The organism is Pseudomonas putida, assembly GCF_005080685.1.
In the GTDB taxonomy this organism is placed as follows: domain Bacteria; phylum Pseudomonadota; class Gammaproteobacteria; order Pseudomonadales; family Pseudomonadaceae; genus Aquipseudomonas; species Aquipseudomonas putida_V.
This window is the reverse complement of the sequence record NZ_CP039371.1, coordinates 6003546-6058897: the sequence shown is the minus strand read 5'-3', so window position 1 is coordinate 6058897 and position 55352 is coordinate 6003546. Positions and strand designations below refer to the sequence as shown.

Genomic DNA, 55352 nt, shown 5'->3' with positions numbered 1-55352 from the left:
GGGCGAAGGAGAACAGCCCGATGAAGATCAGGAAGATGGCAGCGACGCAACGCAGCAGGCGAGTGCGCAGTTCGGTCAGGTGCGAGACCAGCGGCATGGGCTGGTCGTGGTCCGGGATTTCGCTCATGGGGCTCGCGGCGGTTGGGGCTGTTCTGGCTGCTCAGGGACGCTGGCCGGGGCTACCGGAGCTACCGGAGCAGGCGGCTCGCTGGCGCTGGCAGCGGGTTCCTGGGCAGGCGGCGTCTGCGGGTTGAGGATGCGCTTGGCTTCCTGTTCCATCTGCAGGATGTGCTCGTTGTGCAACTGACGGCGAATATCGTCGGCGCCGATTTCACGCTCGACTTCGGTCTTGATGGCGTTGAAGCTGCGCTTGAGCCGGCCGATCCACAGCCCTGCGGTGCGCGCGGCGCCAGGCAGGCGCTCGGGACCGAGCACGAGCAGTGCGACCAGGCCGACGAGCAGCAGCTCGCTGAAGCTGATGCCGAACATGGGTCAGTCTTTCCGCTGTGGCTCTTGGACCGGCTGGGCCTGGCCTTCGATGGTGTGGCCCTGGTTCTGCGGGGCGCTCTGCTGCTGAGCCGCCTGCACCGGAGGTACCGGCTGGGCCGGTGGCGGGGTTGGCTCGGCGGGTTTGTTCTCTTCGTCGCTCATAGCCTTGCGGAAGCCCTTGATCGACTCGCCCAGGTCGCCGCCGAGGTTCTTCAGCTTCTTGGTGCCGAATACCAGCACGACCACGATCAGCAGGACGATCCAGTGTTTCCAGTCAAAAATACCCATGGTGCTCTCCTAGAATGCTTGTGGGGTCAGGCCGACGGTTGCCGGGCGGCTTTTTCATCGTGCCCCGACAGGCCGAAGCGCCGCTCCAGCTCATCGAGTACGGCTTGTGGGTGCTGGCCCAGCGCGCTGAGCATCACCAGGCTATGAAACCACAGGTCGGCGGTTTCGTAGATGACGTCGCTGCAATCGTTGCTGATGGCGGCGTCCTTGGCAGCGATGATGGTCTCGACGGATTCCTCGCCGAGCTTTTCCAGAATCTTGTTCAGGCCCTTGTGGTACAGGCTGGCCACATAGGAACTGTCGGGGGCCGCGTGCTTGCGTTGCTCCAGCACTTCGGCCAGGCGGGCGAGGGTGTCGCTCATGTCAGTGTCCTGCATTGTAGATGGCGTGCGGGTCCTTCAGGACCGGGTCGACGGTGTTCCACTGGCCGTTCTCGTAGACGCGATAGAAGCAGCTCTCGCGGCCGGTATGGCAGGCGATATGACCCAGTTGCTCGACCATCAGGATGATCACGTCGGCATCGCAGTCCAGGCGCATCTCGTGCAGCTTCTGCACATGGCCCGACTCCTCGCCCTTGCGCCACAGCTTGCCACGCGAGCGCGACCAGTAGATGGCGCGCTGTTCGGCGGCGGTCAGGGCCAGCGATTCGCGGTTCATCCAGGCCATCATCAGCACGCGTCCGGTCTTGTGGTCCTGGGCGATGGCCGGTACCAGGCCGTCGCTGTTCCACTTGATCTCGTCCAGCCAGTCTTTCATCGTCGACTCCAAAACAGGCCCGCTCCCGTACCGGGCCCTTTGCGCTAGTGTGCCAGCCAGCGACGTTGCTGGCTATTGGCGTACGATCAGGTAGAGGCCTGCGGCCAGCATCAGCCAGGCCGGCCATGCGGCGGGCGCGGCCAGGCTGGCGGCTTCTGCGGCGCCTGCGGCCAGCACCGCGCCGCCACCGAGCAGGCCGGCACCGAGCAGGCGCAGTGCCCAACGGTCGCCCTGACGGCGGCGTTCCGGCAGTTGTGGGTCATGCAAATGGGGTTGCGACATACGCTCGAGCAGGTCGCGGGTCATGTCGGCCAGGTGCGGCAGCTGCTCGGCCTGGCTGTACAGGTTGCCGATCACCGCCTTGGGGCTCATGCGCTCGCGCATCCAGCGTTCCAGGTAGGGCTTGGCGGTGCTCCACAGGTCCAGGTCGGGATACAGCTGGCGACCGAGGCCTTCGATGTTGAGCAAGGTCTTTTGCAGCAGCACCAGCTGCGGCTGGACTTCCATGTTGAAGCGCCGGGCAGTCTGGAACAGGCGCATCAGGACCTGGCCGAAGGAAATGTCCTTGAGCGGTTTCTCGAAGATGGGCTCGCACACGGTGCGGATCGCCGCCTCGAATTCGTTGACCTTGGTCTGCGCCGGCACCCAGCCCGAGTCGATGTGCAGCTGGGCGACGCGGCGGTAGTCGCGCTTGAAGAAGGCGATAAGGTTGCGCGCCAGGTAGTCCTGGTCTTCGGCGGTGAGGCTGCCGACGATGCCACAGTCGATGGCGATGTACTGCGGGCTCCACGGCTTGACCGTGCTGACGAAGATGTTGCCCGGGTGCATGTCGGCATGGAAGAAGCTGTCGCGGAACACCTGGGTGAAGAACACCTCGACGCCACGCTCGGCCAGCAGCTTCATGTCGGTGCGCTGGTCGGCCAGGGTCGCCATGTCGGTGACCGGCACGCCGTAGATGCGCTCCATCACCAGGACCTTGGGCCGGCACAGGTCCCAGTAGACCTGGGGCACGTACATCAGCTCCGAGCCTTCGAAGTTGCGTCGCAACTGGCTGGCGTTGGCCGCCTCGCGCAACAGGTCGAGCTCGTCGTAGATGGTTTTCTCGTAGTCGCCGACGATTTCCACCGGGTGCAGGCGACGGGCATCGGCCGAGGCGCGCTCGGCGGCCTTGGCGATGAGGAACAGCCAGGCCAGGTCCTGGGCGATGACCGGCTTGAGGCCCGGACGCACGACCTTGACCACCACCTCTTCGCCGCTTTTCAGGCGTGCGGCATGTACCTGGGCCACCGACGCCGAGGCCAGCGGCTCGACATCGAAGCGGCTGAACACCTGCGAAACCGTTGCGCCCAGTTGCGCCTCGATCAACGCCACGGCCTGCTTGGGGTCGAACGGCGGTACGCGGTCCTGCAGCAGCATCAGCTCATCGGCGATATCGTTGGGCAAGAGGTCGCGGCGGGTGGACAGCAACTGGCCGAACTTGATGAAGATCGGCCCCAGGTCCTGCAGGGCCAGGCGCAGGCGTGCGCCGCGGCTCAGCTCGCAGGCCTTGCGTGGCAGCCAGCGCCAGGGCATCAGCAGGCGCAGGCTCATCAGCCACCAGGGCAGGGGCAGGTCGAACAACAGGTCATCGAGACGGTAGCGAATCACCACGCGCTGGATGCGAAAGAGACGGCGGACGGCGAGCAGCTTCATGCGTTATCGCTGGTATCAAGGTGGCGGGAGAGGCGCTGCAGGCGCGCCTCGAGGCGTTCTATATCGAGCTTGAGGGCATCGAGTTCGCTGAAGGCGGCTTCGCTTTCGCGTTTTCCGACCAGGGTGCGGGACTCTTCGGCCAGGTACTCGGAGAGGTTCTGGCTGAAGCGCGCCAGGCCCTGGCGGGTCCAGCGCGCGCGCAGGCGCACGTGGCCGGCCAGCAGCGCAGTGGCGACCGGGCCGAGCCAGCGTTGCAGTTCGTGTTCCCAGTCCAGCTCCAGGTCCTGCAGCACGCCGAACAGGTCGAGCAGCACGGCGCTGTCGCCATGCAGTTCGACCTGCGGGCTGTGCAGGACGGCGGTCTTGTCCTTGGCCACGGCCAACTGCACCAGGCTGCCAGCAGGGGCGCTGAGGCTGCAATGGACCTCGCCCTCCCAGTGGGCCGCGAGCATCAGGCCGTCTTCATCGGGCAGGATGAACACCTGCAGGGCCGGTTGGCGGCAGTCGATCTCGATGACCTTGCCTTCCAGCGCGGCCAGCCGCGGCAGGGCGGTGCTGTCCATGCGCAGGACCCGGTTCAGGCCATGCTCGACGCTGGCGAGCAGCCCGGCCAGGAGCATCAGGGTTTGATTCCCCGGTGCACGGCGACGATGCCGCTGGTCATGTTGTGGTAGGTCACGCGGTCGAAGCCGGCGTCGACCATCATGGCCTTTAGGGTTTCCTGGTCGGGGTGCATGCGGATCGACTCGGCCAGGTAACGGTAGCTTTCCGAGTCGTTGGTGATCAGCTTGCCGGCCAGCGGCATGAAGGCGAACGAATAGGCGTCGTAGGCCTTGGCCATCAGCTTGTTGGTCGGCTTGGAGAACTCCAGCACCAGCAGGCGACCGCCCGGCTTGAGCACCCGCAGCATCGAGCGGATGGCTTGGTCCTTGTGGGTGACGTTGCGCAGGCCGAAGGCGATGGTCACGCAGTCGAAGTGGTTGTCCGGGAACGGCAGCTTCTCGGCGTCGGCCTGGACGAATTCGATGTTGCCGGCCACGCCGCGGTCGAGCAGGCGGTCACGGCCGACCTTGAGCATCGAGTCGTTGATGTCGGCGAGCACGACTTGCCCGGTAGGGCCGACCAGGCGCGAGAACTTGGCCGCCAGGTCGCCGGTGCCGCCGGCGATGTCCAGTACGCGGCTACCGCTGCGCACGCCCGACAGCTCGATGGTGAAGCGCTTCCACAGGCGGTGCATGCCGCCGGACAGCACATCGTTCATGAGGTCGTACTTGGCGGCCACGGAGTGGAAAACCTCGGCGACTTTCTTCGCCTTCTGGCTTTCCGGCACGTCCTGGTAGCCGAAATGGGTGGTGGGTTCGGCGTGTTCGCCTTTGCGCTGGTCGTTCATATCGCTTCACCGGAAAAAATTATCCGCCATTCTAGGGTGAACCGGCGGATTTGTCTTGGCGGGGTGTACCGCCCGCTGGGCACGGGCATAATGGGCCCATTGTCTTTTCAGTACAGGACCGCCCCCATGACTCAGATCAGCGTCGAACGCAAACATTCCCTTGGCCGCGACGCCGCCCGCGCCAAGGCCGAGGCATTGGTGGACAAGCTGGCCCGTGAATACGACCTCAAGGCCACCTGGAACGGCGACCGCGTCGATGTGGCGCGCAGCGGTGCCAGCGGCAGCGTGCACATCTTCGACGACAGCATCCGCGTCGACCTCAAGCTGGGCATGATGCTGTCGATCATGGGCAGCAGCATCAAGAGCGAAATCGAGCGCGCGCTGGACAAAGCCCTGGCGTGACCGCTGCACCTTAGGGTGAAGATTCTAAATTCCGTCCCTACCTTATGCTCAGGCCCGACTTTCCCGGGTGCATCCTCCCTCCCTGAACGAGCAAGAGGCAATGAGCATGGCCAACGTGAACGTGAAGAAAAAGGACGACGCCACAGGCACCCTGGGCGAGGTGCGCGGCTACGCGCGCAAGATCTGGCTGGCGGGCATCGGCGCATACGCGCGGGTTGGCCAGGAAGGCTCCGATTACTTCAAGGAACTGGTCAAGGCCGGTGAAGGTGTCGAGAAGCGCGGCAAGAAACGCGTCGACAAGGCGCTCGGCGCGGCCAATCACCAGATCGACGAAGCCACCGATGAAATCAGCCGCGTGCCTGGCCGTGTGGAGCTGCAGCTCGACAAGATCGAGCGGGCGTTCGACGCACGGGTCGGTCGCGCCTTGAATCGCCTCGGCATTCCGTCTAAACATGACGTTGAGGCGTTGTCCATCAAGCTTGAACAGCTGCATGAGCTGCTCGAGCGCGTCGCGCACAAACCATAAGGAGAGCAGGATGGCTGGCAAGAAGAACACCGATAAAGAAGGCAGCTCCTGGGTCGGCGGGATCGAGAAGTACTCCCGCAAGATCTGGCTGGCGGGGCTGGGTATCTATTCGAAGATCGACCAGGACGGTTCGAAGTTGTTCGACTCCCTGGTGAAGGACGGCGAGAAAGCCGAGAAGCAGGCGAAGAAAACTGCCGAAGACGTGACCGAAGGCGCCAAGGCTTCCACCACCTCGCGGGTATCGGGCGTCAAGGACCGCGCACTGGGCAAGTGGAGCGAACTCGAGGAAGCCTTCGACAAGCGCCTGAACAGCGCCATCTCGCGCCTGGGCGTGCCGAGCCGCAACGAGATCAAGGCCCTGCACCAGCAGGTCGACAGCCTGACCAAGCAGATCGAGAAGCTGACCGGCGCCTCGGTGACGCCGATTTCGTCGCGTTCGGCTGCGGCCAAGCCGACGGGCGGCAAGGCTGCGGCCAAGCCACTGGCCAAGGCGGCGGCCAAGCCTGCGGCTAAAGCGGCTGCGGCCAAGCCTGTGGCGAAAAGCGCTGCGGCGAAGCCGGCTGCGAAGACGGCTGCGGCAAAACCTGCGGCGAAGACTGCAGCGGCGAAACCTGTGGCCAAGCCTGCTGCTGCCAAGCCAGCGGCTAAAGCGGCAGCCAAGCCGGCGGCCAAGCCAGCTGCGGCGAAGAAACCTGCGGTGAAAAAAGCGCCGGCCAAGCCAGTTGCGGCGAAACCGGCGGCACCTGCGGCCAGCGCCGCGCCGGTCGCCAGTGCGGCACCTGCGCCAAGCGCAGCGCCAGAAAGCGCTGCTACCCAGGCCTGATATCGCGTCGGGCCTTTCGCGGGGCAAGCCCGCTCCCACAGGTACTCCACCAGCCCAGAGAACGGTGGTGTACCTGTGGGAGAAAGCGCTGCTACCCAGGTCTGATATTGCGTTGGGCCCTTCGCGGGGCAAGCCCGCTCCCACAGGTATTCCGCCAGCCCAGAGAATGGTGGTGTAACTGTGGGAGAAAGCGCTGCTACCCAGGTCTGATATCGCGTTGGGCCCTTCGCGGGGCAAGCCCGCTCCCACAGGTATTCCGCCAGCCCAGAGAATGGTGGTGTAACTGTGGGAGAAAGCGCTGCTACCCAGGCCTGATATCGCGTCGGGCCTTTCGCGGGGCAAGGCCGCTCCCACAGGTACTCCACCGTTCTCTGGGGCGGTGGTGTACCTGTGGGAGCGGGCTTGCCCGCGAAGGGCGCACCGCGAAGTCGCAGACCTACCCCTCCAGATACCGCTGCGCCAACTGCTCCGCCGCCTCCCGCGCCGGTGCCTGCAGATGCGGCGCCACCAGCATCATCACCTGGTACACCACGATCCCCACATCTCCCTCACGCCCCAGCACGCGCTGGTAGTCCAGTGAGAACAGCAGCGTCAGGCTGATCTGTTCCACCAACTGCCCCAACGCCTGGGTCTCGCTGACCACCTGCCCCTGGCCCTTGAGGCTGGCCAGCAGCGCCGCGAGCGTACGCTTGAGGGCGTTGATCAGGTTGCGCATGCCCCGCGCCAGCTTGGGCAGGCGCCCGGTCAGGTTGGACAGGTCCTGGAAGAGAAACCGGTACTGCGCCATGCGCTCGACGATCAGGTGCAGGAGCAGCCAGTAATCCTCGGCATCCAGGCGCACCTCCAGCGGCGGATCGAGCAGGGGTAGCAGCGCCTCCTCGAAGCGCTCGAACAGGCCCAGCACCAGCGGCTCTTTGCCGTGGAAGTGGTAGTACAGGTTGCCGGGGCTGATGCCCAGCTCGTTGGCGATCTCCAGGGTCGAGATGTTGGGTTCGCCCTGCTGGTTGAACAGCTGCAGGGCGCAGTCGAGGATTCGGTCGCGGGTCTTCATCCGTGTGCGTTGCTCATCGCGCGCGTACGTAGCTGCCAGGCGCCGGGCCTAGCGTCGGGTAGGCCGCGTTGCCCAGTTCGGTGCGCGGCGCCTTGAGCGCGCCGGAGCGTGCCGTGATCCATTCCAGCCACAGTGGCCACCAACTGCCCTCGCGGCGTACGGCATCGTGGAACCAGGCGCGGGGATCGCTCGGCAGTTTGGCGTTGTCGAGGTAATAGGCCTTGGGGTTGCCCGGCGGATTGATGATGCTCTGGATGTGCCCGCTGTTGGCCAGCACGAAGCGCCGTTCGCCGCCGAGCAACAAGGCCGAGCGATACACCGCGTCCCACGGGGTGATGTGGTCGTTGCTGCCAGCCACGGTGAAGCTGTCCAGGGTGACCTGGCCCAGGTCGATGGGCGTGCCGCACACTTCCAGGCCTGCGGCGTGGGTCAATGGGTTGTGCTTGAAGAAGTCCAGCAGGTCGCCATGCAGGGCAGCGGGCAGGCGGGTGTTGTCGGCGTTCCAGTAGAGGATGTCGAAGGCCGGCGGCGTCTTGCCGAGCAGGTAGTTGTTGACCCAGTAGTGCCAGATCAGGTCGTTGGGCCGCATCCAGGCGAAGATCCGCGCCACCTCGGCGCCATCGAGCACCCCGCGTTGGTAGGAGCGGCGCTTGGCCGCCTCGACGGTCTGCTCGTCGGCGAACAGGCTGGCGGGGCTCTCGAACTGGCTGTCGAGCAAGCTGACCAGGTAGGTGGCACTGCGTACCCGGCGCAACTGGTGCTTGGCTTGCAGGTGCCCCTGCAGCGCGGCCATGGTCAGGCCACCGGCGCAGGCGCCCATCAGGTTGGGATCGCGGTTGCCACTGATGCTGCGGCAGGCGTTGAGGGCCTGCTCGAGGGCCTCGACGTAGCTCGACAGCCCCCATTCGCGGTGGCGCGGCTCCGGGTTGCGCCAGCTCACCATGAACACCTGCAGGCCGTTCTTGAGCATGTACTGGACGAAGCTGTTGGTCGAGCTCAGGTCGAAGATGTAAAACTTGTTGATCTGCGGCGGTATCACCAGCAGCGGCCGGGCGTGCTGCTTCTCGCTCATCGGCAGGTACTGGATCAGCTCGAGCAGTTCGTTGCGGTACACCACCGCCCCCGGCGTGGCAGCGAGGTTGCCGCCCACCTCGAAGGCGCGCTCGTCGACCTGGCGTGGCAGGCCGTCGTTGTGGCGCAGGTCGTCGATCAACTGGGCCACGCCGCGTACCAGGCTCTGGCCGCCGGTATTGAACAGTTCCTTGACCGCCAGGGGATTGAGCAGCGAGTTGCTGGGCGCCAGGGCGTCGTTGAGCAGGTTGAAGAGAAAGTGCACCCGGGCTCGATCGTCGGCGTCGAGCTGGCTTTCCTCGATCCACAGGCGGGTCTGGCGCTGCCAGGCGAGGTAGGCCTGCAGACTGCGGCGGTAGAAGGGGTTCTGCGTCCAGGTCGGGTCGCTGAAACGGGCGTCGCGAGGGTTGGGCTGCAGCGGTGTGTCACCGAGCATCACCTTGCCCAGCTGGCCACCCAGGGCGAGCAGGTGGCGCGCGGTGTGCAGCGGGTTGCGCAGCCCGTGGCGACCCACGTGGCGCAAGGTCGACAGCAGGTCACGGCCGCGCAGGCCGACCATGGCGTTGTGCACGTTCATCTGGATGGCGGGAAGCGTTGGCGTTCCTTTGGCCGGTTTGTCTTTCATGGCAACACTCCTTCGTCTTCCCCGTTCTGCTTGCGGGCCTACCCACCGGAAGCAGGGCGCGGGTGCATCACCGCGCGCTGACGTTCTTGCTGGAGGAACTTCATGATGATCGGTGCGACGGCCTCGGCGCGGGTGATCAGGAACAAATGGCCGTCGTCGATAATATGTAGCTGGGCATTGGGAATTCGCCAGGCCAGCAGGCGCATGTTGATCAGTGGGATCAGCGGGTCGTCGTCGCCAGCGAGTATCAGGGTTGGCTGATGGATCTTGTGCAGCCAGTGGATGCTGGTCCAGCCCAGGCCTGCGAACAGCTGCCAGTAGTAGCCCATCTTGCCGCCCGAGCGGACCTTGGCCGCATGGTGCAGGGCCAGGTCCGGGTCGCGTCGAAAGGCGCCGCCGTAGATCAGCGGCGCGATGCGGATCACATGGGAGGGCTGAACGTAGCGCCGCGGGCTGGCCATCATCCACAGCACCTTGGGCTTGCCCGGCACCATGAACGCACCGGCAGCGGTGGCTGCCAGCACCAGTTTCTTGCAGCGTTCGGGATAGTCGTGGGCGAATTGCTGGGCCAGCGCTCCGCCCCAGGACACCCCCACGACATCGACCTGGCCATAGTCGAGGTAGTCGAGCATGCGTGCGGTGAGCTTGGCCAGGCCGGGAAAGCGATAGGGATGGCGTGGGGTGGATGAGCCGCCGACGCCCGGCACGTCGAAGGCGATGACCTCCAGGTCCGGGTCCAGCGCCTCGATGAAGGGGAACACCAACTCCAGGTTGGCGCCGATGCCGTTGAAGATCAGCAGCGGCGTCAGGTGTGGCTTGCCAGGGCGGACAGCGGTGCGAATGGATTGGTCATCCAGCTCGACGGTCCTGAATACATAGGGTTGCGGCATGCATGTGACTCTGTGTTAGGTAAAGCGCCGTGGTGCCCGAGGGCACCACGATGGTACCGCTCAACGTTCGTGGACGTAGGTCCCTGGCGCTGCCTCGGCAGCGGTATAGGCCCTGTTACCCAGGCGCGTGGGGGCTTTTTTCAGTTCGCCAGCGCGCTCGCCCAGCCAGGTCTGCCAGTGCAGCCACCAGGAGTCGACGTGCTTGACCGCGTTCTCCTGCCAGGCCAACGGATCTCCTGGGCGGTCGACGCCGGTCATGAAGCGAGCCTTGGGGTTGCCCGGTGGATTGAGGATGCTCTGGATGTGCCCGCTGTTGGACAGCACGAACTCGATCTTGCCGCCGAACAGGTGCGCCGAGCGATAGCACGATGGCCATGGAGTGATATGGTCGTTGCTCCCGGCCACGCTATAGATATCGCATTGCACCTGCTTCAGGTCGATCGCGGTGCCGCACACTTCCAGCGCGTTGGCGCGGGTCAGCGGGTTGCTCTTGAACATCTCGATCAGGTCGCCGTGGAACGCGGCGGGCAGGCGCGTGGTGTCGTTGTTCCAGAACAGAATATCGAACACCGGCGGCTCGTTGCCCAGCAGGTAGTTGTTCACCCAGTAGTTCCAGATCAGGTCGTTGGGCCGCATCCAGGCGAAGACCTTGGCCATGTCGCTGCCTTCGAGCACGCCGGCCTGGTAGGAATGGCGCTTGGCCGCTTCCAGGGTCTGCTCGTCGACGAACAGCGCGACTTCGTTGTCGATGGTGGTGTCGAGTACGCTCACCAGCAGGGTCAGGGCATTGACCTTGTTCTCGCCGATAGCCGCGTAGTGGCCGACCAGCGCGGTGCAGGTGATGCCGCCGGAGCAGGCGCCGAGGATGTTCAGGTCGTTGCTGCCGGTAATTGCCAGCACCGCATCGACCGCTTCCTTGAGCGCGTCGATGTAGGTCGACAGGCCCCACTCGCGCTGGGCCTTGGTCGGGTTGCGCCAGCTGATCATGAAGGTCTGCTGGCTGGAGCGCAGGCAGAAGCGCGTGAGGCTCTTCTCCGGGCTCAGGTCGAAGACATAGAACTTGTTGATCTGCGGCGGCACCACCAGCAACGGCCGCGCATGCACCTGCTCGGTGATCGGCCGGTACTGGATCAGCTCCAGCACGTCGTTGCGGTACACCACGGCGCCTTCGCTGGTGCCAAGGTTCTTGCCGACCTCGAAGGCATCCATGTTCACCTGGCTCGGCATGCCGCCGTTGTTGACCAGGTCCTTGGCCAGGTTGGACAGGCCATCGAGCAGGCTCTTGCCGCCGGTCTCGAAGAAGCGCTTGACCGCAGCGGGGTTGGACAGGGTGTTGGTCGGTGCCATGGCCTCGGTCATCAGGTTGATGACGAACTGGCCTCGGCTGATGTCCTGGGGCGGCAGGTCGCTGTTGCCGATCCAGTCGTGCAGCTCCTTGCGCCAGGCCAGGTAGGTCTGCAGGTAGCGGCGGTACAGGGGATTGTTGGTCCAGGCCGGGTCGCTGAAGCGGCGGTCGTCGCCGGCAGGCTGCAGGCTGGACTTGCCCAGCAGCACGTTCTTCAACTCCAGGCCGAAATGCGCCACGTGCTTGGCGCTCAGCAGGGGCTGGCGCACGGCCTGGCGCAGCACGGTACGCGCCGAGCTCAGCAGGTCCTTGCGGCGGATGCCGATGATCGGGTTCAGCCCCAGGGTGTTCGCCGAGGCCTGCCGCTGCAACTCATCGTTGTTCTTGTTACTCATCTACGACGCTCCGTTGTCCTGAGACGAGTACCGGTTGCTGTGCCCGGTACTGCTACTCGGGTGACCAGTGATAAGAAACAGCGGTGTTACTGAGGGCCCTGGAAAGGGCGGCAGGTAATTTCCAGCTCCATTGGTTACCCGACTTTGCTCGAATGCGCAAGACAGCCTGTCTGTAAGGCATTCAAACAAATGGCATTAGAAAATGCGCTCTAACTTTGCAGGGCCTGTGTCAGAGCATCAGCTTGACCACTGACTCCGCCGGGTCGCGGGCCTTTCCGGCCTTGTGTAGTTCTTCGAGGTAGTCGGCCCAGAGCTGCTCCTGGCGCAGGCACAATTGCTCAAGATATTCCCAGGTGAACAGGCCGCTGTCGTGGCCATCGTCGAAGGTCAGCTTGAGTGCGTACTGGCCGGCTGGCTCCAGGCCGCTGAGGCCGACGTTGAGCTTGCCGTATTGCAGGATCGGATTGCCGTGGCCCTGGACCTCGGCGGAGGGAGAGTGCACGCGCAGGAATTCGGCGGGCAGGTGGTAGACCTCGCCGGGGGCATAGGTGAGGGTGAGGGTTTTCGAGGCTTTGTGCAGGTTGATGGCGGTGGGCAGGCGGGCCATGGTCTGAATCTCTTCTGAGCTGATAGCGCAAGCTTCCAGCTTATGGGGGAGGGATTCAAGGGCATTGGGGCTGCTGCGCAGCCCTGTCGCGACACAAGGCCGCTCCCACACTGCCATTACAACGCTGGACTTGTGGGAGCGGCCCGTGCGGTCTTACAGGATATAGCGCGACAGGTCTTCGTTCTGCGCCAGCTCACCCAGGTGGCTGTTCACGTAGGCGGCATCGATGCGGATCGGTGCTTCGTCGTGGGCGCTGGCCAGGTCACCGGCACTGAACGACACCTCTTCGAGCAAACGCTCGAGCAGGGTGTGCAGGCGGCGGGCACCGATGTTCTCGGTCTTTTCATTGACCTGGTAGGCGATTTCGGCCAGGCGCTTGATGCCATCCTCGGCGAACTCGATATTCAGACCCTCGGTCTTGAGCAAGGCCTGGTACTGCTCGGTCAGCGAGGCGTGCGGCTCTTGCAGGATGCGCTCGAAGTCTTCCGGGGTCAGGGCCTTGAGCTCGACACGAATCGGCAGGCGGCCCTGCAGCTCCGGCACCAGGTCGCTCGGCTTGCTCAGGTGGAACGCGCCGGAAGCGATGAACAGAATGTGGTCGGTCTTGACCATGCCCAGCTTGGTGTTGACGGTGCAGCCTTCGATGAGCGGCAGCAGGTCACGCTGGACGCCCTCGCGGGACACATCGGCGCCACCGACGTTGCCACGCTTGGCCACCTTGTCGATCTCGTCGATGAACACGATGCCATGCTGCTCGACCGCTTCCAGGGCCTTGGCCTTGAGCTCTTCGTCGTTGACCAGGCGGCTGGCTTCTTCGTCGCGGACCATCTTCAGCGCGTCCTTGACCTTGAGCTTGCGCGCCTTGCGCTTGCCCTTGCCCATATTGGCGAACAGGCTTTGCAGCTGGTTGGTCATCTCTTCCATGCCAGGCGGCGCGGCGATCTCCACGCCAACGCTGTCGGCGACTTCGATCTCGATTTCCTTGTCATCCAGTTGGCCTTCGCGCAGGCGCTTGCGGAACAGCTGGCGGGTGTTGGAGTCGCTGCTGGTCTGCGCCGCTTCCTCGCTGAAGCTGGTGACCCGCGCCTGCGGCAGCAGGGCGTCGAGGATGCGGTCTTCGGCGGCGTCTTCGGCGCGGTGACGCACGCGGACGATCTCCTGCTCGCGGAGCATCTTCAGCGCGGCATCGGCCAGGTCGCGGATGATCGACTCGACGTCGCGGCCAACGTAGCCCACTTCGGTGAACTTGGTCGCCTCGACCTTGAGGAACGGCGCATTGGCCAGCTTGGCCAGGCGACGGGCGATCTCGGTCTTGCCGACGCCGGTAGGGCCGATCATCAGGATGTTCTTGGGGGTGACCTCGGCACGCAGCTCGACCGGCAGCTGCATGCGCCGCCAGCGGTTGCGCAGGGCAATGGCGACGGCGCGCTTGGCGTCATCCTGGCCGATGATGTGACGGTTGAGTTCGTGGACGATCTCGCGGGGGGTCATGGACATGATGAAAATGGTCCTCGAGCAGAGTATTCAGCGTGGAAAAGTCCCGCGGCGAGCGGGACGCCAAAACAACTGATTTACTCGGCCAGGTCCTGCTCCTCGATGGTCAGGTTGTGGTTGGTGAACACGCAGATGTCACCGGCGATGTTCAGGGCGGTCTCGGCGATTTCGCGGGCCGAGAGGTCGGTCTTGTTCAGCAGGGCGCGGGCTGCTGCCTGGGCGTAAGCGCCACCGGAACCCATGGCGATCAGGCCGTCTTCGGGTTCGACCACGTCACCGTTGCCGGTGATGATCAGCGATGCGTCCTTGTTGGCCACTGCCAGCATGGCTTCCAGGCGGCTCAGGGAGCGGTCGGTACGCCATTCCTTGGCCAGTTCGACGGCGGCCCGAACCAGATGGCCCTGGTGTTTTTCCAGTTGGCCTTCGAAGCGTTCGAACAGGGTGAAGGCGTCGGCGGTGGCACCGGCGAAGCCGGCGATGACCTGGCCGTGGTACAGGCGACGGACCTTCTTGGCGTTGCCTTTCATCACGGTGTTGCCGAGGGATACCTGGCCGTCGCCGCCCATGACGACTTTGCCGTTACGGCGGACAGAAACGATGGTGGTCAAGGGAGAGTCTCCACGCAGCGGGGCGAAAATGCCTGATGCAGACTCATATGGGGGGAGGGGGGAAGGATTTCAACCGGGGGGGATGAATGGTTGTTGGCGGGGCAAGGCTGGGTTCGATCCCTGTGGGAGCGGCCTTGCGTCGCGAAAGGGCTGCGAAGCAGCCCCAGGATCTCGGCATCATGCCTGGATTGCCGGGGCCGCCTTGCGGCCCTTTCGCGACGCAAGGCCGCTCCCACAGGGGGTTACTCAGGCCTCGTGGCAGATATGCCCATCGACCAAGGTATAACGCACCGCGCCCGGCAGGCAGTGGCCCATGAACGGGCAGTTCTCGCCGCGTGACAGCCAGCGCTCGCCGGCCACGGTGGAAGCCTTGGCATCGAACAGCACCAGGTCCGCCGCGCCGCCCACCTTCAACTCGCCCGCTGGCAGGCGCATGGCCGCTGCCGGGCCGCTGCTCAGGCGGGCCAGCAGGGTCGGCAGGTCGAGCAGGCCGTCTTCGACCAGGGTCATGGCCAGCGGCAGCAGTAGCTCGACGCTGCTGATGCCAGGCTCGGTGGCACCGAATGGCGCCAGCTTGGCATCGCGCTCGTGGGGCTGGTGATGGCTGGAAATCGCCTGGATCACACCGGACTTGACCGCCGCGCGCAGGCCGTCGCGGTCGGCGGCGGTGCGCAGCGGCGGCTGCACGTGGTACAGGCTGGAGAACTCGCGCAGCGACTCGTCGGTGAGAATCAGTTGGTACAGCGCAACGTCGGCGGTTACTGGCAAACCCAGCTCCTGGGCCTGGGCGATCAGTCGCGCGCCACGGGCGCTGGTGATCTGGGTGAAGTGCGCACGCACACCGGACTGTTCCACCAGCAGCAGGTTGCGCGCCAGGGCCACGGTTTCGGCGGTTTCCGGGATACCCGGCAGGCCGAGGAAACTGGCCATGGCACCTTCGTGGGCGAGGCCGCCCTGGGCCAGGTCTCGGTCCTGGGAGTGGAACACCACGGTCAGGTCGAATGTGGCGGCGTATTCCAGGGCACGGGCCAAGGTGCGATTGTTGGGGATTTCCTTGAGGCCGTTGCCGAAAGCCACGCAGCCGGTATCGCGCAGGGCCACCAACTCGGCCAGTTGCTCGCCTTCCAGTCCCTTGGTCAGGGCGCCGATCGGATAGACCTTGCTGTTGCCGGCTTCGCGGGCGCGGTCGAGAATCAGCTCGGCCACCGCAGAGGTGTCCAGCACCGGTTTGGTCTGCGGTGGGCAGCACAGGCTGGTGACGCCACCGGCCACCGCCGCGCGGGTTTCGCTGGCGATGTTGCCCTTGCGGCTGTACCCCGGCTCGCGCAGCGACACGCCCAGGTCGACCAGGCCGGGCGCGGCGACCAGGCCGTCGGCCTGAAGGGTGCGCTGGGCGCTGAAACCGGCCGGGGCCGCGCCGATGGCGACGATGCGACTGCCGTCCAGGTGCAGGTCGGTGACCTGGTCCAGGCCGCTGTTGGGATCGATGACCCGGGCGCCGAGAATGCTGATGGTCACTGGGCGTTCTCCTGGTCGAATTGACGTTGTGCGTTCTGCCCGCTCATGGCCATGGACAGTACCGCCATGCGCACGGCGATGCCGTAGGTGACTTGGTTGAGAATCACCGAGTGGGCGCCGTCGGCCACCGCCGACTCGATTTCCACGCCGCGGTTGATCGGGCCGGGGTGCATGACGATGGCGTCGGGCTTGGCCCCGGCCAGGCGTGCGGTGGTCAGGCCGAACAGGCGATAGAACTCGCCCTCGCTGGGCAGCAGGCCGCCGGCCATGCGCTCACGCTGCAGGCGCAGCATGATCACCACGTCGACATCCTTCAGGCCTTCGGCGAGGTCGGTGTAGACCTTCACCCCATACTGCTCGATACCGATAGGAATCAGGGTTTTCGGCCCGACCACGCGGATGTCCGGGCAACCCAGCGCCTTGAGCGCCAGCATGTCGGAGCGGGCCACCCGCGAGTGCAGGATATCGCCGACGATCGCCACCGAAAGGTTCTCGAAGCTGCCTTTGTGGCGGCGAATGGTCAGCATGTCCAGCATGCCCTGGGTCGGGTGCGCGTGGCGGCCGTCACCGCCGTTGATCACGGCGACGTCCGGGCACACGTGCTCGGCGATGAAGTGCGCGGCGCCGGAGTCGGAGTGGCGCACGACGAACATGTCGGCGGCCATGGCCTCGAGGTTGCGCAGGGTGTCGAACAGGGTCTCGCCCTTGCTGGTCGAGGAGGTCGACACGTTGAGGCTGATCACGTCGGCGGACAGCCGTTGGGCCGCCAGTTCGAAGGTGGTGCGGGTCCGGGTCGAGTTCTCGAAGAACACGTTGCACACGGTCTTGCCGCGCAGCAGCGGGACTTTTTTCACGGCCCGGGCGCCGACTTCGAGGAACGAGTCGGCGGTGTCGAGGATCTCGGTGAGCAGTTCGCGGGGCAAACCGTCGAGCGAGAGGAAGTGGCGCAGCTGGCCCTGGTCATTGAGCTGCAGCGGGCGCTTGGCGTCGATTGGCGTCATCGCGGGGGACTCTTTAAAGGGCGGAAGCGGTGGCGAGGTCCTGGCGCTCGAGTGCGAGCGGTGCGGGGCCGGTCAATTTTACCCGCTCATGGGCACCCAGCGACAGGGTGGCACCCAGCACGTTGGGACGGATCGGCAGTTCGCCGGCGTCCAGGTCGAGCAGGCAGACCAGCGTCACGCTGGCCGGGCGGCCGTAGTCGAACAGTTCATTGAGGGCGGCGCGGATGGTACGACCGCTCATCAACACGTCGTCGACCAGCACCAGGTGCTGGCCTTCCACCTCGAACGGCAGTTCCGACGGGCGTACCTGCGGGTGCAGGCCGTTCTGGCTGAAATCGTCGCGGTAGAACGACACGTCGAGCACACCCATCGGGCTGCTGTCGGCCATTTCCTGCTGCAGGGCCTGGGCGACCCAGACGCCACCGGTGCGGATGCCGATGTAGCGGGGTTCATCGATGCCACGGCGGGCCAGGTGGGCGCGAAGGTCGACGGCCATCTGCCGGATCAGCTCGGCGGGATTGGGTAGGCTCATTGCGTGCGGGCTCCATAACAGGGCGCGCGCCGGGGTGCCCGGCGGCAGCGGATTAAGTGTTAGCCTCCAGCCAGCCCTGCAGCAGCAAGGCGGCGGCGATGGCATCGACCGGATTGTCGCGGTAGCTGCCGCGCTGGCCGCCCCGGGCCAGGCGTTCGCCCTTGGCCTCGAAGGTGGTCAGGCGCTCGTCGTGGGTGTGTACCGGCAGGTTGAAGCGGCCATTGAGGCGGCGGGCGAACTTTTCGGCGCGGGCGCTCATCTCGCTGGGGGTGCCATCCATGTTCAGCGGCAGGCCGACGACGATGGCGTCGGGTTTCCACTCAGCGATGAGTTTTTCCACCTGGGCCCAGTCCGGCACGCCGTTCTGGGCCTTGAGTGTGCACAGTTCTCGGGCCTGGCCGGTAATGACCTGGCCCACGGCCACGCCGATCTGTTTGCTGCCGTAGTCGAAACCCAGCAGCAGGCGCAGTTCGGCCATCAGGCGTGGCCCGCCTGGCTGGTCAGCAGGCTCAGGTTGATGCCCAGGCTGGCGGCGGCGGCGTCGAGGCGACGGTCGCTGGCCAGGCCGAAGATGATCTCGGGGTCGAACGGGCAGTTGAGCCAGGCGTTGTCGGCCAGCTCAGCCTCCAGCTGGCCGGCTTCCCAGCCCGCGTAGCCGAGGGTGATCAGGCTCTGCCTGGGGCCTGCGCCTTCGGCAATGGCGAACAGCACGTCCTGCGAGGTGGACAACGACAGGCCTTGCAGCTCGACGGTGGCCTGATAGGAACACTCGCTGGTGTGTAGCACGAAGCCGCGGTCGGTCTGCACCGGGCCACCCTGGTAGATCGGCACCTGCAGGGTGCCGATTGGCGGGGTTTCGTCCGGGCGCAATTGCTCGAGGATGTCGCCGAGGTTCAGCTCCTGGGGTCGATTGACCACCAGGCCCATGGCGCCATTGGCGTTGTGCTCGACGATGTACGTGAGGGTCTGGGCGAAGTTCGGATCGGCCATGTGCGGCATGGCGATCAGGAACTGATGCTTGAGGTAGCTCGGCGTGAGGGTTTTCATGAGCGATAGTGTGGCGCCAGGTGGCGAGGCTGACAAGGTGCGCAGTTGTCTCGTTCGTACCAGCGTGTTCGCAGGCAGAATCAGTTGCTCGACAGCCGGTCCCCGCGGGCGAACCGCCAGGTGCGGATGATCTCCAGCCGGTCGTACTCGGCCAGGTCCCCGGTGAATGGCGCGAACGGCGCCGCCAGTCGGACGATGCGCTGCGCAGCCTGGTCGAGCACCGGCTGCCCGGACGATTCCAGCACCAATACCTCGTACAGCGAGCCGTCGCGGTTGATCGACACCATCATCCGCAGGTTGCCGTAGATCTGCTGGCGGCGTGCTTCGTCGGGGTAGTTGAGGTTGCCCACCCGCTCGACCTTCTTGCGCCACTCCTCCTTGTACCAGGCGCCCTTGTCGCGCATGGTCGAGGCCGCATTGAGGCGATGGATGCGCGGGCGCTTGGCGTACAGCTGCTGCTCGTTGGACAGCTCGGCCTCCAGGCTGGCGATCTGGCTCGACAGCTGTGAACTGTCGAAATCCGGGGTGGCCGCCGCCGGCTTGGGCTGCGGCTTGCTTTCCTTGGGCTTGGGCTCGACTTTCTGCGGCTTCGGCGCCTGGGTCACCACGGCGGATTTCTGTGGCCTGGGGGGTGGTGCGACCTCCGGCTTGGCTGCAGGCGGCGGGGTGACCTTGTTGATCTTGCTGTCCTGGAACGGTGCCACCTCGGTGGTCTTGGGTACCGCCTTCTTGTCCAGCGTGCCGCTGCCCTGCTGGTTGTCCTGGGCCTGGAAATCGGCCTTCTCGGGCGGTTTCTCGCTCTTGAAGGTGGCCAGGGTGATGTCCATGGTGTGGCGTATTTCAGCCGGCTTGACCACGGTAAAACCGACGCCGAGGAGCAGCGCCAGGTGCACCAGGGCAGCCAGGAACAAGGTAAAGCCCAGCCGGTCCACCGGGCGAATGCGGGGTGGCAGCAGGTCGGCGGGGATGTCGGCGGGCAGCGTCATCGGGTATCCAGCAACCGCAGGGCGGGGCAGCAGCTCAATCGAAAAGGACCGGCATCATACCCCACTCTGCGGTTTTGCTCCGCGTCGGCGGTCAGCGCGCCTGGAGCTTGCGATCAATGGCATCCATCAGCTTGCCACCGATATCGGTGTTGTAGGCAGCGTCGATCTCGCGGATGCAGGTAGGGCTGGTCACGTTGATTTCGGTGAGGTAGTCGCCGATCACGTCGAGGCCGACGAACAACAGGCCCTTTTCACGCAGGGTCGGGCCGACCTGGGCGGCGATCCAGCGGTCGCGGTCGGTCAATGGGCGGGCTTCGCCACGACCGCCGGCGGCCAGGTTGCCGCGGGTCTCGCCGCTGGCCGGGATACGCGCCAGGCAATAGTCGACCGGCTCGCCGTCGATCATCAGAATGCGTTTGTCGCCATCGGTGATCTGCGGCAGGTAGGCCTGCGCCATGATCTGCTGGCCGCCGTGCTGGGTCAGGGTTTCGAGGATCACCGAGAGGTTGGGGTCGCCCGGGCGGTGGCGGAACACCGAGGTGCCGCCCATGCCGTCGAGCGGCTTGAGGATCACGTCACCATGGGTGGTGGCGAACTCGCGCAGGATGTCGGCACGGCGGCTGACCAGGGTCGGCGCCATGCACTGCGGGAACTGGGTGGCGAAGAGCTTTTCGTTGCAGTCACGCAGGCTCTGCGGGCGATTGACCACCAGCACGCCTTCGCGCTCGGCCTGCTCCAGCAGGTAGGTGCTGTAGACGAACTCCATGTCGAAGGGCGGGTCCTTGCGCATCAGGATCACGTCCAGCTCGGCCAGCGCGCTGTCCTGCTCCTCACCCAGCTCGAACCAGCGCGCCGGGTCGGCGAACACCTTCAATGGGCGCATCTGCGCTCGGGCCTGGCCGGCACCCAGGTAGAGGTCGCGCTGTTCCATGTAGAACAGGCTCCAGCCGCGGGCCTGGGCGGCCAGCAGCATGGCCAGAGAACTGTCCTTCTTGTAGGAGATGGACGCGATGGGGTCCATGACAATGCCGAGGCGAACGCTCATGGGGTGGTTCCTCTTGGCGGCGCGTGGCCGCGATGGATCGAAAGAAAAGTGGCTCAGGGTGGCGCTGTGGACGCCCCGGGTCAAGGGGCGCAGCAGATGGAATGGCTACCCGTAGTGTGCTAAAAATGCCAGTTACAGTGCTGTACAACAGGCCTTTGCGGCTGCTGAGCAGCCTTTTCGGCATAAAGCAGCGACGGTAGCCCAATACATGGAACAACCCCTGAAGGTGATGGTGATCGACGATTCCCGCACGATCCGCCGCACCGCGCAGATGTTGCTCGGCGAAGCGGGCTGTGAAGTGATCACCGCCAGCGATGGCTTCGATGCCCTGGCCAAGATCGTCGACCACCAGCCGCAGATCATCTTCGTCGATGTGCTGATGCCGCGCCTGGACGGTTACCAGACTTGCGCCGTGATCAAGCACAACAGTGCCTTCAAGGATATTCCGGTGGTCCTCCTGTCGTCACGCGATGGCCTGTTCGACAAGGCCCGTGGCCGGGTGGTCGGCGCCGACCGGTTCCTCACCAAGCCCTTCGGCAAGGAAGAACTGCTCGACGCGATCAGGGCCCACGTGCCCGGTTTCGCCGCTCACGAACAACAAGCACCCTGACCGCGCCCGTCGTGGCGCGGCCTCTACTTGCCCGATGGGGAAACAGCATGGCCCGAGTTCTGATTGTCGACGACTCGCCGACAGAGATGTACCGACTGACCGAATGGCTGGAAAAGCACGGCCACCAAGTGCTCAAGGCCAACAACGGCGCCGACGGTGTGGCCCTGGCCCGCCAGGAAAAGCCCGACGCGGTGCTCATGGACATCGTCATGCCTGGCATGAACGGCTTCCAGGCCACCCGCCAGTTGAGCAAGGACCCGGAAACCCGCGCCATACCGGTGGTCGTGGTCACCACCAAGGACCAGGAAACCGATCGTATCTGGGCCACGCGCCAGGGCGCTCGTGACTTCCTGACCAAACCGGTGGAAGAGGACGCGCTGATCGCCAAGCTCAAAGAAGTACTGGGCGCTTGACCACCCGTCCCCAAGGCGCGTCGCTGACCGCCTTCGAGCTGTTGCTGGACATCGACCGGCGCTGTCGCCTGCTGGTGGCCGACCAGCCGCCGCAGGACACCCGGGTGCAGCACTGGAGCGGTATCGGTTTTCGTATTGCCGGGCAGTGGTTCGTCGCGCCCATGGGCGAGGTGGCCGAGGTGCTGCGCGAGCCACGCAGCAGCCGGGTGCCTGGCGTACAACCCTGGGTATGCGGGGTCGCCAACCTGCGCGGGCGGCTGTTGCCGGTGATGGACCTGAGCAGTTTCTTCGGCCTCGGCCCGGCTGCGCCAGGCAAGCAGCGGCGGGTGTTGGTGCTGGACCACGACGACTTGTTCGTCGGCCTGCTGGTCGACGAGGTGCTGGGCCTTCAGCACTTCGCCCTCAGCAGCCTGGAGCTGTCGCCCCCGCAGCCGCTGCTGCGCGCCGCCGCCCGTTTCGTCCAGGGCCATTTCGCCCGGGAACGCAACTGGGCGATCTTCAGCCCCTTCGCCCTGGCCCAGGCTCCGGGCTTTCTCGACGTGGCGCTATAGGACCTATCAACGTGAACAAGCCGGCTCCCACCGTTGCGTCCCCAGGCATGACCCCGCGCACACGCAGCATCGCGCAGATCACCGTACTGTTCGTGATCCTGATCCTGTCGATCATCCTGCTGTTCGCCAACTTCGCCTACCTCAACACCCAGTCCAACCACGACAAGCAGTACATCGGCCATGCCGGTGAGCTGCGGGTGCTGTCCCAGCGCATCGCCAAGAATGCCACCGAGGCGGCGGCTGGCAAGGCCCTGGCCTTCAAGTTGCTGTCGGATGCGCGCAACGACTTCGAGCGGCGCTGGGGCTACCTGCGCCAAGGCGACAAGTCCACCGGCCTGCCGGCGGCGCCGCCGACGGTGCGCGACGAGATGGAAACGGTGGGCCGGGATTGGGAAAACCTGCGCAAGAACGCCGATGCCATCCTTGCCAGCGAGCAGACCGTGCTGTCGTTGCACCAGGTGGCCGCGACCCTGGCCGAAACGGTGCCGCAGTTGCAGGTCGAGTACGAGAAGGTGGTGGAAATCCTCCTGCAAAGCGGCGCCCCGGCCAACCAGGTGGTGGTCGCCCAGCGCCAGTTGCTGCTGGCCGAGCGCATTCTCGGTTCGGTCAACACCGTGCTGGCTGGAGACGACAGCGCCGCGCAGGCGGCCGATGCCTTCGGTCGCGACGCCAGCCGCTTCGGCCAGGTGCTCGAAGGCATGCTGAGCGGCAATGCCGCCATCCAGGTGACCCGGGTCGAGGATGCCGACGCGCGGGCACGCCTGGGCGAGATCGCCGAGCTGTTCCAGTTCGTCGCAGGTTCGGTGGACGAAATCCTCGAGACCTCGCCCGAGCTGTTCCGTGTGCGGGAGGCTGCCGGCAATATCTTCAGCCTGTCGCAGACCCTGCTCGACGAGGCCTCGCACCTGGCCAACGGCTTCGAGAACCTGGCCGGCGGGCGTACCCTCGACACCGTTGGCGGCTATGCCCTGGGCCTGCTGGCGCTGGCCTCGATCATCCTCATCGGCCTGGTGATGGTGCGTGCCACCCACCGCCAGCTGCGCGAAACGGCGGAGAAGAACGAACGCAACCAGCAGGCGATCATGCGCCTGCTCGACGAGATCGAGGAACTGGCCGATGGTGACCTGACGGTGACCGTGTCGGTGACCGAGGACTTCACGGGCGCCATTGCCGACTCGATCAACTACTCGGTGGACCAGTTGCGCGACCTGGTCGCGACCATCAACCACAGTGCCGTGCAGGTCGCGGCCGCCGTGCAGGATACGCAGAACACCGCCCGCCAGCTGGCCAAGGCCTCCGAGCACCAGGCCGAGCAGATCAGCGAGGCGTCCGAAGCGGTGGGCGACATGGTCGAGTCGATCGACCGGGTGTCGGCGCACGCCTACGAGTCGGCCAAGGTGGCCGAGCGCTCGGTGGCCATCGCCAACAAGGGTAACGAGGTGGTGCACAACACCATCAACGGCATGGACAACATTCGCGAGCAGATCCAGGACACCGCCAAGCGGATCAAGCGCCTCGGTGAGTCTTCGCAGGAGATCGGCGATATCGTAAGCCTGATCGACGACATTGCCGACCAGACCAACATCCTCGCTCTCAACGCGGCAATCCAGGCGTCCCTTGCCGGTGAGGCCGGGCGTGGGTTTGCCGTGGTTGCCGACGAGGTGCAGCGCCTGGCCGAGCGGTCTTCCTCGGCGACGCGGCAGATCGAAGCGCTGGTGCGCACCATCCAGGCCGACACCAACGAGGCGGTGATCTCCATGGAGCAGACCACCGCCGAGGTGGTGCGTGGCGCCCGCCTGGCCCAGGATGCCGGAGTGGCCCTGGCCGAGATCGAGGGCGTTTCGCAAAACCTCGCCGAGTTGATCCACAGCATCTCCGACGCCGCGCAGTTGCAAACCTCCTCGGCCGGGCAGATTTCCCACACCATGGCGGTGATCCAGCAGATCACCGCGCAAACCTCGGCAGGCTCCGGCGCGACCGCCGACAGTATTCGCCACCTGGCACGCATGGCCAGCGAGATGCGCCGGTCGGTGTCCGGTTTCACTTTGCCCGCGCCCCCCGAGCCGCATTGAGGAGTCGTTCATGGCTGTCGCCGCTGTAAGCCTGGAGCGCCACGACACGGTGGCCCTGGCCTGGACCAAGGACGCCATCCTCGACTGTCTGGGTCAGGCCCGGCAGGCCCTGGAGCGCTTCGCTGGAGAAACCGGCGACCTGTCGATGCTGGCCTTCGTGGTGGACAACCTGCACCAGGTGCATGGCTGCCTGCGCATGCTCGAACTGCAGGGCGCCACGCGCCTGGCCGACGAGATGGAGCAATTCGCCAGGGCGCTGGCAGACGGCCAGGTCAGCCCGCGTGGCGATTGCCTGGGTGCGCTGTTCCGTGGCCTGGAGCAACTGCCGGCGTACCTGCAGCGGCTGCGCGGAGCGCGACACGACTTGCCGCTGGTGATGCTGCCGCTGCTCAACCAGCTCAGGGCTTGCCGCGGGGTCGAGCCGTTGGCGCAGGGCAGCCTGGTCGGCGAGGCCGTGCAGCGCCTGGCAGGTGAGGACGACCTGGCCGACCTCGACCTGTCGCTGGGTGCCTGGCGTGAGCAATTGCAGGCTGGGCCAGGCCGCGACGCGCTGCGTTCGGTGGTGGTGGCGCTGTGCGACGACCTCAAGCGTATCAAGGAGCGGCTCGACCAGTTCGTGCGGGGCGACCGGCAGCAGCCGGCGCAACTCGAGCAACTGCTGGCACCGTTGCGCCACGTCGCCGATACCCTGGCGGTGCTGGGTTTCCAGCAGCCGCGACGGGTGATCATCGACCAGGTCCTGGCCTTGCAGGCGCTGGCCCATGCCGAGCGCGAGGCCGACGATGCGGTGCTGATGGACGTGGCTGGGGCGCTGCTGTACGTCGAGGCCACGCTCAATGGCATGGTCGGCCCGATGGAGCAGAGTGGCCAGGGCAGCCTGCCGGGCTCGGACCTGGTCGAGATCCGCCAGGTAGTGCTGGAAGAAGCGCTGGCGGTGCTGCGCCAGGCCAAGGAACTGATCGGCGACTGCCTGGAGTCTGGCTGGCCACGCGAGCGCCTGCAGGCGTTGCCGGGGTTGCTGCAGCAGGTGCGTGGCGCCCTGGCGATGCTGATGCTGCCGGCCGCCGCCGAGGTGTTCGGCGGTTGCGCGGCCTACGTGCAAGGGTGGTTGCAGCACCTGGAGGTCGAGCCGCCGGTCGATGAGCTGACGCACCTGGCCGAGGCCATCAGCGCGGGCGAGTGCTACCTGCAATGGCGCGTGGCCGACCCCTTGGCCGATGGCCAGCCGTTCCTCGATCTTGCCCGCCGCAGCCTGGCGGCCCTGGGTGTGCCATGCCTGGTAGAGAGCCTGGTCGAGTTGCCCCCACCGGGCAAGCCGGCCAGTGTCGATGCGCCTGAGCCGAGTGCGTCGATCGACGGGCTGGACCGACAACTGCTGGACATCTTTCGACATGAGGCGCTGGGCCACCTTGCCAGCGTCGAAGCCTTTCTGGAGCAGGCGCACGGCCATGACGCGCCGGTCGACGATGGCCTGCAGCGCGCACTGCACACGCTCAAGGGCAGCGCCGGCATGGCCGGCGTATTACCGGTCGCCGAGCTGGCGGCCGCTTTCGACCGCCTGGCTCGGGAATACCGTGGCCACCAATTGCCCCTGCGCGAGGCAGAACTTGAGCAACTGACGGCTGCCCTCGGCCTGTTCCAGGCTGGCCTCGGGCAATTGCATGTCTCGCCGCTGGCGCCGATCCCCGGGGCCGCCGAATTGATCGAGCAGGTCGAGCGGGCGCTGGACGCCCACCTCGGCACACCACCCGAAGCCCACCCCCAGAAGCGTCGCCGCGACCCACGGCAGACCGCGCAGTTTCTCGGCCAGGCCATGGATATCCTGCTAGATGCCGAGTCACTGTTGTCCGGTTGGCAGGAACAGCCCGGCCAGCGCCAGGCGCTGGAGACGCTGCTCGATCAACTGACGACCTTGGGCCACGCGGCGCACCTGGCCGACCTCTGGGCCATGGATGAAGTGTGCGAGGCCCTGCTCGACCTCTATGGCGCCGTGGAAGAAGGCAGCCTGGCGGCCGACGAGCGCTTTTTCGCCCAGGCCCAGCAGGCCCACGAAACGTTGATCGACATGCTCGACGAGTTGGCTGCCGGCCAGGAGCCCACCGGGCGCAGCGCCACCGTCGAGGCCCTGCGCGGATTGCTCGACGAGGGCCTGGCCCCCGACGCCACGGGGGTTGTCAGCGCCACCGGGGTGACCTCGCTGGAGCCCATCGAGGGCAGCGTCGAAGTCGTCGGCGAAGATGAGCAGAGCGCGGGTGACAAGGCGTTGATGGAGGTGTTCCTCGAAGAAAGCGCCGACATCGTGGAAAGCGCAGCGACTGCCCTGGCGCGTTGGCAGGCCGACCCGCGCAATGCCGCCGAAGTGGAAAACCTCATGCGCGACCTGCACACCCTCAAGGGGGTGGCACGCATGGTCGAGATCAGCGCCATTGGCGACCTGGCCCACGAACTGGAGTTTCTCTACGAGCTGCTGGCCGCTGGCCGCCTGCCGCCGACCCCGGCACTGTTCTCGTTGCTGCAAAACTGCCATGACCGCCTGGCGCACATGCTCGATGCCGTGCGCCTGGGCCAGCCGTTGCATGCCGCCACGGCATTGATCGACTACATCCGCAATTTCAGCAGCGCCGCGCTGGCCGACAGTGTGGCCGCCCAGGCCCCTGCCGAAGCAGCGCTGGTCGAAGCTCCAGCGGCATCGCCCGAGCGGGCCGCCGGTGACATGGTCAAGGTCGATGCCGAACTGCTCGACGACCTGGGTAACCTGGCCGGCGAGCATTCGGTGATTCGCGGGCGCATCGAGCAACAGGTCAACGATGCGCAGTTCGCCCTCAGCGAAATGGACACCACCCTGGAGCGCATGCGCGACCAGTTGCTGCGCCTGGACATCGAGACCCAGGGCCGCATCACCAGCCGCCAGGCCTTCGAAAGCGATGCCTACGAAGACTTCGACCCGCTGGAGATGGACCGCCATTCACAGCTGCAGCAACTGTCGCGGGCGCTGTTCGAGTCGGCCTCGGATTTGATCGAACTGAAGGAAACCCTCGCCCAGCGCGCCCAGGACGCCCATGGCCTGCTGTTGCAGCAGGCGCGGGTCAACAGCCAGTTGCAGGAAGGCCTGACCGCGACCTTGATGGTGCCGTTCGAGCGCCTGGTGCCGCGCCTGCAGCGAGTGGTGCGGCAGGTCGCCAGCGAACTGGGCAAGCAGGTCGAACTGGTGGTCGGCAACGCCGAAGGCGAACTGGACCGCAGCGTCCTCGAGCGCATGGTCGCGCCACTGGAACACATGTTGCGCAACGCCGTCGACCATGGCCTGGAATCGCGTCAGGCGCGCCTGGCGGCGGGCAAGCCGGAGCAGGGCACCATCCACCTCAACTTGCTGCACGAAGGTGCCGACATCGTCATCGAGATGACCGACGACGGTGCCGGTGTGCCGCTCGAGGCGGTGAGGCGCAAGGCAATCAAGCGTGGCCTGCTGGACCCGGCGGCGCAGTTGAGCGACCACGAGATCCTCCAGTTCATCCTGCGTCCCGGCTTTTCCACGGCGGAAAAGATCACCCAGATCTCCGGTCGTGGCCTGGGCATGGACGTAGTACACGAGGAGGTCAAGCAACTGGGTGGCTCGATGTCCATCGAGTCGGCCCAGGGCAAGGGGGCGCGCTTCCTGATACGCCTGCCGTTCACCGTGTCGATCAACCGTGCCGTGATGGTGCACTTGGGCGACGAGCAGTACGCGATCCCGCTCAACACCATCGAGGGCATCGTGCGGGTGCCGCCGGCTGAGCTCGAGGCCTGTTACCAGCTGGAAACCCCTCGCTACGTGTACGCCGGCTACCAGTACCAGCTGCGCTATCTGGGCGAGCTGGTGCAGGGCATGCCACGGCCCACCCTGTTGAACCAGCGTGTGCCTCTGCCTGTGTTGCTGGTGCACTCCCAGGAGCAGTCGTTCGCTATCCAGGTCGACAGCCTGTCGCCGAGCCGCGAGATCGTGGTCAAGAGCCTCGGGCCGCAGTTCGCTGCCGTGGCCGGCTTGTCCGGCGCGACCTTGCTCGGTGATGGCCGGGTGGTGTTGATTCTCGACCTGCTCGGCCAGTTGCGGGGGCAGCAGCGTCGGCTGGCGCGGTTGCCGGGCGGCAGCGGGGTGCAGCGCACGCTGTTCGGGCCGGCACCACGACGCCCGGTGCTGGTGATGGTGGTGGACGACTCGGTGACCGTGCGCAAGGTCACCAGCCGCCTGCTCGAACGCCATGGCATGAGCGTGCTGACCGCCAAGGACGGGGTCGATGCCATGGCCCAACTGGAAGTCCATCGCCCGGACGTACTGTTGCTGGATATCGAGATGCCGCGCATGGACGGCTTCGAGGTGGCCACGCGCATTCGCGGCGATGCCCGCCTCAAGGATTTGCCGATCATCATGATCACTTCGCGAACCGGGCAGAAGCACCGGGATCGGGCCATGGCCATCGGGGTCAACGACTACCTGGGCAAGCCCTACCAGGAATCGGTGCTGTTGCAGAGCATCGCCCATTGGAGTCAGCAGCATGCTTGAAATGATCGCCGGCCAGCGCAGCAGCCTCACCGGCCTTTTGCTGCCGCTGGGCGACCGTACCCTGGTGCTGCCGAACGTGGCCGTGGCCGAACTGATCGGCCAGCGCAACCTGGCGTGCCAGCCAGGGCGGCCGGCCTGGCACCTGGGCTGGATCGACTGGCGCCAGCAGCGCCTGCCGCTAATCGGTTTCGAAACGGCTTGCGGTGGCGAGACGCCTTGCGGCGAGCGGGCGCGCATCGTCGTGCTCAATGCCTTGGGCGACACCGGGCTGCGCTACCTGGCCGTGCTGCTGCAGGACATCCCGCGCTCATGCAAGCTCGACAGCCAGCTCAACTACGTGGACGTGCCGCTGGGCAGCCTGGAACTGGCGGCGGTGCAGGTGGGCGACCAGGTCGCCCGGGTACCGGACCTGGTGGGGTTGGAGCGATTGGTGCGTGAAGCCGCATTGCAACCTGGATTTGGGTAGGATGTGATGCCGAGGGCCTCTTCGCGGGCAAGCTCGCTCCCACAGGGACCGTGCTATCTCTGGGAGCGGGTTTGTCTCGTGTGGAGGCCATCACTGACTGCAGCAGGAACCCAGCCCATCTCAGGAGGTCTGTGTTTGCATGTACTACGGTGAACGCTTCAATGCCTGGACCCACCTGGTCGGTGCCGTCCTGGCCTGTATCGGGGCAAGCTGGCTGATCGTCGTCGCGGGCTTGCAGGGCGACCCATGGAAGATCGTCAGTTTTTCCATTTACGGCAGCACCTTGCTGCTGCTCTACAGCATCTCTACGCTCTACCACAGCACCCGCGGCCGGGCGAAGGTGATCATGCGCAAGCTCGATCACCTCTCGATCTACCTGCTGATCGCGGGCAGCTACACCCCCTTCTGCCTGGTCAGCCTGCGCGGCCCATGGGGCTGGAGCCTGTTCGGCGTGGTCTGGGGGCTGGCGGTGATCGGCATGCTGCAGGAGATCAAGCCGCGCTCGGAGGCGAGGATACTGTCGATCATCATCTACGCGGTGATGGGCTGGGTGGTGCTGGTGGCGGTCAAGCCCCTATTGCAGACCCTCGGCGCCGCCGGCTTCGCCTGGCTCGCGGCAGGCGGGTTGTTCTACACCATCGGCATCATCTTCTTCGCCCTGGACAGCCGCCTGCGCCACGCACATGGCATCTGGCACCTGTTCGTGATCACCGGCAGCCTGCTGCACTTCATCGCGGTGTCGTTCTACGTGCGCTAGCGCCGGGCTGCTAGAAATCGCCCCACAGCTGCTGCGCCACCGACAGCGCCACCACAGGCGCGGTCTCGGTGCGCAGCACGCGCGGGCCGAGGCGGGCGGCATGGAAGCGGGCGGCCTTGGCCTGTTCGACCTCGGCTTCGCTCAAGCCTCCCTCCGGGCCGATCAGGAAGGCCAGGTTGGCCGGCTTTGCGTGGCTGGTCAGCGGTTCGGCGACCGGGTGCAGTACCAGCTTGAGCTCGGCGTCGGTGCTCTTGAGCCATTCGGCCAGGGTCACCGGCGGGTGGATCACCGGCAGGGTCGAGCGTCCGCATTGCTCGCAGGCACTGATCGCCACCTGGCGCCAGTGGGCCAGGCGCTTGTCGGCGCGCTCGTCATTCAGGCGCACTTCGCAGCGCTCGCTGACGATCGGGGTGATTGCATTGGCCCCCAGTTCGGTAGCCTTTTGGATCGCCCAGTCCATGCGCTCGCCGCGGGACAGGCCCTGGCCGAGATGGATATGCAGCGGCGAGTCGGCCTGGCCGGCAAGCGCCTGGTCGAGGCTGACCCGGACGTTTTTCTTGCCCACCTCGAGCAATTGGCCGAGGTATTCCTGGCCGCTGCCGTCGAACAGCTGCACGGCATCGCCGGGGCCCATGCGCAGTACGCGGCCGATGTAGTGGGCCTGGGCTTCGGGCAGGTCGTGTTCGCCAATGCTCAGGGGGGCGTCGATGAAGAAGCGGGACAGTCTCATGATGTGCTCGTTGAAAGGGTGTGCACGGAACCTGTAGGAGCGGCCTTGTGCCGCGAAAGGGGCGCGAAGCGGCCCCGGCATACTCTGCAGCGAGGCTGAACACTTGGGCCGCTTCGCGCCCCTTCGCGGCACAAGGCCGCTCCTACAGGGATAGGCGTTGGTACAGGCACCTAGCCCGGGTCGCGGAAGTCGGGGTGGAAGTTGGCCGGCACTGCAACGCTGACACTATCACGGGTGGCGATGTCGATGCCTTCGCTGGCGACTTCCGCCAGGAAGTCGATCTGCTCGGGGGTGATCACATAGGGCGGCAGGAAGTACACCACGCTGCCCAGTGGCCGTAGCAGGGCGCCACGGGTCAGGGCATGCTCGAACACTTTCAGGCCACGCCGCTCCTGCCACGGGTAGGCAACCTTGCCAGCCTTGTCCTGGACCATCTCGATGGCCAGGGCCATGCCGGTCTGGCGGATCTCGGCGACGTGGGCGTGGTCGGCCAGGTGCGCGGTGGCGCTGGCCATGCGTGCGGCCAGGGGCTTGTTGGCCTCGATCACGTCATCCTGTTCGAAGATGTCCAGGGTCGCCAGGGCCGCGGCGCAGGCCAGTGGGTTGCCGGTGTAGCTGTGCGAGTGGAGGAAGGCGCGCAGGGTCGGGTAGTCGTCGTAGAACGCTTGGTACACGGTGTCGGTGGTCAGGCACGCGGCCAGCGGCAGGTAACCGCCGGTGAGCGCCTTGGACAGGCACAGGAAATCCGGCCGGATGCCGGCCTGTTCGCAGGCGAACATCGTACCGGTGCGACCGAAGCCGACGGCGATCTCGTCGTGGATCAGGTGCACGCCGTAGCGGTCGCAGGCCTCGCGCAGCAGCTTGAGGTACACCGGGTGATACATGCGCATGCCACCGGCGCCCTGGATCAGCGGTTCGATGATCACGGCGGCGATGGTTTCATGGTGCTCGGCCAGGGTCTGTTCCATGGCGGCGAACATGTTCCGCGAATGCTCCTCCCAGCCCATGCCTTCCGGGCGCAGGTAGCAGTCGGGGCTCGGCACCTTGAGGGTGTCGAGCAGCAGGGCCTTGTAGGTTTCGGTGAACAGCGGCACGTCACCCACCGACATGGCTGCGATGGTTTCGCCGTGGTAGCTGTTGGTGAGGGTGACGAAGCGTTTTTTCGCCGGCTTGCCGATGTTCTGCCAGTAATGGAAGCTCATCTTCAATGCCACCTCGATGCACGACGAACCATTGTCGGCATAGAACACCCGGTCGAGCCCGGCGGGCGTCATGGCGACCAGGCGCTCGGACAGTTCGATCACCGGTTGGTGACTGAAGCCGGCAAGGATCACGTGCTCGAGCTGGTCGACCTGGTCCTTGATACGCTGGTTGATACGCGGGTTGGCATGGCCGAATACGTTGACCCACCAGCTGCTCACGGCGTCCAGGTAGCGCTGGCCTTCGAAGTCCTCCAGCCACACGCCTTCGCCGCGCTTGATCGGGATCAGCGGCAGCTGCTCGTGGTCTTTCATCTGGGTGCAGGGGTGCCACAGGACCTTGAGGTCACGTTGCATCCACTGATCGTTGAGGCCCATGGGCACTTCTCCTGGCGACGCGGCTTTAATGACCGCGTAAGCCTAAGCAATGCTGGGAGGCAGGACAACCGCTGCGGCTCAGTGGCGGCAGGTCGGGGTCCATTGCAGCTGGCGGATGTGCACGGTGCCGGCCTGGGAGGTGGAGAAGGTCAGGCGTCTGAACGGCCCCAGCAGCAAATGGCTGCAGGGTTGGCTGGAGATCGGGCCGGGGAGGAATTCGGTGTAGCCGCTACCGCTGAGCGTTATCCAGTAGAAGTAGCTCAGCGGTTCCAGTGGCTGGTCGCGGTCCAGGCGCTCGGCCTCGGTCAGGTCCTGGAGTTCGCCATGGCGGTCGCTGACCACGTAAAGCTCCAGGCGCAATTGCTCCACCTCCTGATCGAAGGCGATTTCCACGTCGCAGTTTTCGCCGATCACCAGCTCGGTGCCGTCTTCGCCGCGAAATGCCTCGTGCAAGCCGGCACCGGCGGTGCTGTTGGCGCAAATGCTCAGGCCAGAGTCGGTGTGCAGCACCTGGCTCGGTTGGAGGCTTTGTTGTCGGACATGGTCGAAGCGCTCGGACTGTTCCTTGTAGCGCATGGTATACCCCCGCTTGGTCGGTCGACAGTCAGGGGCTACAGCTTCCGCCTCTCGGGGCTGGACTCGCTACTGACAAAAATGCCAGTTGCCAAAGGCACTTGTTGCCGCTGTGCTGGCGAGGTGCAAGTACCTGACGTATTCTTAACGCATCGTCTTTCGAGACCCCAAACCCCCTTTTTTCGCTACTTCAACTCGGAGTTCGCCAACATGGCTGCTGCTTGGGTGCGCCTGTGCGCGTTGGTATTGATCGGTGTGTCCAGCGGCGCCGCGCTGGCCAAGGACAAGACACCCTCGGCGATCGTCGTCGGCGGCGGCCTGGCGGGCCTGACGGCTGCCTATGAGCTGCAGAACAAGGGCTGGCAGGTCACCCTGCTGGAAGCCAAGTCGGGCATGGGCGGGCGCTCGGGCCTGGCCACCAGCGAGTGGATCGGCAACAGCAAGGCGCAGCCGGTGCTCAACCAGTACCTGGATCGTTTCAAGCTTGAAACACTGCCGGCGCCCGAGTTCGTGCGCACGCCGGGCTACCTGATCGATGGCGAGTATTTCAGCGCCACCGACCTTGCCACCAAGCAACCGGCCACCGCCGAGGCCCTCAAGCGTTACGAGAAGACCCTCGACGACCTTGCCCGCTCCATCGACGACCCGCTCAAGCCCCAGGCCAACAGCACGCTGTTCGCCCTCGACCAGATCAACGTCTCCACCTGGCTCGACAAACTGCAACTGCCGGCAACCGCCCGCCAGTTGGTCAATCAGCAGATCCGTACCCGCTACGACGAGCCGTCGCGCCTGTCGCTGCTGTACTTCGCCCAGCAGAACCGGGTCTATCGCGGTGTCAGCGACCGTGATTTGCGCGCCGCCCGCCTGCCGGGTGGCAGCCCGGTGCTGGCCCAGGCATTCGTCAAGCAGCTCAAGACCATCAAGACCAGTTCGCCGGTCACTGCCATCGTGCAGGATAAAGACGGCGTTACGGTCAAGGCCGGCAGTGTCGGCTATCAGGCTGATTACGTGGTCATGGCCGTGCCCCTGCGGGCCCTGGCCAAGATTCAGATGACCCCAGGGCTGGACGGCCAGCACCTGGCGGCACTCAAGGGTACCAACTACGGCTGGCGCGACCAGCTGATGCTCAAGTTCAAGAAGCCGGTGTGGGAAAGCCGTGCGCGTATGTCTGGCGAGATCTTCAGCAACACAGGCCTTGGCATGTTGTGGATCGAGCCGGCGCTCAAAGGCGGCGCCAATGTGGTGATCAACCTGTCCGGCGACAACGCCCGTCTGTTGCAGGCATTTGGTGACAAGCAGATGGTCGACCAGGTGCTGATCCGCCTGCATGCATTCTATCCACAGGCCCGCGGCTCGTTCACCGGCTACGAGGTCAAGCGCTACAGCACCGACGCCGGTACCGGCGGAGCCTACCTGGCCTACGGGCCGGGGCAGATCAGCAAGTACTGGCGCCTGTGGGAGCGCCCGGTGCAGCGCGTGGCCTTTGCCGGCGAGCACACCGACGCCATGTACCCAGGCACCCTGGAAGGTGCCCTGCGCAGTGGCCAGCGCGCCGCCGGCCAGGTCCAGGACCTGCTGGCCGGCAAGTCGTTCGAGCCGGAGAAAGCCGCACCGGTGGCCGCCGCGCCCGCTGGCAACACAGCCAAGGGCAAGGGTGGTTTCTTCTCCAACCTGTTCGGGGGTGATTCGGAGCAGGACGACAAGGCTGGCAAGGCCGAAAAGGCCCCGGCCAAGGCCGAGTCTGGCACGCGTGAAGAGGCCAAGCGCGACGAGCCCAAGCAGGACCAGCCGGGCTTCTTCTCGCGCCTGTTCGGCAAGGCCGACAAGGCTGAGGCCAAGCCCGAGCCAGTCGCTGGCGCCAAAGCCAGCTGATCGCCTCCAGGCCCGGCTCCTGCAACCCTTGCAGGAGCCGGCTTGCCGGCGATGAAGGCGCCACTGGCAACATCTATTCCGAGCGCTATCGTTAATGTTTTCTTAATAGGAGACTTGCACACTAACTATCGGATTTCTTGATAATCCGAAGCAATTTTTTCTGCTTTTATTCGATACGTTTCGCGTTAGTCTGTGCACAGCTTTCACGGGGAAGCACGTCAACATGCAACTGCGCAATTCACCTTCTCGCTACGGCGTGGTCAGTATCGTCCTGCACTGGGGCGTGGCACTGGCGGTCTTCGGTCTGTTCGGCCTGGGTCTGTGGATGGTCGGGCTCGACTACTACAGCCCCTGGCGCAAGTCCGGCCCGGACCTGCACAAGAGCATCGGCCTGGTGCTGTTGGCAGTGATGCTGCTGCGTGTTGTCTGGCGTTTCATCAGCCCGCCGCCACCGGCACCGGCCAACCACGGGGCATTCACCCGCGTGGCGGCCAAGCTGGGGCATCTGGCGCTGTACCTGGGGCTGTTCGCGGTGATGATCGCCGGTTACCTGATCTCCACCGCCGATGGCGTCGGCATCCCGGTGTTCGGGCTGTTCGAGGTCCCGGCGCTGGTCAGCGACCTACCCGACCAGGCTGACCTGGCGGGTGAGATCCACCTGTATCTGGCCTGGGGCCTGGTGATCTTCGCCGTGCTCCACGCCCTGGCCGCCCTCAAGCACCATTTCATCGACCGTGACGCGACCCTGACCCGCATGTTGGGCCGCAAAGCTTGATTCTCAACTCAATTGCATAGGAAGGAAGTAAGGATGTTGAAAAAGACTTTTGCCGCTCTGGCGCTCGGTACCGCACTGTTCTCTGCCGGCCAGGCCATGGCCGCCGAGTACAAGATCGACAAGGAAGGCCAGCACGCGTTCGTCGACTGGAAGATCAGCCACCTGGGCTACAGCTTCATCCACGGCACGTTCAAGGACTTCGACGGCAATTTCAGCTGGGACAGTGCCAAGCCAGAGGCCAGCAAGATCAGCGTCGACCTGAAAACCGCCAGCCTGTGGTCGAACCACGCCGAGCGTGACAAGCACATCGCCAGCGCCGACTTCCTCGACGTGAAGAAGTACCCTGAAGCCAAGTTCGTCTCGACCGCGGTCAAATCCACCGGTGACAAGACCGCTGACGTGACGGGCGACCTGACCCTGCACGGCGTGACCAAGCCGGTCACCTTCAAGGCCACCTTCAACGGTGAGGGCAAGGACCCATGGGGCGGCGAGCGCGCCGGCTTCAACGCCACCACCACCCTGAACCTCAACGACTTCGGCATCAAGGGCCCAGGCCCGGCTTCGCAGACCCTCGACCTGGACATCAGTGTCGAAGGCGTGAAGCAGAAGTAATTCGATTGGGCTAAACAACCAGGGGCTGCTGCGCAGCCCTTTCGCGACGCAAGGCCGCTCCCACACGTACACCATTGATCTCTAGGTTGGTGGTCTACGTGTGGGAGCGGCCTTGTGTCGCGAAAGGGCCGCAAAGCGGCCCCGGCGGTCTACCCGTCAGCCCTTGCGAGTCAGCAGCGCAGGGCGCTCGCCGCGTGGGCGGCTCGGCAGGTCGTCCAGTTGCTCAGGTGTCGGGTAACGATCGAGCTTGGATTCCTTGCGGATGATCACTGGCTGGTTCTGCTCGCGGCTGTTGCGTACCGCCGGTTCCTGGCGTGGGGCATCGTCCCGGCCGGCCGAGCGGTTGCGAGCGCCGCCACCGCCATCGCGACGGGCGCCGCCAGCATTGTTGCGTGGGCGCTTGTCGCCGCCGCCACGTGGCTTGTCACCACCGCCACTGCTACGGGGCTGGCCCCCGCCGCTGCGGCCTTGGCCGCCACCGTTGTTGGCGCGTTGGCCACTGCCCTGCGATTGACCCTGGCCTTGGCCCTGACCGCCCGGACGGCGGTTACGGCCTTGGTTCTTGGCATTCTGGTAGGGGCTGACGTAATCGGCGCGGTTACCGAAATTGTCGACATCGTCATCCAGGAACTCTTCCGGATCACGGTCGGCTGGCAGCTTGGGTACCGCTGATTGCGCAGATGGCTGCTGGCGGGGTTTCTTGTCGCGCGGCTTGCGCTGCTGTGGCTGCTTGTCGCCGGACTTTTCCTTCTCGGCAGGCTTGTCGGCGGCCTGTTGCTTGGCCTTGCCTTTGTCCTTGCCCTTGTCCTTGCGGCCACCGCTGCCGTCTTTGGCGCCATCGCCACGGGCCTGGTTGCGTCCGCCGCGGCCGTTGTTCTGCGGGCGTTCACGAACCTCGGGTTTCTCGACCTCGACCTGGCTCGCATCGAAGCCCATCAGGTCGCCATCGGCGATCTTCTGCTTGGTGACGCGCTCGATGCTCTTGAGCAGCTTCTCTTCATCCGGGGCCACCAGCGAGATGGCTTCGCCCGAGCGACCGGCGCGGCCGGTACGGCCGATGCGGTGGACGTAGTCTTCCTCGACGTTGGGCAGCTCGAAGTTGACCACGTGGGGCAACTGGTCGATGTCCAGGCCGCGGGCGGCGATATCGGTGGCCACCAGGACGCGAACGCTGTTGGCCTTGAAGTCGGCCAGCGCCTTGGTGCGGGCGTTCTGGCTCTTGTTACCGTGGATCGCGGCGGCGGTCAGGCCGTGCTTTTCCAGGTACTCGGCCAGGCGGTTGGCGCCGTGTTTGGTACGGGTGAACACCAGTACCTGTTCCCAGGCACCCAGGGTGATCAGGTGCGCCAGCAGGGCGCGCTTGTGGCTCGCCGGCAGGCGGTAGACACGCTGCTCGATACGCTCGACGGTGGTGTTCGGCGGCGTGACCTCGATGCGCTCCGGATTGTGCAGGAGCTTGTCGGCCAGGTCGGTGATGTCCTTGGAGAAGGTCGCCGAGAACAACAGGTTCTGGCGCTTGGCCGGCAGCCGGGCAAGGACCTTCTTGACGTCGTGGATGAAGCCCATGTCGAGCATGCGGTCGGCTTCGTCGAGTACCAGGATTTCCACGTGGGCCAGGTCGACCTTGCCTTGGCCGGCCAGGTCGAGCAGGCGGCCGGGGCAGGCGACCAGGACGTCGACGCCCTTGGCGATGGCCTGGATCTGCGGGTTCATGCCGACGCCGCCGAAGATGCAGGCGCTGACCAGCGGCAGGTCACGGGCATACACCTTGAAGCTGTCGTGGACCTGGGCGGCCAGTTCGCGAGTCGGGGTCAGAACCAGTACGCGCGGCTGGCGCGGGCCGTGACGCTGGGACTTGTCGGGGTGGCCGTCGGGGAACAGGCGCTCGAGGATCGGCAGGGCGAAGCCGCCGGTCTTACCTGTACCCGTCTGTGCGGCGACCATCAGGTCGCGGCCTTGCAACACGGCGGGAATGGCCCGCTGTTGCACCGGAGTCGGCTGGGTATAGCCCGCAGCCTCGATAGCGCGGACAAGAGCCTCGGAGAGACCGAGGGAAGCAAAGGACATGGGCAATCCTGTTCTCGTGTGGGCTGGGCCCGTAGGGATGTTCTGCCTGGCGCGACGGGCATCGGTGGGATGCGATCGCGTCCGGTCCAGCTGGGCTTTCACTGCGCATCCGGGAAGCGGAGGGCGGCGCAGGCTGCGTCGCTGCTGATCGGGATGCCTGTTGCGAGGCCGAGCGTCCGGGCGTGAGCCGGGCGGGAAGGCCCGAGTATAACAGAGCTATCGGGCTGTGCTGCTTTCCTGCTGCTCAACGGCGACAGGAAGTTTGCTGCAAGCGGCCAAAGGCAGGTGATACAGGCTCCGGCCGGCGACCGAAGCCTGCATCGGGTGCTGTCAGCGCGGCAGCTTCAGGTTGTTCCAGATCGCCAGGCTCGGTTCGGCCTGGTTCAGGGTATAGAAGTGCAGCCCTGGCGCGCCGCCTTGCAGCAGCTGTTCGCACATGCGGGTGATCACTTCTTCGCCGAAAGCCTGGATGCTGGCGGTGTCATCGCCGTAGGCTTCCAGTTGCTTGCGGATCCAGCGTGGGATCTCGGCGCCGCAGGCGTCGGAGAAACGCGCCAGCTTGCTGTAGTTGGTGATCGGCATGATGCCGGGCACCACCGGGATGTCCACGCCCAGCTTCTGTGCCCGCTCGACGAAGTAGAAGTAGCTGTCGGCGTTGAAGAAGTACTGGGTGATGGCGCTGTCGGCACCGGCCTTGACCTTGAGCGCGAAGTTCGCAAGGTCGCTTTCGAAGTTGCGGGCCTGTGGATGCATCTCTGGGTAAGCGGCGACTTCCAGATGGAAGTGATCGGCGGTTTCCTGGCGGATGAACTCGACCAGGTCGCTGGCGTAGCGCAGTTCGCCGCTGGCCATGCCCATGCCCGAAGGCAGGTCGCCACGCAGGGCGACGATACGCTTGATGCCGGCGGCCTTGTACTCGGCCAGCAGGGCGCGCAGGTCGTCCTTGCTGTCACCGACGCACGACAGGTGCGGGGCGGCAGGGACTTTCACTTCGTTTTCCAGCTGCAGCACGGTGTTGAGCGTGCGGTCACGGGTGGAGCCCCCGGCACCGTAGGTGCAGGAGAAGAAGTCGGGGTTGTAGGTGGCCAACTGGCGGGCGACACCCATCAGTTTTTCGTGACCGGCATCGGTCTTGGTCGGGAAGAACTCGAAACTGTAGCGGCGTTCTTGTGACATCTCTCGTTCCTTCAGCTGCGCGCATGAGGGCAGCCGCAAATAAAAGCCAGGGCGGTGTGGGCCGGCCTGGCTCGGGCATCGTGGCAAGGCGTTACCCGCAAGCGCTGGGCGGCTGCCCGGCGCTTGCATGTCCGCTTAGTAGCGGTAGGCGTCCGGCTTGAACGGGCCTTCGACGGTGACACCGATGTACTCGGCCTGCTGCGGGGTCAGCTGGGTGACCACGCCGCCGAAGCCGCGAACCATTTCCAGGGCCACTTCCTCGTCGAGTTTCTTCGGCAGCACTTCCACGGTCAGGCGCTCGGCCTTCTTGGCGGCTGGCAGTTCGGCGAACTTCTGCTCGAACAGGAAGATCTGGGCCAGGACCTGGTTGGCGAACGAACCGTCCATGATGCGGCTTGGGTGACCGGTGGCGTTGCCCAGGTTCACCAGGCGGCCTTCGGCCAGCAGGATCAGGTAGTCGTCGTTCTGCGGGTCGAAGGTACCGGCGCCGGTGCGGTGGATCTTGTGCACCTGTGGCTTGACCTCTTCCCATGCCCAGTTCTTGCGCATGAAGGCGGTGTCGATCTCGTTGTCGAAGTGGCCGATGTTGCAGACCACGGCACGCTTCTTCAGGGCCTTGAGCATGTTGGCGTCGCAGACGTTGACGTTACCGGTGGTGGTGACGATCAGGTCGATGCGGCCCAGCAGGTCGGCGTTGATGCCGGCTTCGGTACCGGTGTTGATGCCATCCTTGAACGGCGAGACGACTTCGAAGCCGTCCATGCAGGCTTGCATGGCGCAGATCGGGTCGACTTCGGTGACCTTGACGATCATGCCTTCCTGGCGCAGGGACTGGGCCGAGCCCTTGCCCACGTCGCCGTAGCCGATCACCAGCGCTTGCTTGCCCGACAGCAGGTGGTCGGTGCCGCGCTTGATGGCGTCGTTGAGGCTGTGACGGCAACCGTACTTGTTGTCGTTCTTGCTCTTGGTGACCGAGTCGTTGACGTTGATCGCCGGGACTTTCAGCTCGCCCTTGGCCAGCATGTCCAGCAGGCGGTGCACGCCGGTGGTGGTTTCTTCGGTCACGCCGTGGATCTTGTCCAGCATGGCCGGGTATTTCTTGTGCAGGATCTCGGTCAGGTCGCCGCCGTCGTCCAGCACCATGTTGGCATCCCATGGCTGGCCATCCTTGAGGATGGTCTGCTCGATGCACCACTCGTACTCCTGCTCGGTTTCACCTTTCCAGGCGAATACCGGGATGCCTGCGGCGGCGATGGCGGCAGCGGCCTGGTCCTGGGTCGAGAAGATGTTGCAGGACGACCAGCGGACTTCGGCGCCCAGGGCGACCAGGGTCTCGATCAGCACGGCGGTCTGGATGGTCATGTGGATGCAGCCGATGATCTTCGCGCCCTTGAGCGGTTGCTCGGCTTGGTACTTGCGGCGCAGGCCCATCAGCGCGGGCATTTCCGATTCGGCGATGATGACTTCCTTGCGGCCCCAGTCGGCCAGGGAGATGTCGGCGACCTTGAAGTCGGAAAAACCTGCAGGCGTGTTTACAGCGCTCATGAGAGCCTCCATTCGTAGTGTGCGAATGGGCGCCGTTGTGCGTTAAGCGTCCGCGGGAGCGAACAACGCCCCATCCGAGCCTGACAGGCCGAGCCTGCTGCAGCGCCCCTCGGATGGGTGGCGGGCATGGCCGCGCCCAGCCGAGGGGCGTCGCCATGTGAAACGGCAGGGATTATAGCCGCGCCGCTTGCCAAGCCCAAGGTTTTCCGTCGATTAATCGAGACGATAGTCGATGTTCAATGGAGTGCTGGCGGCGGCTCTGCCATCATTGCCGCATGTCAGGCAAGCAGGTCAGGAGTACAGATGAACTTTCATACCCGCAAATGGGTTAAACCCGAAGACCTCAATCCCAACGGCACCTTGTTCGGCGGCAGTTTGCTGCGCTGGATCGACGAGGAAGCGGCGATCTATGCCATCGTCCAGCTGGGCAACCAGCGCGTGGTGACCAAGTACATGTCGGAGATCAACTTCGTCAGCGCTTCGCGCCAGGGCGACATCATCGAACTGGGTATCACCGCCACCGAGTTTGGCCGCACCTCGATCAGTCTCAAGTGCGAAGTGCGCAACAAGATCACCCGCAAACCGATCCTCACGGTCGACAAGATGGTCTTCGTCAACCTCGGTGAGGACGGCCTGCCGGCGCCGCACGGGCGGACCGAGATCAAGTACATCCAGGACCAGTTCCCGGATTCCGCGGTGGAATGAAATTCGCGCATGGCGCTTGGCGGGCAAGCCCGCTCCTACAGGTGCTGAGCTGAACCTGTGGGAGCGGGCTTGCCCGCGAAAAGGCCAGGACCCGTTTCAAGGCTGGGCGCTGACCTTGCGTACCACGCGGCCGATGCTCAGGCCCTGCACCAGGATCGACGACAGCACCACGATGTAGGTGATCGACAGCAGCAGGTCACGCTCCTCGCCCAGCGGCAACGACAGCGCCAGGGCAACCGACACCCCGCCACGCAGGCCACCCCAGGTCAGTACCCGGACCGTGCCCTTGGGCACCGTGCGCCAGCGGCGCAGCAACAGGATCGCCGGTGCCACGGTCAGCAGCCGCGACAACAGTACCGCCAGTGCCAGGACGCTGCCCGCCGCCAGGTGCAGCCAGTTGAACGGCAGCAGCAACAGCTCCAGGCCGATCAGCGCGAACAGCAGGGCGTTGAGCATGTCGTCGATCAGCTCCCAGAAACCGTCCATGTAGCGACGGGTCATGTCGTTCATCGCCAGGTTGCGTCCCATGTTGCCGATGATCAGGCCGGCCACGACCATGGCGATCGGTGCCGAGACATGCAGCTCGTAGCACATCGCCGAGCCACCGATGACCAGGGCCAGGGTCAGCATGACCTCTACCTGATACTGCTCGACGCTCTTGATCATGCGGTAGGTGGCATAGCCGATCAGGCCGCCGAACACCACGCCGCCGATGGCCTCGCGGGCGAACAGCAACGCGGTTTCGCTGACGCTGGGCGTTTCGCCCAGCTGGACGATGCCCAGCAGCACGGTGAACACCACGACCGCGGTGCCGTCGTTGAACAGCGACTCACCGACGATGGTGGTCTTCAGCGGTTTTGGCGCGTTCGCGGTACGCAGCGCGCCGAGCACGGCGATCGGGTCGGTCGGTGAAATCAGTGCACCGAACAACAGGCAGTAGATCAGCGGCACCTGCCAGCCGAACAGGGCGAACACCCAGTGCGCGAGGAAGCCGATCACCACGGTGGCAATCAGTACCCCAAGGGTGGCCAGCAGGCCAATCGGCCAGCGATAGCTGCGCAGGTCGGAAAGGTTGACGTGCAGGGCGCCGGCAAACAGCAGGAAGGCCAGCATCCAGTGCATCAGCAGGTCGTTGAAGTCGATCTGGTTCATCAACCCTTCGACACGCTCCTCCAGGCCGGGAAAGCCGATCAAGCTCAGGCCCTGGAGAATCAGAGAGAACAGCAGCGCCGTGACCATCACGCCGATGGCGGGCGGCAGGCCGATGAAGCGGTAGTTGACGTAGGTGAGAAGGGTGGTGAGGCAGATAAACGCAGCAACGAGTTCGAGCATCCCGAGTCCTGTAACAGTGGCTTCCAAGTCGTAACCCGAATGGCTCGGGCAGTTCTTTGATGATCTGGCGAGGGGCTCGGGACACACTTTTTGACTGTTTTGAGGGACAGCGTCCCATTGGCAAGGGTTCCCGGCTGTGCTTCAGGCTTGCAGTTCTGCTGTGGCCGCTTCAACGAGGGGCGGCACCACAGGTTGCCCCTGCAGGCCTGAACCTGGTAAGGCAACGTGCGCAATGCGCGTTGAAAAATATCTATCGAAGGGTTCCCAGTCAGGGTATTCCTCGGGCGATACAGCCAGCGCCATCAACCGGCCGATGAGGCCGCACAGCCAATCCGCGCATTGCAGCGTCTGAAACAAGTGACTTTCGCCTTGCAGAGGCGGCTCGATCAGGCTCCGGCACTTTTCGGCAGAGTCTTCAAACATCGCCAACGTGCATGCCTCCACATTTCGTTCTCGCCACTCATTGCCCGCACGCTGCTCATCGAGCAGCAACATGAAGGTCGAGTCGGTCTTTGCGCAGAAGCGGTCGATTGTTCTAACGGCTTGCAACAATTGGCGCTTGAACGTGGCGGTCGGATTGTGGGGAGGGGGCAAGCAAGCTTTGTGTTCGCCACCGTAAATGACGTGACCACCGACCTTGTTGATGCGGTTCAGCATTCGAAACGTCGCTTGCCTGAGCGCTCTGTATTTCGTGATGTTCCTCGTTGTGAACAGTTTCGACCCCTTCTTCTCCCATTGGTAGGCGGGCAGATCTCGTGGGTTGTCGTTGTCGATATCCCAAGCAAGTAACTGGCATTTCAATTGGTAGAAAAAGATGGCGAATTCCCTGACCTCTTCTGCCGGAAGCAGCACGCCACCCAGGCCGAATACAGGGCTCGTCCTGAACTGAGGGTGGTTGCGTGAAACGTATTGCCCGACATGGCCGAATTCGTCAAGGTAGGCCACATAGTGAGTCATGTTTTCCGGGTCCCGGTCCCAGAAGCACGAAAGCCCGCATGCTTGCGCATTGCGGGCTTCGGAAGGTGGGCACGGGTAACCCCATGCGTTGCGGCTATCCTATTCCCGCTGTCGCCACGGCGTCAAACGTGATTCGTAAGTGATTATGTTTACATGCAGGTGCGCATGGACTGGTTTTAAAAAACGTGGAATTTATGGGAGGACAGTGTATTGGTAGGCGCTTGAAGAATTGCCTCTAGATGACGTTGGCTTCTCGCTTGGCTTTGTAATCTATTTCGCCCTACTTGCGGCTCGGCCTATCGAGCCACTTTTCTTCTTCGCAAGGACTGTGTCGCGTGCTGGCAACTTCCCTGGTTTTGGTCGCGGCCCTGTTGCATGCGACCTGGAATACCTTGATCAAATTCAGCGGCGAGCGCTTGCTGGTCATCGCCAGCATGGACTCGGTGGCGTTGGTGTTCGCCGTTGCCGCGGTGGCCTTCGTCGAGGTGCCGCCCGCCGAGATCTGGCCCTGGCTGCTGGCCTCGGCGTTTGCCGAGCAGCTTTACCGCTTTCTGCTGATCCAGGCCTATCGGGTCGGTGACCTGGGCCTGGTCTATCCTCTGATGCGCGGGCTGTCGCCGTTGGTGGTGCTGGCCTTGACCCTGGCGTTTGCCGGCGAGTCGCTGAGTAGGCAGCAGATCATCGGCATCTTGCTCATCCCTTGTGGCATGGCCTGTCTACTTTGGCAGGGCGGGGGTGGGGACCGGTTGCCATGGTCGATGCTGCCGGTGGTGGCACTGATTGGCCTGTGCATCGGCTGCTATACCTGGTTCGACGGCCAGGCCGTGCGCTTGTGGGGCAAGCCCTGGGATTACCTGGTGTGGCTGACATTGCTCAGCGCCTGGCCGTTTCCCGTGATGGCAAGCGTGGCGCGGCGCGCGCCGTTCGTGTTGTTCTGGCGCACCCAGTGGCGCCTAGGGCTGGCGGTGGGTGTGTGCGTGTTGTTCAGCTACGCCCTGGTGCTCTGGGCCATGCACCTTGGCTCGGTGGCGGAGGCCGCAGCGCTACGCGAGTTGAGTGTGATCCTGGTGGTGCTGCTGGGCATGCGCTATCTCAAAGAACCTTTTGGCGGCCCCAGACTCCTAGCTTGCGGGCTGGTCCTGGCAGGCATGCTGGTGATGAAGCTCTAAACCTTTTTCGAACAAGGAGTCTCGAGCATGACCGTTGCCCTGTGGTGCATCCTGATCGCGCTGCTGTTGAACCCGCTGTGTGCCCTGGTCGCCAAGGTGAGCAGCGGCCGCTTCGGCCTCAAGGACAATCACGACCCGCGTGCCTTCCTCGATACCCTGTCGGGTTTGCCGCGGCGTGCCCATGCTGCCCAGCAGAACGGCTACGAGGCGTTTCCGGCATTTGCTGCCGCAGTGCTGGTAGCGGATATCGTCGGCAATGCCGAGCAGGTGACCCAGGATGTGCTGGGGGTGCTGTACATCACCAGCCGCTTGCTGTACATCATCTGTTACCTGGCGGACTGGGCGGCGTTGCGCTCGCTGACCTGGTTTGCCGGGTTGGCGTTGATCGTATCGTTCTTCGTGGTTTCCATCTGAATCGCAGTGCGCCGTTCGCGGGCCTGCCCGCGAACGGCGCACCCCGGATCAAAGCACTTTCGGTACTTCCGGCAGCGGCTTGCCCTTTGGCCACAGCATCCAGATCTGGCCTTGCTGCTTCATGTTTCCAGCCAGTTCGCCGGCCTGTGGCCCGGTTCCCCAGAACAGGTCCGCACGCACCTCGCCGCTGATCGCTCCGCCGGTGTCCTGGGCGCCTACAGGGCGCACCACCGGCGACCCATCGGGGCGCGTCGTCGATAGCCACAGCAGGCTGCCCAGGGGGATTACCTTGCGGTCGATGGCCACGCTGTAGCCGGCGGTGAGCGGTACGTTGAGCGAGCCACGTGGGCCCTCGTTGCTGTCCGGGCGGGTGCTGAAGAATACGTAGCTGGGGTTGCTGGCCAGCAGTTCCGGCACGCGCTGAGGATTGGCCTCGGCCCAGGCATGGATGCTGCCCATGCTCACTTCTTCTTTCTTCAGTTGGCCTTGCTCCACCAGCCACCGGCCGATTGGCCGATAGGGGTGGCCATTCTGGTCGGCGTAGCCCAGGCGCAATTGGCGACCATCTTCGAGCTGAACCCTTCCGGAGCCCTGAATCTGCAGGAACTGCAAGTCCATCGGGTCGGTCAGCCACGCCAGGACCGGGGCCTTGGCGCCATCGCGGTTGATCACTTCGGCGGTGTCGTAGGGCTTGAGCACGCGTCCGTCCAGGCGGCCACGCAGGCGCTTGCCCTTGAGCTCGGGGTACACGCTGGCCAGGTCGACCACGATCATGTCCTCTGGCACCCCGTAGACCGCCACATGCGCAGTTTCACTGCGGGTCAGGCTGCCTGGGTAGACCGGCTCGTAGTAGCCGGTGATCAGGCCGTTGGCATCGTTCTGCGCCGAGCGCAGGCCGTAGACCGCGAGGTTCTGCTGGAGGAAATCACGCACCTGAAGGGCGTCGTCGGTTACCTTGGCAGCGGCCTCACAGGTCTCGGCCCACACTGCATCGCGCTTGAGCTTTTCACAGCCGTTGCGCCATGCCTGGAAGCCGGCCAGCAGATCGCTGTCGCTGACGCTGGGCAGGTCCTGCCAGGTGGCGGTGGCGTAGGTGGCGATGGCGTGTGGCTCGGGCTTGGCGCTTTCGCCTCCGTTGCAGCCTGCCAGCAGGGCAAGGGCTGGGAGCGTCCAGGTCAGATGACGCAGGGCTGATCTCATGAGTGTGTTCCTGTGTGCGGCGAACATGAAGAATCGCCCCTGTTATTTATGTGGCTATTGGCCTTTGTGCACGTGGCAGCGATACTGGCCGGCCCTCTGGCAAGGCCTGGATGACCATGACGTACAAGCGATTGACCGTGATACTGCTCGCCGCGTTGAGCCTGGCCGCCTGCGGGGGTGTCGACCCGAACTCTCCATTGGGCATGCGCAAGGCCATCTTCAAGCACATGCTGCACACCAGCGAGGATCTGGGCGGCATGCTGCGCGGTCGTGTCCCGTTCGATGGGGCGAAGTTCGCCGAGGGCGCAGTGAAGCTCGATGGGCTGGCGCATGAGCCGTGGCAGCATTTTCCGCAGGCCAAGGATGCGGGCGACAGCAGCGCCCGACCGGAGGTCTGGGAAAAGCAGGCACGCTTCCACGACCTTGCCCGGCAGTTGGAGGGCGTCACCGCGGAGCTGGTCGATGCGACCCGCACGCAGCCACTGCAACCTGCGCAGTTGAAGGCGCCGATGGACAAGGTCGAGGCTGCCTGCAAGGCCTGTCATAGCGAGTTTCGTAACCATTGAGTGCGTGTGGCGGGCTCATCGCCGGCAAGCCGGCTCCTACTGTGAAGCGACCACTTTTGTAGGAGCAGGCCGGGGCATTCAGCGGTCCAGTTCGTCCACGGCTTCCTGCAGCTCTTTGCGGGACTCGGCGAGTTTGTCCTTACGCTTGTTGATCTTTTCTGCGTCGCCTTTCTTTTCCGCCTTCTTCAGATCTTTTTCGCGCTGGGCAACTTCGTGGCGGGCGTCCAGGACCTTCTGTTCGCGCTCTTTGCGCAGGCTGGCGTCGGTGCAGTTACCGACTCCACGCAGGGCCTCTTCAAGGCCGGCGACCTGGCCGCTATTGCCTTTATCGCGGGCAATCTTCAGCTGGTTCTCGATCGCACTGCGCTTGGCGGCGCAACCGGTCAGGCCCTCGTCTGGCTGGGCGGCCTGGGCGGAAGCGGCGGCCAGTCCGAGTGTTGCCAGCAGCGCGAGGGTGGAAATACGTTTCATAGGGCCTCCTTGACGGGGCGGGGCAGCAAAAAAGTTGGGGGAAATCCTGCCTTGGTTTTGCCGATTTAGAAACCCTTTCTGGTCACTTCCTTAGCAAACTCAGAATTTTCCTATGAGTTTTTTGTTAGGTCTTATTGCTTGGCAAGCGTCGTGGCACGCGGAAACCCGTCAATGCCGCTGTTGCCCAGCTCCCAGGCGAGCTCTTGCACGTATGGCGAGGCGAAAAAGGCAGTCAACTGGTTGGCTCGCATTTGGCCAATGCCCGGCAAGGCTTGCCAATCAGGTGCGGTGCGTCGAGCCAGGCGTTGCCAGTCTCCCTCCAGCACCGCGCCTTGCGGCGCCGGTATGCCCAGCCCTCTCATCCACTGCGTAAACGGGCGCGAGCGCGCGCTGTCGAACTGCGCGAGCAAGCGGGCAGCCTTGCTGTCGCTGATGCCTGGTAGCGATGCCAGGCGCGCGGCGTCGAGGCTCAGCCAGTCTGCCAGGGAGGTCACCTCGCCGGCGCGGACCAGGCTGCGCCATGTGCCGGAGCCAAGACCGTTCAGTGCCAGGCCCTGCTTGCCGCTGAGCCAGACAAGCCGGGCCACGAACTGCTCCTCGCAGCCTTCGCCGGCCTGCCAGCAGCTATGGGCGTGGTAGCGCGCGGGATCTGGCGCAGCCAGCGGCTGACGTTCGCCGGCACGGTGCACGACTTGCTCGAAGCGCGGGATGGTCAGGCCGGCCAGGCTGATCGCGACCTGGTCGCCCGGCCGGATGTCGAGTGCCTGCCAGCGTGCCAGGGAGCCGAGGCTGACCTGGCCGATGCGGCGATCATCCAGCTGCACTGGCGCGAGCTTCAATACTGGGGTGACCTGCCCGGTGCGGCCGATGCGAAATTCCACGTCGCGCACTTCGGCCAGTGCTTGTGAGAAAGGGTACTTCCACGCCGCGATCCAGTAAGGGGCGCGGGCTTGCCAGCGCCCGGCCGGTGGCCGCCTGTCCTGGCGCAGGATCACGCCGTCGGTGGCGAAGGGCAGTGGCGACCGATACCAGTGCTGGCGCCAGTGAGCGGCCTGTTCCGAGGTGGCGATGGCCGCGCTGTAGCGCAGGCTGTCGGCAAACCCCAGTGCTGCAAGTTGCGCCAGTCGTTCGGCCTGGTTGTCCGGCCCATGTGGCCAGTCCCAGACGAACAGGCCGATGCGAAGGCCTTGTTCTGCTCCCAATCGCTTGCGCGCGAGCAAGCCGGCGACGTCAGCACGGGCGTTGGCACTGCCCGCCTGGGCCTGCACATGCGCCTGCAGGCGCAGGTACAGCTCGCCTTGCAGCACGAGGTCCAGTGGTTGCGGCAGTTGCCGGGGCAGGTTGCCGAGGGCGGTGATATGGCGGCTCCAGTCATGGCCGTGAACGCCATCTCCGCGGCTGAGCACGCTCACCAATCGGCCCTGGCGGTAGACCAGGGTGGTGGCGACACCATCGACCTTGGGCTGGATCCAGACGCCTGTCTTGCCGGTCATCCAGCGTTCCACTGCCTGGGTGTCGGGCAGCTTGTCGACCCCGGTGTGCACGACCGGGTGGCTGATTGGGCCGCGGGCGCTGGCCAGGGGCGGCAACGGACCTGCGAGGTTGAAGCAGCGTTGCAGTTCGCGCAGGCGTTGCTGGCTCTGGTCGTAGATTTCGTCGGCCACCTGGGACACGCCCAGGCGGTGATACTGGTCGTCCCAGTAGGCCAGGGTGTCGCGCAGATGCGCGGCCTCGGTCTCGGCGTTCTCGGGTGTGCGGTCTGGGCATTGGGCGGCCTGGGCGCTGACGAGCGGCAGCGCCAGGAACAGGCTCAGTAGCAGAAGCAACGGCATTGCCTGCGTCCTTGCATGGCGAGTGGAACCGTCAGCCTAGGCGGTTGCTCGCAGCCTGGGGCGACGGGTTTGTCAGCCGATATTTCATGAAAAAAGCCCCTGCCAATCGCTTGACAGGGGCTTTCTCAGGCGGCTGTAGGAAACTTACAGGCCGGCAGCGTCACGCAGCGACTGGGCGCGGTCGGTGCGTTCCCAGGTGAAGGTGGTGAAGGTGTCGTCGCCGACGGTCTTCTGTTGCGGGGTACGGCCGAAGTGACCGTAGGCAGCGGTTTCCTGGTACATCGGGTGCAGCAGGTCGAGCATGTTGGTGATGGCGTATGGACGCAGGTCGAAGCACTCGCGGACCAGTTGCACGATCTTGTCGTCGGACACCTTGCCGGTGCCGAAGGTGTTGATCGAGATGGAGGTCGGCTGGGCCACGCCGATGGCGTAGGAGACCTGGATCTCGCAGCGCTCGGCCAGGCCGGCGGCGACGATGTTCTTGGCCACGTAGCGGCCGGCGTAGGCTGCGGAACGGTCGACCTTGGACGGGTCCTTGCCGGAGAACGCGCCACCACCGTGGCGGGCCATGCCGCCGTAGGAGTCGACGATGATCTTGCGACCGGTAAGGCCGCAGTCGCCCACTGGGCCACCGATGATGAAGTTGCCGGTCGGGTTGATGTGGTACTGGGTGCCCTTGTGCAGCAGCTCGGCCGGCAGGGTGTGCTTGACGATCAGCTCCATGACCGCTTCCTGCAGGTCTTTTTGCGAGACCTCGGGGTTGTGCTGGGTCGACAGCACCACCGCGTCGATACCGACCACCTTGCCGTTCTCATAGCGGCAGGTGACCTGCGACTTGGCATCCGGGCGCAGCCAAGGCAGCAGCTTGGACTTGCGCGCCTCGGCCTGACGCTCGACCAGGCGGTGCGAGAAGCAGATCGGCGCGGGCATCAGCACGTCGGTTTCGTTGCTGGCGTAGCCGAACATCAGGCCCTGGTCGCCCGCGCCCTGGTCTTCCGGCTTGGAGCGGTCGACGCCCTGGGCGATGTCCACCGACTGCTTGCCGATGATGTTCATCACGGCGCAGGTGGCGCCGTCGAAGCCGACCTCGGAGCTGTTGTAGCCGATGTCGATGATCACCTTGCGCACCAGCTCTTCCAGGTCGACCCAGGCCGAGGTGGTGACTTCGCCGGCGATGATCGCGACGCCGGTCTTGACCAGGGTTTCACAGGCTACGCGGGCGTACTTGTCCTGGGTGATGATGGCGTCCAGAACCGCGTCGGAAATCTGGTCGGCGATCTTGTCCGGATGCCCTTCGGACACGGACTCGGAGGTGAAAAGGGAGTATTCGCTCATCTCGACGGGTTCCTAAAATTTACCGGTGGTGAGTGTCGCCAGCCGTCCGCTGAAAATGGCGGACCTGGATCTGGAAACCGTTACGCAAGCCCACATAGAGGCTGTCCCCGGGGGCGAGCCCCGCTGCGTTGGCCCAGCGGGCCAGTTCGTCCTGCTCGAAGCCCAGCCAGAGATCGCCGCAGGCATCCCGCGCCCAGCTCTGGTCATGGCTGCACAGCTCGGTGATCAGCAGGCTGCCGCCCGCCGCCACCCGTTTGGCCAGCAGGCGCAGGGCCAGGGCCGGGTCGCTGAAATGGTGCAGCACCATGTTCAGCACAACGCAGTCGGCTTGCACATCCGTTGCACCCAGTGCATCGGCCAACTGCAGGTTTACGTTTGCCAGTTGCTCGCGCTCGCACACCTGGCGAGCCAGTTCGAGCATGGTCGGGCTGTTGTCCAGCGCGGTCACCCGGGCGAAGCGGCGGGCCAGGTCCGGCAGGAAACCGCCATCACCCGGGCCGACCTCCAGCGCGCTGGCGGTCGGCGCGAAACTCAGGTTGTCGAGCAGCGCCAGTAGGCTCTCGCGATACTGCGGCAGCCCGGCGATCAGGTCCTGCTGGGCGCGGAACTTCTCTTCGACGCGCAGGAAGAAGTCCTGGCTGGTGGCCGCGCGGCGTTGCTGCACCTGGGCGATGCGCGCCTGGACGTCTTCCGGCAAGGCCAGTTCGTCGACCTCCTCGAGCAGCGCAGCATGCAGGCGGCCCCCCAGACGCAGGCTGTCGGGCAGCGCACGGCGGTAGAAGATGGCGTTGCCCTCGCGGCGGGTAGCCACCAGTTCGGCCTGGGCCAGCACCTTCAGGTGATGGCTCATGCCCGACTGGCCGACGCCGAAGATCTGCGCCAGCTCCAGCACGCCGAACGAGTCGCTGGCCAAGGCCCGCAGGACGTTCAGGCGCAACTCATCGCCACTGGCTTTGCACAGGGCGGCCAGGGCGTCGCTTTGCTGGGGGATGGGATGCGCACGCAGGTTCATGACGCGGCAGTCTAGACAGGCAAGGTGTCCCCCGCAAGATCAATATCAAAAAGTTTTGATATTGATCGATAGGTGGCATCAAGAAGGGCTTCATCGACTGTCAATCCCTGCAATGACAGACTTTTCTTACAGATTCCGCTGAAATCACAGGAAAATCGTCCAACCGCGACCATCCGTCATTGCCCCCGGGGCCTGCTGTGGGCGAAAATGGCGACCTTTTTTCGTTTCACTACCTCATTCAAGCCCCAGGAGATTAGCGATGCCCAGCCGTCGTGAGCGTGCCAACGCCATTCGTGCCCTCAGCATGGATGCCGTGCAAAAGGCCAACAGCGGCCATCCAGGTGCCCCCATGGGCATGGCGGATATCGCCGAAGTGCTTTGGCGCGATTATCTGAAGCACAACCCGAGCAACCCGGATTTCGCCGACCGCGACCGCTTCGTGCTGTCCAACGGCCACGGCTCGATGCTGATCTACTCGCTGCTGCACCTGACCGGCTACGACCTGTCGATCAACGACCTCAAGTCCTTCCGCCAGCTGCACAGCCGCACCCCGGGCCACCCGGAATACGGCTATACCCCAGGTGTCGAGACCACCACCGGCCCACTCGGCCAGGGTATCGCCAACGCCGTGGGCTTCGCCCTGGCCGAGAAGGTCCTGGCGGCCCAGTTCAACCGTGACGGCCACAACATCGTCGACCACAACACCTACGTGTTCCTCGGCGACGGCTGCATGATGGAAGGCATCTCCCACGAGGTCGCCTCGCTGGCCGGCACCCTGGGCCTGAACAAACTGATCGCCTTCTATGACGACAACGGCATCTCCATCGATGGCGAGGTGCACGGCTGGTTCACCGACAACACCCCGGCGCGTTTCGAGGCGTACAACTGGCAGGTGATCCGCAACGTCAACGGCCACGATGCCGACGAGATCAAGATGGCCATCGAGACGGCACGCAAGAGCGACCGTCCGACCCTGATCTGCTGCAAGACCATCATCGGCTTCGGCTCGCCGAACAAGCAAGGCAAGGAAGACTGCCATGGCGCGCCACTGGGCAACGACGAAATCGCCCTGGCCCGCAAGGAACTGAACTGGCACTACGGCCCGTTCGAAGTCCCTGCCGAAATCTACGCCGAGTGGGACGCCAAGGCCGCCGGTGCCAAGGCCGAGGCCGACTGGAACCAGCGTTTCGAAGCCTACGCCCAGGCCTATCCGGAGCTGGCTGCCGAGTTCAAGCGCCGTGACAGCGGTGAGCTGCCGGCCGATTTCAGCGAAAAGGCCCAGGCCTACATCAATGAAGTCGCTGCCAAGGGCGAGACCATCGCCAGCCGCAAGGCCAGCCAGAACACCCTGAACGCCTTCGGCCCGATGCTGCCCGAGTTCCTCGGCGGCTCGGCGGACCTGGCCGGTTCCAACCTGACCCTGTGGAAAGGCTGCAAGGGCGTCGAAGCCAATGACGCCAGCGGCAACTACGTGTTCTACGGTGTTCGTGAATTCGGCATGACCGCGATCATGAACGGCGTTGCCCTGCACGGCGGCCTGGTGCCTTACGGCGCGACCTTCCTGATGTTCATGGAATACGCCCGCAATGCCGTGCGCATGTCGGCGCTGATGAAACAGCGTGTGATCCACGTCTACACCCACGACTCCATCGGCCTGGGCGAAGATGGCCCGACCCACCAGCCGATCGAGCAACTGACCAGCCTGCGCAGCACCCCGAACCTGGACACCTGGCGCCCAGCCGACGCGGTCGAATCGGCCGTGTCCTGGAAGCACGCCCTGGAGCGCAAGGACGGCCCATCGGCGCTGATCTTCTCGCGCCAGAACCTGCAGCACCAGCCACGCGATGCCCAGCAGATCGCCGACATCGACCGCGGCGGCTACGTGCTCAAGGACTGCGCCGGCGAGCCGGAACTGATCCTGATCGCTACCGGTTCGGAAGTGGGCCTGGCCGTTCAGGCACAAGCCAAGCTGACCGAGCAGGGCCGCAAGGTGCGTGTGGTGTCGATGCCGTGCACCAGCGTGTTCGATGCCCAGGACGCAGGCTACAAGCAGTCCGTGCTGCCGGTGGAAGTCGGTGCGCGCATCGCCATCGAAGCTGCCCATGCCGACTTCTGGTACAAGTACGTCGGCCTCGAAGGTCGTATCATCGGCATGACCACCTACGGCGAGTCGGCCCCGGCCAGCGCACTGTTCGAAGAGTTCGGCTTCACCCTGGACAACATCCTGAGTACTGCCGAAGAGCTGCTGGAAGACTGATGTAACAATGGAGGGCGGTGACGCCCTCTATGTCGCGCAAGGGGAGGGCTTCGCCCTCCATCGCGACGCAAGGCCGCTCCCACAGGTACTGCGCTATTCAGGTGATGGCGCGGTCCTTGTGGGAGCGGCCTTGCGTCGCGATGGGCCGCAAAGCGGCCCCCAAAGCCATCATGCGTTAGCGAGCCACCGAATGCCCCACCCGCGTCCCTACAAAGTTGCACTCAACGGTTACGGCCGCATCGGTCGTTGTGTCCTGCGCGCACTGTTCGAGCGAGGGGCGAAGGCCGGTTTCGAGATCGTCGCACTGAATGACCTGGCCGATCAGGCCAGCATCGAATACCTGACTCGCTTCGACTCCACCCACGGGCGTTTTCCCGGTGAGGTGAAGGTCGATGGCGACTGCCTGCATATCAATGGCGAATGCGTGAAGGTGTTGCGCAGCGCCACCCCCGAGGGCGTCGATTGGGCTGCACTGGACATCGACCTGGTGCTGGAGTGCTCTGGCGCCTACCACACCCGTGCCGATGGCCAGCGCTTCCTCGATGCCGGTGCGCCGCGGGTGCTGTTCTCCCAGCCCATGGCCAGCGAGGCTGACGTCGACGCGACGGTGGTCTACGGGATCAACCAGGATTGCCTGAGCGGTAGCGAGCGCCTGGTGTCCAACGCATCCTGCACCACCAACTGCGGCGTGCCCCTGCTGCGCGTGCTGGACCAGGCGTTCGGCATCGAGTACGTGCAGATCACCACCATCCACTCGGCGATGAATGATCAGCCGGTGATCGACGCCTATCATCACGAGGATCTGCGCCGTACGCGCTCGGCTTTCCAGTCGGTGATTCCGGTATCGACCGGGCTCGCTCGCGGTATCGAGCGGCTGCTTCCGGAACTTGCCGGGCGAATCCAGGCCAAAGCGGTACGCGTGCCCACCGTCAACGTCTCGTGCCTGGACATCACGCTGCAGACTGCGCGCGATACCAGCGCTAGTGAAGTGAACCAGGTATTGCGCGAGGCCGCGCTGAATGGCCCGCTCAAGGGCCTGCTGGCCTATACCGAATTGCCGCATGCCAGCTGTGATTTCAACCACGACCCGCATTCGGCGATCGTCGATGCCAGCCAGACTCGCGTTTCCGGCCCCCGCCTGGTGAACCTGCTGGCCTGGTTCGACAACGAATGGGGGTTCGCCAA

General features: G+C 64.8%; 54 protein-coding genes and 1 riboswitch (2 of these 55 cut by a window edge). Of the genes, 19 read left to right on the top strand and 35 right to left on the bottom strand.

All coding sequences use genetic code 11. The features are described from left to right. The 8 genes from tatC to ubiE all read right to left on the bottom strand — a co-directional run. A protein-coding gene (tatC, locus tag E6B08_RS28100; RefSeq protein WP_136916955.1) for a twin-arginine translocase subunit TatC crosses the window boundary here: on the bottom strand, positions 1-127 show its start. It extends 662 nt beyond the left edge of the window; 127 of the gene's 789 nt are visible here — the first part of the coding sequence; its start codon is at positions 125-127; the stop codon falls past the left edge of the window. Beyond that, the gene (gene tatB / locus E6B08_RS28095) at positions 124-489 is read right to left on the bottom strand and encodes a Sec-independent protein translocase protein TatB (RefSeq protein WP_136916954.1); all 366 of its coding nucleotides are present in this window, start codon (positions 487-489) and stop codon (positions 124-126) included. The genes tatC and tatB overlap by 4 nt, the downstream gene beginning before the upstream one ends. A gap of 3 nt (positions 490-492) precedes the next feature. Next, complete coding sequence (locus tag E6B08_RS28090; protein ID WP_136916953.1) at positions 493-777, bottom strand: twin-arginine translocase TatA/TatE family subunit; 285 nt, start codon at positions 775-777, stop codon at positions 493-495. 26 nt (positions 778-803) lie between these two features. Next, positions 804-1139, bottom strand: a complete 336-nt coding sequence (locus E6B08_RS28085; RefSeq protein ID WP_136916952.1) for a phosphoribosyl-ATP diphosphatase — start codon at positions 1137-1139, stop codon at positions 804-806. A gap of 1 nt (position 1140) precedes the next feature. Next, positions 1141-1533, bottom strand: a complete 393-nt coding sequence (gene hisI, locus E6B08_RS28080) for a phosphoribosyl-AMP cyclohydrolase (RefSeq protein WP_136916951.1) — start codon at positions 1531-1533, stop codon at positions 1141-1143. Positions 1534-1605: 72 nt separating this feature from the next. Then, positions 1606-3225 (bottom strand): ubiquinone biosynthesis regulatory protein kinase UbiB, encoded by a 1620-nt coding sequence (ubiB, locus tag E6B08_RS28075; protein WP_136916950.1) that lies wholly within the window; start codon positions 3223-3225, stop codon positions 1606-1608. Further along, complete coding sequence (locus E6B08_RS28070) at positions 3222-3845, bottom strand: ubiquinone biosynthesis accessory factor UbiJ (protein ID WP_136916949.1); 624 nt, start codon at positions 3843-3845, stop codon at positions 3222-3224. The genes ubiB and E6B08_RS28070 overlap by 4 nt, the downstream gene beginning before the upstream one ends. Continuing rightward, positions 3845-4615, bottom strand: coding sequence for a bifunctional demethylmenaquinone methyltransferase/2-methoxy-6-polyprenyl-1,4-benzoquinol methylase UbiE (ubiE, locus tag E6B08_RS28065; RefSeq protein ID WP_136916948.1), 771 nt, complete (start codon positions 4613-4615; stop codon positions 3845-3847). The genes E6B08_RS28070 and ubiE overlap by 1 nt, the downstream gene beginning before the upstream one ends. Positions 4616-4741: 126 nt before the next feature. Here ubiE and E6B08_RS28060 point away from each other — a divergent pair, with 126 nt between their 5' ends. The 3 genes from E6B08_RS28060 to E6B08_RS28050 all read left to right on the top strand — a co-directional run bounded on the left by E6B08_RS28060 (position 4742) and on the right by E6B08_RS28050 (position 6366). Then, positions 4742-5017 carry a polyhydroxyalkanoic acid system family protein gene (locus tag E6B08_RS28060; protein ID WP_136916947.1) on the top strand — a complete coding sequence of 92 codons (276 nt, stop codon included), beginning with the start codon at positions 4742-4744 and terminating at the stop codon, positions 5015-5017. 106 nt (positions 5018-5123) lie between these two features. Next, complete coding sequence (locus E6B08_RS28055; protein WP_136916946.1) at positions 5124-5543, top strand: phasin family protein; 420 nt, start codon at positions 5124-5126, stop codon at positions 5541-5543. Positions 5544-5553: 10 nt separating this feature from the next. Beyond that, complete coding sequence (locus E6B08_RS28050) at positions 5554-6366, top strand: phasin family protein (protein ID WP_136916945.1); 813 nt, start codon at positions 5554-5556, stop codon at positions 6364-6366. Between the two features lie 436 nt (positions 6367-6802). Here E6B08_RS28050 and E6B08_RS28045 read toward each other — a convergent pair whose 3' ends face one another. From E6B08_RS28045 to gshB, 14 genes are all read right to left on the bottom strand, one after another. Further along, a complete protein-coding gene (locus E6B08_RS28045; RefSeq protein ID WP_136916944.1) occupies positions 6803-7417 on the bottom strand; it encodes a TetR/AcrR family transcriptional regulator in 615 nt (204 codons plus the stop codon). A 13-nt stretch (positions 7418-7430) separates the two neighbouring features. Further along, entirely contained in the window at positions 7431-9113 is a 1683-nt protein-coding gene (gene phaC / locus E6B08_RS28040) for a class II poly(R)-hydroxyalkanoic acid synthase (protein WP_136916943.1), read from the bottom strand. 38 nt (positions 9114-9151) lie between these two features. Then, positions 9152-10003 (bottom strand): poly(3-hydroxyalkanoate) depolymerase, encoded by an 852-nt coding sequence (gene phaZ, locus E6B08_RS28035; RefSeq protein WP_136916942.1) that lies wholly within the window; start codon positions 10001-10003, stop codon positions 9152-9154. Positions 10004-10063: 60 nt separating this feature from the next. Further along, positions 10064-11743: a class II poly(R)-hydroxyalkanoic acid synthase gene (gene phaC / locus E6B08_RS28030; protein WP_136916941.1), complete on the bottom strand. Its 1680-nt coding sequence runs from the start codon at positions 11741-11743 to the stop codon at positions 10064-10066. Between the two features lie 229 nt (positions 11744-11972). Beyond that, the gene (locus E6B08_RS28025) at positions 11973-12350 is read right to left on the bottom strand and encodes a gamma-butyrobetaine hydroxylase-like domain-containing protein (protein ID WP_136916940.1); all 378 of its coding nucleotides are present in this window, start codon (positions 12348-12350) and stop codon (positions 11973-11975) included. Positions 12351-12503: 153 nt separating this feature from the next. Next, positions 12504-13847, bottom strand: coding sequence for an ATP-dependent protease ATPase subunit HslU (hslU, locus tag E6B08_RS28020; RefSeq protein WP_136916939.1), 1344 nt, complete (start codon positions 13845-13847; stop codon positions 12504-12506). Positions 13848-13921: 74 nt separating this feature from the next. Continuing rightward, a complete protein-coding gene (gene hslV, locus E6B08_RS28015) occupies positions 13922-14452 on the bottom strand; it encodes an ATP-dependent protease subunit HslV (RefSeq protein WP_025340909.1) in 531 nt (176 codons plus the stop codon). Positions 14453-14698: 246 nt separating this feature from the next. Then, positions 14699-15970: a dihydroorotase gene (locus E6B08_RS28010; protein WP_136916938.1), complete on the bottom strand. Its 1272-nt coding sequence runs from the start codon at positions 15968-15970 to the stop codon at positions 14699-14701. After that, positions 15967-16971, bottom strand: coding sequence for an aspartate carbamoyltransferase catalytic subunit (locus E6B08_RS28005; protein WP_136916937.1), 1005 nt, complete (start codon positions 16969-16971; stop codon positions 15967-15969). Before E6B08_RS28005 ends, E6B08_RS28010 begins: the two co-directional genes overlap by 4 nt. 13 nt (positions 16972-16984) lie before the next feature. Continuing rightward, positions 16985-17503 carry a bifunctional pyr operon transcriptional regulator/uracil phosphoribosyltransferase PyrR gene (gene pyrR / locus E6B08_RS28000; protein ID WP_136916936.1) on the bottom strand — a complete coding sequence of 173 codons (519 nt, stop codon included), beginning with the start codon at positions 17501-17503 and terminating at the stop codon, positions 16985-16987. Between the two features lie 52 nt (positions 17504-17555). Further along, a complete protein-coding gene (gene ruvX / locus E6B08_RS27995; RefSeq protein ID WP_008099990.1) occupies positions 17556-17981 on the bottom strand; it encodes a Holliday junction resolvase RuvX in 426 nt (141 codons plus the stop codon). Further along, a complete protein-coding gene (locus E6B08_RS27990; RefSeq protein ID WP_136916935.1) occupies positions 17981-18550 on the bottom strand; it encodes a YqgE/AlgH family protein in 570 nt (189 codons plus the stop codon). Before E6B08_RS27990 ends, ruvX begins: the two co-directional genes overlap by 1 nt. Before the next feature lie 80 nt (positions 18551-18630). Then, positions 18631-19536, bottom strand: coding sequence for an energy transducer TonB (locus E6B08_RS27985; protein ID WP_136916934.1), 906 nt, complete (start codon positions 19534-19536; stop codon positions 18631-18633). 91 nt (positions 19537-19627) lie between these two features. Continuing rightward, positions 19628-20581, bottom strand: coding sequence for a glutathione synthase (gene gshB / locus E6B08_RS27980; RefSeq protein WP_136916933.1), 954 nt, complete (start codon positions 20579-20581; stop codon positions 19628-19630). A 208-nt stretch (positions 20582-20789) separates the two neighbouring features. Here gshB and E6B08_RS27975 point away from each other — a divergent pair, with 208 nt between their 5' ends. The 7 genes from E6B08_RS27975 (at position 20790) to trhA (ending at position 29990) form a co-directional block, all read left to right on the top strand. Then, complete coding sequence (locus E6B08_RS27975; protein WP_136916932.1) at positions 20790-21191, top strand: response regulator; 402 nt, start codon at positions 20790-20792, stop codon at positions 21189-21191. Positions 21192-21238: 47 nt separating this feature from the next. Next, positions 21239-21604 (top strand): twitching motility response regulator PilH, encoded by a 366-nt coding sequence (gene pilH / locus E6B08_RS27970; RefSeq protein ID WP_136916931.1) that lies wholly within the window; start codon positions 21239-21241, stop codon positions 21602-21604. Continuing rightward, positions 21601-22155 (top strand): chemotaxis protein CheW, encoded by a 555-nt coding sequence (locus tag E6B08_RS27965; RefSeq protein WP_136916930.1) that lies wholly within the window; start codon positions 21601-21603, stop codon positions 22153-22155. Before pilH ends, E6B08_RS27965 begins: the two co-directional genes overlap by 4 nt. A gap of 47 nt (positions 22156-22202) precedes the next feature. Beyond that, positions 22203-24227: a methyl-accepting chemotaxis protein gene (locus E6B08_RS27960; RefSeq protein WP_238349372.1), complete on the top strand. Its 2025-nt coding sequence runs from the start codon at positions 22203-22205 to the stop codon at positions 24225-24227. A gap of 10 nt (positions 24228-24237) precedes the next feature. After that, a complete protein-coding gene (locus tag E6B08_RS27955) occupies positions 24238-28767 on the top strand; it encodes an Hpt domain-containing protein (protein WP_136916928.1) in 4530 nt (1509 codons plus the stop codon). Then, complete coding sequence (locus tag E6B08_RS27950) at positions 28760-29233, top strand: chemotaxis protein CheW (RefSeq protein WP_136916927.1); 474 nt, start codon at positions 28760-28762, stop codon at positions 29231-29233. Before E6B08_RS27955 ends, E6B08_RS27950 begins: the two co-directional genes overlap by 8 nt. A 139-nt stretch (positions 29234-29372) precedes the next feature. Then, on the top strand, positions 29373-29990 hold the full coding sequence (gene trhA, locus E6B08_RS27945) for a PAQR family membrane homeostasis protein TrhA (RefSeq protein WP_136916926.1): 618 nt from the start codon (positions 29373-29375) through the stop codon (positions 29988-29990). A gap of 10 nt (positions 29991-30000) precedes the next feature. Here the strand turns inward: trhA and E6B08_RS27940 are convergent, their stop codons facing one another. From E6B08_RS27940 to E6B08_RS27930, 3 genes are all read right to left on the bottom strand, one after another. After that, positions 30001-30720, bottom strand: a complete 720-nt coding sequence (locus E6B08_RS27940) for a 16S rRNA (uracil(1498)-N(3))-methyltransferase (protein WP_136916925.1) — start codon at positions 30718-30720, stop codon at positions 30001-30003. Positions 30721-30890: 170 nt separating this feature from the next. Next, the gene (locus E6B08_RS27935; RefSeq protein WP_136916924.1) at positions 30891-32297 is read right to left on the bottom strand and encodes an adenosylmethionine--8-amino-7-oxononanoate transaminase; all 1407 of its coding nucleotides are present in this window, start codon (positions 32295-32297) and stop codon (positions 30891-30893) included. 78 nt (positions 32298-32375) lie between these two features. Continuing rightward, positions 32376-32873 carry a hypothetical protein gene (locus E6B08_RS27930; protein ID WP_136916923.1) on the bottom strand — a complete coding sequence of 166 codons (498 nt, stop codon included), beginning with the start codon at positions 32871-32873 and terminating at the stop codon, positions 32376-32378. Between the two features lie 207 nt (positions 32874-33080). Here E6B08_RS27930 and E6B08_RS27925 point away from each other — a divergent pair, with 207 nt between their 5' ends. The 3 genes from E6B08_RS27925 to E6B08_RS27915 all read left to right on the top strand — a co-directional run bounded on the left by E6B08_RS27925 (position 33081) and on the right by E6B08_RS27915 (position 36129). Continuing rightward, positions 33081-34742, top strand: a complete 1662-nt coding sequence (locus E6B08_RS27925; RefSeq protein WP_238349269.1) for a flavin monoamine oxidase family protein — start codon at positions 33081-33083, stop codon at positions 34740-34742. 223 nt (positions 34743-34965) lie between these two features. Then, the gene (locus E6B08_RS27920) at positions 34966-35517 is read left to right on the top strand and encodes a cytochrome b (RefSeq protein ID WP_136916922.1); all 552 of its coding nucleotides are present in this window, start codon (positions 34966-34968) and stop codon (positions 35515-35517) included. Between the two features lie 33 nt (positions 35518-35550). After that, complete coding sequence (locus E6B08_RS27915; RefSeq protein ID WP_136916921.1) at positions 35551-36129, top strand: YceI family protein; 579 nt, start codon at positions 35551-35553, stop codon at positions 36127-36129. 156 nt (positions 36130-36285) lie between these two features. Here the strand turns inward: E6B08_RS27915 and E6B08_RS27910 are convergent, their stop codons facing one another. The 3 genes from E6B08_RS27910 to ahcY form a co-directional block, all read right to left on the bottom strand. Next, positions 36286-38196, bottom strand: a complete 1911-nt coding sequence (locus tag E6B08_RS27910) for a DEAD/DEAH box helicase (RefSeq protein WP_136916920.1) — start codon at positions 38194-38196, stop codon at positions 36286-36288. A 330-nt stretch (positions 38197-38526) separates the two neighbouring features. Then, positions 38527-39372 carry a methylenetetrahydrofolate reductase [NAD(P)H] gene (gene metF / locus E6B08_RS27905; RefSeq protein ID WP_136916919.1) on the bottom strand — a complete coding sequence of 282 codons (846 nt, stop codon included), beginning with the start codon at positions 39370-39372 and terminating at the stop codon, positions 38527-38529. 135 nt (positions 39373-39507) lie between these two features. Then, positions 39508-40917, bottom strand: a complete 1410-nt coding sequence (ahcY, locus tag E6B08_RS27900) for an adenosylhomocysteinase (protein ID WP_054900304.1) — start codon at positions 40915-40917, stop codon at positions 39508-39510. A gap of 20 nt (positions 40918-40937) precedes the next feature. After that, positions 40938-41034: riboswitch (S-adenosyl-L-homocysteine riboswitch) on the bottom strand. A 186-nt stretch (positions 41035-41220) separates the two neighbouring features. On the opposite strand from ahcY, the gene E6B08_RS27895 reads away from it, so the two are divergent. Then, positions 41221-41622 (top strand): acyl-CoA thioesterase, encoded by a 402-nt coding sequence (locus E6B08_RS27895; RefSeq protein ID WP_136916918.1) that lies wholly within the window; start codon positions 41221-41223, stop codon positions 41620-41622. Positions 41623-41718: 96 nt separating this feature from the next. Here the strand turns inward: E6B08_RS27895 and E6B08_RS27890 are convergent, their stop codons facing one another. Together E6B08_RS27890 and E6B08_RS27885 are read right to left on the bottom strand one after the other, a co-directional pair. Further along, positions 41719-42954: a cation:proton antiporter gene (locus tag E6B08_RS27890; RefSeq protein ID WP_136916917.1), complete on the bottom strand. Its 1236-nt coding sequence runs from the start codon at positions 42952-42954 to the stop codon at positions 41719-41721. 141 nt (positions 42955-43095) lie between these two features. Beyond that, positions 43096-43911, bottom strand: coding sequence for a DUF3800 domain-containing protein (locus E6B08_RS27885; RefSeq protein WP_136916916.1), 816 nt, complete (start codon positions 43909-43911; stop codon positions 43096-43098). A gap of 335 nt (positions 43912-44246) precedes the next feature. Here E6B08_RS27885 and E6B08_RS27880 point away from each other — a divergent pair, with 335 nt between their 5' ends. Further along, positions 44247-45080: an EamA family transporter gene (locus tag E6B08_RS27880; RefSeq protein ID WP_136916915.1), complete on the top strand. Its 834-nt coding sequence runs from the start codon at positions 44247-44249 to the stop codon at positions 45078-45080. A gap of 27 nt (positions 45081-45107) precedes the next feature. Then, complete coding sequence (locus tag E6B08_RS27875; protein ID WP_136916914.1) at positions 45108-45494, top strand: MAPEG family protein; 387 nt, start codon at positions 45108-45110, stop codon at positions 45492-45494. 48 nt (positions 45495-45542) lie between these two features. Here E6B08_RS27875 and E6B08_RS27870 read toward each other — a convergent pair whose 3' ends face one another. Further along, positions 45543-46694 carry a murein transglycosylase A gene (locus E6B08_RS27870; RefSeq protein WP_136916913.1) on the bottom strand — a complete coding sequence of 384 codons (1152 nt, stop codon included), beginning with the start codon at positions 46692-46694 and terminating at the stop codon, positions 45543-45545. A 110-nt stretch (positions 46695-46804) separates the two neighbouring features. Here E6B08_RS27870 and E6B08_RS27865 point away from each other — a divergent pair, with 110 nt between their 5' ends. Beyond that, positions 46805-47260, top strand: a complete 456-nt coding sequence (locus E6B08_RS27865; protein ID WP_136916912.1) for a c-type cytochrome — start codon at positions 46805-46807, stop codon at positions 47258-47260. Positions 47261-47338: 78 nt separating this feature from the next. Here the strand turns inward: E6B08_RS27865 and E6B08_RS27860 are convergent, their stop codons facing one another. From E6B08_RS27860 to E6B08_RS27845, 4 genes are all read right to left on the bottom strand, one after another. Further along, the gene (locus E6B08_RS27860) at positions 47339-47731 is read right to left on the bottom strand and encodes a DUF1090 domain-containing protein (protein ID WP_136916911.1); all 393 of its coding nucleotides are present in this window, start codon (positions 47729-47731) and stop codon (positions 47339-47341) included. Positions 47732-47862: 131 nt separating this feature from the next. Then, a complete protein-coding gene (gene ligB / locus E6B08_RS27855; RefSeq protein ID WP_136916910.1) occupies positions 47863-49563 on the bottom strand; it encodes an NAD-dependent DNA ligase LigB in 1701 nt (566 codons plus the stop codon). A gap of 144 nt (positions 49564-49707) precedes the next feature. Continuing rightward, positions 49708-50898, bottom strand: a complete 1191-nt coding sequence (gene metK, locus E6B08_RS27850) for a methionine adenosyltransferase (RefSeq protein ID WP_136916909.1) — start codon at positions 50896-50898, stop codon at positions 49708-49710. A gap of 19 nt (positions 50899-50917) precedes the next feature. Next, positions 50918-51910, bottom strand: coding sequence for an ArsR/SmtB family transcription factor (locus E6B08_RS27845; protein ID WP_136916908.1), 993 nt, complete (start codon positions 51908-51910; stop codon positions 50918-50920). 259 nt (positions 51911-52169) lie between these two features. Here E6B08_RS27845 and tkt point away from each other — a divergent pair, with 259 nt between their 5' ends. Beyond that, positions 52170-54167, top strand: a complete 1998-nt coding sequence (gene tkt, locus E6B08_RS27840; RefSeq protein WP_136916907.1) for a transketolase — start codon at positions 52170-52172, stop codon at positions 54165-54167. A gap of 190 nt (positions 54168-54357) precedes the next feature. Then, positions 54358-55352, top strand: partial view of an erythrose-4-phosphate dehydrogenase gene (gene epd / locus E6B08_RS27835; RefSeq protein WP_136916906.1) — the 5' portion only. It continues 67 nt past the right edge of the window; the window shows 995 of its 1062 coding nt (coding positions 1-995); its start codon is at positions 54358-54360; its stop codon lies beyond the right edge, outside the window.

What these genes read in the sequence shown, in the direction of transcription:
- tatB (WP_136916954.1), bottom strand. Translation starts at nt 489, where the DNA reads ATGTTCGGCATCAGCTTCAGCGAGCTGCTGCTCGTCGGCCTGGTCGCA.
- E6B08_RS28090 (WP_136916953.1), bottom strand. Translation starts at nt 777, where the DNA reads ATGGGTATTTTTGACTGGAAACACTGGATCGTCCTGCTGATCGTGGTC.
- E6B08_RS28085 (WP_136916952.1), bottom strand. Translation starts at nt 1,139, where the DNA reads ATGAGCGACACCCTCGCCCGCCTGGCCGAAGTGCTGGAGCAACGCAAG.
- hisI (WP_136916951.1), bottom strand. Translation starts at nt 1,533, where the DNA reads ATGAAAGACTGGCTGGACGAGATCAAGTGGAACAGCGACGGCCTGGTA.
- ubiB (WP_136916950.1), bottom strand. Translation starts at nt 3,225, where the DNA reads ATGAAGCTGCTCGCCGTCCGCCGTCTCTTTCGCATCCAGCGCGTGGTG.
- E6B08_RS28070 (WP_136916949.1), bottom strand. Translation starts at nt 3,845, where the DNA reads ATGCTCCTGGCCGGGCTGCTCGCCAGCGTCGAGCATGGCCTGAACCGG.
- ubiE (WP_136916948.1), bottom strand. Translation starts at nt 4,615, where the DNA reads ATGAACGACCAGCGCAAAGGCGAACACGCCGAACCCACCACCCATTTC.
- E6B08_RS28060 (WP_136916947.1), top strand. Translation starts at nt 4,742, where the DNA reads ATGACTCAGATCAGCGTCGAACGCAAACATTCCCTTGGCCGCGACGCC.
- E6B08_RS28055 (WP_136916946.1), top strand. Translation starts at nt 5,124, where the DNA reads ATGGCCAACGTGAACGTGAAGAAAAAGGACGACGCCACAGGCACCCTG.
- E6B08_RS28050 (WP_136916945.1), top strand. Translation starts at nt 5,554, where the DNA reads ATGGCTGGCAAGAAGAACACCGATAAAGAAGGCAGCTCCTGGGTCGGC.
- E6B08_RS28045 (WP_136916944.1), bottom strand. Translation starts at nt 7,417, where the DNA reads ATGAAGACCCGCGACCGAATCCTCGACTGCGCCCTGCAGCTGTTCAAC.
- phaC (WP_136916943.1), bottom strand. Translation starts at nt 9,113, where the DNA reads ATGAAAGACAAACCGGCCAAAGGAACGCCAACGCTTCCCGCCATCCAG.
- phaZ (WP_136916942.1), bottom strand. Translation starts at nt 10,003, where the DNA reads ATGCCGCAACCCTATGTATTCAGGACCGTCGAGCTGGATGACCAATCC.
- phaC (WP_136916941.1), bottom strand. Translation starts at nt 11,743, where the DNA reads ATGAGTAACAAGAACAACGATGAGTTGCAGCGGCAGGCCTCGGCGAAC.
- E6B08_RS28025 (WP_136916940.1), bottom strand. Translation starts at nt 12,350, where the DNA reads ATGGCCCGCCTGCCCACCGCCATCAACCTGCACAAAGCCTCGAAAACC.
- hslU (WP_136916939.1), bottom strand. Translation starts at nt 13,847, where the DNA reads ATGTCCATGACCCCCCGCGAGATCGTCCACGAACTCAACCGTCACATC.
- E6B08_RS28005 (WP_136916937.1), bottom strand. Translation starts at nt 16,971, where the DNA reads ATGACGCCAATCGACGCCAAGCGCCCGCTGCAGCTCAATGACCAGGGC.
- pyrR (WP_136916936.1), bottom strand. Translation starts at nt 17,503, where the DNA reads ATGAGCCTACCCAATCCCGCCGAGCTGATCCGGCAGATGGCCGTCGAC.
- ruvX (WP_008099990.1), bottom strand. Translation starts at nt 17,981, where the DNA reads ATGGCCGAACTGCGCCTGCTGCTGGGTTTCGACTACGGCAGCAAACAG.
- E6B08_RS27990 (WP_136916935.1), bottom strand. Translation starts at nt 18,550, where the DNA reads ATGAAAACCCTCACGCCGAGCTACCTCAAGCATCAGTTCCTGATCGCC.
- E6B08_RS27985 (WP_136916934.1), bottom strand. Translation starts at nt 19,536, where the DNA reads ATGACGCTGCCCGCCGACATCCCCGCCGACCTGCTGCCACCCCGCATT.
- gshB (WP_136916933.1), bottom strand. Translation starts at nt 20,581, where the DNA reads ATGAGCGTTCGCCTCGGCATTGTCATGGACCCCATCGCGTCCATCTCC.
- E6B08_RS27975 (WP_136916932.1), top strand. Translation starts at nt 20,790, where the DNA reads ATGGAACAACCCCTGAAGGTGATGGTGATCGACGATTCCCGCACGATC.
- pilH (WP_136916931.1), top strand. Translation starts at nt 21,239, where the DNA reads ATGGCCCGAGTTCTGATTGTCGACGACTCGCCGACAGAGATGTACCGA.
- E6B08_RS27960 (WP_238349372.1), top strand. Translation starts at nt 22,203, where the DNA reads ATGACCCCGCGCACACGCAGCATCGCGCAGATCACCGTACTGTTCGTG.
- E6B08_RS27955 (WP_136916928.1), top strand. Translation starts at nt 24,238, where the DNA reads ATGGCTGTCGCCGCTGTAAGCCTGGAGCGCCACGACACGGTGGCCCTG.
- E6B08_RS27950 (WP_136916927.1), top strand. Translation starts at nt 28,760, where the DNA reads ATGCTTGAAATGATCGCCGGCCAGCGCAGCAGCCTCACCGGCCTTTTG.
- trhA (WP_136916926.1), top strand. Translation starts at nt 29,373, where the DNA reads ATGTACTACGGTGAACGCTTCAATGCCTGGACCCACCTGGTCGGTGCC.
- E6B08_RS27940 (WP_136916925.1), bottom strand. Translation starts at nt 30,720, where the DNA reads ATGAGACTGTCCCGCTTCTTCATCGACGCCCCCCTGAGCATTGGCGAA.
- E6B08_RS27935 (WP_136916924.1), bottom strand. Translation starts at nt 32,297, where the DNA reads ATGGGCCTCAACGATCAGTGGATGCAACGTGACCTCAAGGTCCTGTGG.
- E6B08_RS27930 (WP_136916923.1), bottom strand. Translation starts at nt 32,873, where the DNA reads ATGCGCTACAAGGAACAGTCCGAGCGCTTCGACCATGTCCGACAACAA.
- E6B08_RS27925 (WP_238349269.1), top strand. Translation starts at nt 33,081, where the DNA reads ATGGCTGCTGCTTGGGTGCGCCTGTGCGCGTTGGTATTGATCGGTGTG.
- E6B08_RS27920 (WP_136916922.1), top strand. Translation starts at nt 34,966, where the DNA reads ATGCAACTGCGCAATTCACCTTCTCGCTACGGCGTGGTCAGTATCGTC.
- E6B08_RS27915 (WP_136916921.1), top strand. Translation starts at nt 35,551, where the DNA reads ATGTTGAAAAAGACTTTTGCCGCTCTGGCGCTCGGTACCGCACTGTTC.
- E6B08_RS27910 (WP_136916920.1), bottom strand. Translation starts at nt 38,196, where the DNA reads ATGTCCTTTGCTTCCCTCGGTCTCTCCGAGGCTCTTGTCCGCGCTATC.
- metF (WP_136916919.1), bottom strand. Translation starts at nt 39,372, where the DNA reads ATGTCACAAGAACGCCGCTACAGTTTCGAGTTCTTCCCGACCAAGACC.
- ahcY (WP_054900304.1), bottom strand. Translation starts at nt 40,917, where the DNA reads ATGAGCGCTGTAAACACGCCTGCAGGTTTTTCCGACTTCAAGGTCGCC.
- E6B08_RS27895 (WP_136916918.1), top strand. Translation starts at nt 41,221, where the DNA reads ATGAACTTTCATACCCGCAAATGGGTTAAACCCGAAGACCTCAATCCC.
- E6B08_RS27890 (WP_136916917.1), bottom strand. Translation starts at nt 42,954, where the DNA reads ATGCTCGAACTCGTTGCTGCGTTTATCTGCCTCACCACCCTTCTCACC.
- E6B08_RS27885 (WP_136916916.1), bottom strand. Translation starts at nt 43,911, where the DNA reads ATGACTCACTATGTGGCCTACCTTGACGAATTCGGCCATGTCGGGCAA.
- E6B08_RS27875 (WP_136916914.1), top strand. Translation starts at nt 45,108, where the DNA reads ATGACCGTTGCCCTGTGGTGCATCCTGATCGCGCTGCTGTTGAACCCG.
- E6B08_RS27870 (WP_136916913.1), bottom strand. Translation starts at nt 46,694, where the DNA reads ATGAGATCAGCCCTGCGTCATCTGACCTGGACGCTCCCAGCCCTTGCC.
- E6B08_RS27865 (WP_136916912.1), top strand. Translation starts at nt 46,805, where the DNA reads ATGACCATGACGTACAAGCGATTGACCGTGATACTGCTCGCCGCGTTG.
- E6B08_RS27860 (WP_136916911.1), bottom strand. Translation starts at nt 47,731, where the DNA reads ATGAAACGTATTTCCACCCTCGCGCTGCTGGCAACACTCGGACTGGCC.
- ligB (WP_136916910.1), bottom strand. Translation starts at nt 49,563, where the DNA reads ATGCCGTTGCTTCTGCTACTGAGCCTGTTCCTGGCGCTGCCGCTCGTC.
- metK (WP_136916909.1), bottom strand. Translation starts at nt 50,898, where the DNA reads ATGAGCGAATACTCCCTTTTCACCTCCGAGTCCGTGTCCGAAGGGCAT.
- E6B08_RS27845 (WP_136916908.1), bottom strand. Translation starts at nt 51,910, where the DNA reads ATGAACCTGCGTGCGCATCCCATCCCCCAGCAAAGCGACGCCCTGGCC.
- tkt (WP_136916907.1), top strand. Translation starts at nt 52,170, where the DNA reads ATGCCCAGCCGTCGTGAGCGTGCCAACGCCATTCGTGCCCTCAGCATG.